The organism is Myxococcus guangdongensis (assembly GCF_024198255.1).
Taxonomy (GTDB): domain Bacteria; phylum Myxococcota; class Myxococcia; order Myxococcales; family Myxococcaceae; genus Myxococcus; species Myxococcus guangdongensis.
The window spans coordinates 745131-802801 of sequence record NZ_JAJVKW010000004.1; the positions used below are offsets into that span (position 1 = coordinate 745131).

Below are 57671 nucleotides of genomic sequence, written 5' to 3' on the forward strand. Positions count from 1 at the left end.
GATCTTGATGAACGGCTTGTCGCGGCGGCTGGACGCGCCGTGCAGCGCGGTGGCGATGAGCTCCTTGCCGGTGCCGCTCTCGCCGGTGATGAGCACCGTCGAGGGCGTGTCCGCCACCTTGTCGATGACCTTGTAGACGTCCTGCATCTGCGGCGCCTCGCCGATGATGGCGGCGCGCGCCTTGAGGTCCGGGCGGACGGAGCGACGAGCGCTCTCGTTCGTCTTGGCGGCCTTCGCGACGACGGAGGACAGCTCCACCTGGTCGAAGGGCTTGGTGATGTAGTCGAACGCGCCCGCCTTGATGGCGTCCACGGCGGAGTCCACCGTGCCGTGCGCGGTGATGATGATGACCGGGACGTCCGGGTTGGCGGCGCGGATGGTGCTGAGCACCTCCATACCGCCCACCTTGGGCATCACCAGGTCGGTGACGATGATGTCCGCGCCGTTCTTGTTGAACTCGGCCAGCCCCTGTTCGCCATTCTCCGCGACGGTGACGTCGAAGCCGTCCCGGCGCAGCATCGCGGCGAGCACCTTGCGCAGGTTCGCCTCGTCGTCGATCACCAGGACCTTGGCCATGGGAACAGGGGGCAGGGTGGCCGGACTACCGACGGGCCACAGCCGCGGGAGCGCCCTCGAGGGTGCAGATGGCGTCCGGGTGCTTGATGCGCAGGAGCAGCGCCTCCAGCACGCGGAACGGGTGGTTCATCCGCGACGCGCCCAGGTACGCGGCCACCATGTCCATGGAGACCGCCAGGTCCATGTTCTCGCGGCCGGTGGACACCACCACGCCCGAGTCGCCGCGCAGGCGGTTGGACTGGTAGACGCCGTCGGCGGCCAGCTGCTTGATGGTCTCGATCTCCAGCACGCCCGTCTTCTCGTAGATGCGGTGCAGCTGCGAGTAGAGCTTGGGCGACAGCACCACGGCGTAGGGGCCGAAGTGGCCGTGCTCGTTGAGCGTGCGCGTGGCCTCGACGATGGCCTGGAACCCGCCACCCGCCGCCGTCCAGTCACCGAGCGGCACGGTGAGCCGGCCATTGGCCGTCATCAGGCCCTCGTAGCCCAGGCGCGCGTCGCCGTAGAAGATGAGCTCGTCCTCCTGCTGCGCGCACAGCGCCGCGGCGCCGGCGGCGGCCGAGACATCCAGCGGCATGTTGTGCGTGCGCGCCGCCTCGATGTCCCGCCAGTGCAGCAGGAAGTCCTTGTAGATGATGGGGATGGTCTTGAACTTGCGAGCGTCCGTGAAGACCATCGCGGTCTCCTGCTCGCCGACGATGTCCACCGCGCCCGGGGACACGCCCTGGAACTCGTCGTAGGGCACCGTCTGCACGCCCGCGCCCAGCGGACCGTAGATGTCGAGGATGCGGCGGCCCACGAGCGAGCGGCGCGCCACCTGGATGACGGTTTCATTCAGGCGCGCCCACTCCTCCTCGCGGAGCGGGTTCTCGGCATGTCCAAGGAAGTCAGGCATCGAACAATCTCCGGATCAACATCAGGGAGAAAAGAGGGGAACGTCGTCAGCGATTGCCGCCACCACCACCGCCACCCCGGCGCAGCGAGCCCACCGTGAGGGGGTGGGACTCGACGGCGGGCGGCGGGGCGGGCAGGCCATACATGAGCCGCTGCGGGGGCAGGGCGGTGAGGGGCTCCACCGGAGAGCGGCCGTTGAGGACCTGCTGGGGCGGCGGTGGAGGAGGCGGGGGCGCGAGCACCGTGGCGGGAGGCGGCGCCTCGCCCACGGCCTGCTGGAAGTGTCCCGGCGCGATGGGCGTGGTGAAGCGCGAGTCCTGGTGGGAGTCGAGCAGGCGCAGCATGTGGACCGCCTCGGACACGTGCTCCTTCTCCTCCGTCGCCAGGTGGAGGAAGAAGGCCCGCACCTCGGGGTGCGAGGAGGCCCGGGCGAAGGCCTCGTACTCGTTGATGGTCTCGAGCTCGCGCGCCAGCACGAGGCGGATACGCGCCACATCGTCCAGGTCGCTGTCCGGTAGGTCGGCCATTGAGGACGGACCCTCGCAATCCGCCGGGGGCACCGTCAAGAGAAACAGGGGCCCTGGGTTTCCCTCTTCATGCCACTTGACGTCACGCATAGAGTCCCCGGCCCGTGACCGCCTCCGTGCCCGAGCCTTCCCCGACTCCTCCCGCCTCGCCAGGTCGGTCCGAACGCTCGGGGGGAAAGGGCGCGATGCTCGTGGCCACGGGCATCCTCGCCTCGCGCCTCATGGGCCTGGTGCGCGAGCGCGTCTTCGCCCACTACCTGGGCAACGCGGAGGCCGCCGCCGTCTTCAAGGCGGCGCTGCGCATCCCCAACTTCCTGCAGAACCTCTTTGGCGAAGGTGTCCTCTCCGGCTCCTTCATCCCCGTGTACGCCCAGCTGCTGGGCCGCAAGGACACGGAGCAGGCGGACCGGGTGGCGGGCGCGGTCTTCGGCCTCTTGTCCCTGGCGACGGCGGTGCTGGTGTGCGCGGGCATGCTGTTCACGCCCGTGTTCGTGGACCTCATCGCCCCGGGCTTCGAGGGCCACGCGCGCGAGCTGGCCATCCGCGTGGTGCGCATCCTCTTCCCGGGCACCGGCTTCCTGGTGCTGAGCGCCTGGTGTCTGGGCATCCTCAACAGCCACCGGCGCTTCCTGCTGTCGTACCTGGCGCCCGTCGTCTGGAACGGGGCCATCATCGCCACGCTGCTGGTCATCGGCGGCCGTTATGGCGAGGACCGGCTGGTGGAGCTTCTGGCCTATGGCGTGGTGGCCGGCGGCTTCCTCCAGTTCGCGGTGCAGGTGCCCCGCACGCTCCAGTTGTTGGGGAAGTTCCGCCCGTCGCTGTCCGCGGCGACGGAACCGGTGCGGCAGGTGCTGCGCAGCTTCGGCCCGGTGGTGCTGGGGCGCGGCGTGGTGCAGTTCAGCGCCTGGGTGGACACCGCCTTCGCCACGCTCATCTCCGAGCGCGCCATGTCCTCGCTGGTCTATGCGCAGACCATCTACCTCATCCCGGTGAGCCTCTTTGGCATGGCGGTGTCCGCGGCGGAGCTGCCGGAGATGGCCCGCGCGGCCGACGGCGCCGGGACGGAGGAGGTCTCCGCGAAGCTGCGTCAGCGCATCGACGGCGGGGCGCGGCGCATCGCCTTCTGGGTGGTGCCCTCCGCGGCGGCCTTCCTGTTCCTGGGCGACATGGTGGCGGCGGCGCTCCTGCAGACGGGCCGCTTCGACGCGGCGGACTCGCGCTACCTCTGGTACCTGCTCATGGGCGCGGCCGTGGGGCTGGTGGCCTCCACCGTGGGCCGGCTGTATGCCTCCGCCTTCTATGCCCTCAAGGACCCCAAGACGCCTCTGCGCTTCGCCATCGTCCGCGTGGCGGTGGGCTCCGTGGGCGCCTGGGTCCTGGGCCTGCGCCTGCCCGGGTGGCTGGGGCTGCCCTCGGAGCTGGGCGCGCTGGGGCTCACGCTCGCCAGCGGGCTCGTCGCCTGGCTCGAGTCGTATCTCCTGCGCCGCAAGCTGACCCGGCAGCTGGGGCCGGTGGGGGTTCCTCCCGGGCTGCTGCCCCGGCTGTGGGGCGCGGCCGTCATCGCGGGCCTCGTGGCCCTGGGCGTGAAGCTGGGGCTCGCCGCCATGCTGGGCCCCATGCCGGGAGTGCAGGCGGAGTGGGGTGGGGCCTACCTCGCACCCCCCAGGCTGCATCCCGTCCTGGGCTTGCTGGCCGTCGCCATCCCCATGGGCGGCATCTATTTCGCGGTCGCCGCGGCGCTGGGTGTCCCGGAGGCTGGCGCGGTGTTCCGCAAGGTCTCCGGGCGGCTGCGCCGGACGCGCTAAGTGCTCGCCAATGCTCGACTCCTCAGGGAGCGGGCAGCAGGTGGTTGGAGTAGCAAGAAGGGGGCGGGAGGGATGGTGCGGAGGGGGGCGTCCGTTAGGGTCCTGGCGGTGGTGTGGGCCGCGTGCTCCTCTTCGGGGCTTCCTCCGAACAGGGCGCGCGTGTAGAGTGCGCCGCCTTTTTCATGGGCCAGGCTTCACGGGAAGTCTGGCTGACTTCGTCTCAGGAAGGTCTCGGCAGTGAGCGACGAGAAGAACGGTTCCAATGCGGGCGGTCCGGGCGGGATGGGCGGCCCCAAGAAGCCGAAGGCCACCTTCGGTGACGTGATGCTCGGCATCCCTTCGGGCGGCAGCGGCCGTGGCGAGGGTCCTCGCGGCGGCGGCGAGCGCGGCGGTCCCGGTCAGGGCCGTGACGCGCGTCCCCGCTCCGAGGGAGGGGCTCCGCGCGACGAGCGCCGTCCTCCTCGTGGCCAGGGCGGTCAGGAGCGGGGAGGAGGCGAGCGCCGCGGTGGCGGCGAGCGCCGGCCGTCCGGTCCCATGGTCGTCGTGAAGCGCGCGTCGGGCGCCATCGAGACGCGAGGCCCGGTGGGGGAGAACCCCGCCGAGGCGACCGCGACCGCCGAGGCGACCACCGCGGAGGCCGAGGCCTCTGGCGCGCCGACCACGGCTCCCGCGCCGCGCCCTGTGGCGCCGACGCCGGTGTCGACCGCGCTCTACGAGGAGGTCCCCGAGGCCGAGTCCTTCGCCGAGATGTTCGAGGCGCAGGCCAAGGAGGGTGGGGCGCCGGGTCGCCGGGGCGTGCGGCTGGGCGAGAAGGTCAAGGGCACCATCTTCCAGCTCGGCGCGGACACCGCGTTCGTGTCGCTGGAGGGCGCGTCCAAGAGCGAGGCGATGATCGAGCTGCGCGAGCTCAAGGACGACGAGGGCATCCTGCGCTACGGCGTGGGTGACAGCCTGGATGCGCACGTCATCGAGGTGGGCGCCAAGGGCATCGTGCTGAGCCGCGCGCTGGCCAAGGGCAGCGCGTCCATGGCGATGCTGGCCGAGGCCCGCGCGTCGGGCATGCCCGTCGAGGGCATGGTGCTGAGCGTGAACAAGGGCGGCGTGGAGGTCGCCATCGGCGACGTGCGCGCGTTCTGCCCCATCAGCCAGCTGGACCTGCGCTACGTGGAGAAGCCGGACCAGTTCATCGGCGAGAAGCTCAAGTTCCGCGTCACCGAGGTGCGGGACCGCAACGTGGTGCTCTCGCGCCGCTCGCTGCTCGAGGACGAGCAGCGCGAGCTGGCCGCGGAGACGCGCAAGACCCTGGGCGATGGCAAGGTCGTCAAGGGCAAGGTCACTGGCGTTCGCGACTTCGGCGTGTTCGTGGACCTGGGCGGCGTGGAGGGGATGATTCCCGTCTCCGAGCTCTCGTACACGCGCGTGGGTCACCCCAGCGACGTGGTGAAGGTCGGTGACGACGTGGAGGTGGAGATCCTGCGCATGGAGGCCGCGCAGCCCAACTCCCCCGACAAGACCAAGCAGAAGGAGCGCATCACGCTGTCCATGCGCTCGCGGCAGGAGGACCCGTTCAAGAAGGCCATCTCTGAGATCAAGGAGGGGGACCGTCTGCAGGGCAAGGTCGTCCGGCTCCAGCAGTTCGGCGCCTTCGTGGAGCTGCGTCCGGGTGTGGATGGCCTGGTGCACATCTCCGCGTTGAGCGACCGCCGCATCGCGCACCCGCGCGACGTGGTGAAGGAAGGCGAGACCATCTGGGTCGCCGTCGAGAAGATCGACGAGAAGGACAAGCGCATCGGCCTGCGCCGCATCTCCGAGGAGGAGGCGCAGCGTCCCCCCGAGGAGCGTCCGGCCGCTTCGGCGGAGAAGGCCGCGCCCGCGGCTCCCGCGGCGCCCCGTCCCAAGGTGGGCCAGGTCGTCGTCGGCAAGGTGGACCGCATCGAGCCGTACGGTGTCTTCCTCGCGTTCCCCGGTGGCAAGGGCCTGCTCCCCGCGAGCGAGACGGGCACCGAGCGCGGCACCGATCTGCGCAAGCACTACGCGCTGGGCCAGGAGGTGAAGGTGGCCATCCTGGACATCGACGCGTCCGGGAAGATCCGCCTGTCCGTCACCGCCGCGATTCGCGCGGAGGAGCGCGCCGAGGTGGAGGCGTGGCAGAAGACGCAGCAGCCGCAGGGCGCGGGCAAGAAGGGCTTCGGCACCATGGCCGATCTCTTCAGCAAGCTCGGCAAGTGATTCACATCGCGCGCTCGAGCACGTGTTGGATGCGTGCTCGGGTTCCCTCGAAATAGATGTTGCAGTCCCCGGCGAGGGGCGGTACTACCTCCCTCGCCGCTGACGCGGGGTGGAGCAGCCTGGTAGCTCGTCGGGCTCATAACCCGAAGGTCGCAGGTTCAAATCCTGCCCCCGCAATGAGGAAGCCAGAGGTTCGGTGAATCAAAGCCGAACCTCTGGTGTTTAAAGGCAGACATCAACATGACGCGGGGTGGAGCAGCCTGGTAGCTCGTCGGGCTCATAACCCGAAGGTCGCAGGTTCAAATCCTGCCCCCGCAATGATGTTTCAAGAGACCCCATCCTCCCGCTCCGGAGGATGGGGTTTTGCTTTTGGAGCGCCTTGCTCCGCGGGTTCCGCGCGTCTCGCCTCTGGCGCGCGTCGAGCCCTCTGGAGGCCTCCCTGCAGCTGTCCCGGCTGGGACACTTTGTCCGGTGTGCGGGTCATCCCTGACTTGACTCTGGAGAAACTGGGTAGGTCCGTCCTCACTGAAATGTGTGCCAGGGACATTGCAACCCTCTGTTCTCACTGAAGATCTTTTTGGGCCGGGTCTCCCGTGCTCATGAAAATCTCCTGCCAGCGTAGAAAAAACCGCTTTGTCGCCTTTCAACCTACATCAGTAAAGGCACTAATCTCTCCAACAGGTGACAATTTGTCACCTGGGGGCCTTCCCGAAGAGATCCGTGTACCCGGCGAGGTGGCTGGGGCGCGCAATACCCGTCTCTTCGGGGTGGCTTCCTACCCCCGCGCTTTCCCAAGGGAGCACCCCCACGTGAGAAGGTTTGTTGCCAAGCTGTCCGGCCTGGCGCTGGTACTTTCGGGTACCGGTTCCTTCGCTCGGACGCTGCCGAACTACGACGCATACCTCGAAGCCAAGCCCGCGGAGCCCAAGTCCGCGAGCCTCAAGTCCGCGGCGGGTGACACGCGTGCGCGTGTCTCTCAGCGCGCGGAGGGTTCGAGTGCTCCTCGTTTCATCTGGGCTCGGACCACGGATGCTCAGAAGTCGCAGCGGGCGAAGTACGCGAAGATGGCGCCCGAGGCCGCGGCGCTGTCCCAGCTGAAGGACTACGCCTCCGACTTCGGCCTTCGGTCCTTCGAGGAGGCCGGCGCGCGCGTCACCTCCGTGAAGCTGCTCGGCAACGCCCGGCTCGTCACGCTGACGCAGGAGCTCGGCGGCGTCGAGGTGTTCCGCAACAACGTGACGGTGCTGCTCGACAAGGGCAACTCGGTGGTGGGCCTGTCCGGCGCGCTGTCCGAGCACGTGTCCTCGAGCCCGGTCCCCGAGCGCCTGGCGTTCAAGGGGAACGCGAGCGCCGCCATCTCCGCCGCGTACCAGGACGTCACCGGCACGCGCCTGGACCCGAGCCTGCTGGCGCAGGTCAAGAGCGCCCGGCCCGGGGACCGGTACACGCACTTCTCGCTCGCGACGTATGCGCGTCCGCTCGAGGAGGGGCTGCGCGTCCCGGCCCGTGCCCGGCCGGTCTACTACCCGTTCGAGGACCGGCTCGTCCCCGCGTACTACGTGGAGGTGCAGAGCGGGCGTGAGGACAGCCTCGAGTGGGATGCGTACTCGTACGTCGTCTCCGCCGTGGATGGGCAGATCCTCATGCGCAAGAACCTGCGCGAGGAGGCCGCCTTCAGCTACCGCGCGTTCGCGGACACCACGCCGCCGTACACGCCGCATGACGGCCCCGCGGGCACCAACGCAAGCCCGCACCCGGATGGCGCGCCCACGGGCTTCCGGCCGGCCTTCGTGGCCCCCTCGCTCATCACGCTGCAGAACGCGCCCTTCAGCCGGAACGACCCGTGGCTGCCCGCGGACGCGACGGTGACCACGGGCAACAACGTGGACGCCTACGCGGACCTCGTGGCGCCCCCGCGCTTCTCCGACGGAGACCTGCGCCCCACCGTCACCGCGCCCGGGGTGTTCGACCGCACCATGCGGTTCGACATGCGGCCCAACATCAACGACGAGCAGATCGCCGCGGCGACCACCAGCCTGTTCTTCGTGAACAACTGGCTGCACGACTGGTACTACGACTCCGGCTTCGACGAGTCGACGGGCAACGCGCAGACCGACAACTTCGGTCGCGGTGGCATCGGCGGTGACCCGGTCCTCGCGGAGGCGCAGGACTACAGCGGCACCAACAACGCGAACATGGCGACGCCGGCGGACGGTGCCTCGCCCGTCATGCAGATGTACGTCTTCAACGCGGAGAACTTCGCGACGTTGACGGTGACGGCCCCCTCCGAGATCGCGGGTGTCATCCCCGTGGGCCTGTCCATGGACATGGGACCCCAGGGCTTCGACATCACCCGGCCGGTCGTCGCCGCGCTGGATGCGACGGGCCCTCAGTCGACGGATCGTGATGGCTGCAGCGCCATCACCAACGCGGCCGAGGTGGCGGGGAACATCGCCCTCATCGATCGCGGCGGTCCTCCCGACTGCTCCTTCCTCATCAAGGCGCAGAATGCCGAGGCGGCGGGTGCCGTGGCCGTCATCTTCGGCAACCACGTGGCGGGTGCGATCGGTCACATCGCCGGAAACTCCCGGACCCTCTCCATTCCCACGGTCTTCATCTCCCTGCCGGACGCGACCCGCATCCGCAACGCGACCGGCGTGACGGTGCACCTCGCCCGCACCGCGACGTACCGGCCGGATGGCACCGTCGACAACTTCATCGTGGCCCACGAGTGGGGTCACTACATCAGCAATCGTCTCGTCCAGAACTCCGCGGGCCTCACCAACAACCAGGGCCGCGCGATGGGCGAGGGCTGGGCGGACTTCCACGGACTGCTGATGATCACGCGTCCGGAGGATCTCCAGGTCGAGTCCAACGCCAACTGGATGGGCGCCTACGGCCCGGGCGAGTTCGCCACGCGCGCCATCTCCCGGGACAGTGCCTTCTACGGCATCCGCCGGGTGGCGTACTCGTCGGACATGGCGAAGAACGCGCTGACGTTCCGTCACATCATGGAGGGGGTGGCGCTGCCCACCACCGCGCCCTTCTCGCCGAACGCCAGCCCCAACTACCAGGTCCACAACTCGGGTGAGATCTGGGCCACCATGCTCTGGGAGGCGTACACGTCCCTGCTGCGGGCCCACCCGTTCGAGGACGCCCAGGCGCGCATGAAGCGCTACCTGGTCACCGGCTACATGCTGACGCCGGCCGCGCCGACCTACAGCGAGGCGCGCAACGCCCTCATCGCCGCCGCCGAGGCGAATGACCCCGAGGACGCGCAGCGCTTCTGGGTGGCCTTCGCCAAGCGCGGCATGGGGCCTGGCGCCGTCTCTCCGACGCGCGGTTCCACCACGCACACGGGGGTCATCGAGAGCTTCAAGGTCGGCGCCTCGCTCGAGTTCGTGGCGCTCACGCTCGCGGACGACTCTCCGGCCGGTTCGTGTGATCGCGACGGCGTGCTCGACAACGGTGAGACGGGCCGACTGGTCCTGACGGTCGCCAACAATGGCTCGGTGCCGGCGAACGCGAGCACCGCCACGGTCATCTCGCCCACGCGAGGCATCACCCTCGGCAACAACGGGGTCGTCACGATTCCGGCGCTGGGCTCCTTCGAGCAGGCGACGGTGTCCATCCCGGTGACGCTGACGGACGCGGCGCCCCGCGCGGTGGCGGAGTTCACTGTCGCCCTCCGGGATCCCGACAGCGCGAACCCCGGCGACGTGGTCGCCTCGCTGGCCGCCACGACGAACTACAACGAGGCGCCGGCGACCAGCACCACGGAGACGGTCCAGTCGAACATCCTCCTGCTCCCCTGGGAGATGGAGTCCGCCGAGGGTGGAGGCATCACCGAGCAGTACTTCACCTTCACCACCCTGGACGCCCGTGGCCTGAACCGCGCGTTCCTCGGCCCGGCCGCGGGTCGGCCCACGGACTTCTGGCTCAAGTCGCCGGAGCTGAACGTGGCCGAGACCGGCAACCTCACCGTCCGGTTCGACCATGCCTACAACTTCGAGACGAGCACCAACCCCACCACCTACTACGACGGCGCCGTCATCGAGTTGACCCAGGACGGGGGCCAGACGTGGGTGGACATCGGTACCCCGCTCTACAACGGCCGCCTGAATACCGCCGCGAACATCATCAACAACCTGCAGGGGCGCCAGGCCATCGTCGGTACGAGCGCGGGCTTCCCGACCCTCGTGGCCGCCACGCTGAACCTGGGCACCACGTACGCGGGCAAGACGGTGCAGATCCGCTTCCGCGTCGGCACCGACAACGCGACCGGTACGACGGGTTGGGCCATCGACAACGTCGCCTTCACCGGCATCACCAACACCCCGTTCACCAGCCTGGTGGACGACACGGGCACCTGCTTCAACCGTCCTCCCGTCACCAACGCGGGGCCGGACCTGACGGTGGACGAGCGCACGAACGTCACGGTGGAGGGCAGCGGTACCGATGCCGACGGCGATTCGCTCACGTTCCAGTGGACGCGGGTGTCCGGCGCGGCGGTGACGCTGTCCGGCGCGAACACGCCGACGGTGACTTTCACGGCGCCGGAAGTGGCCGCGGACGCCAACCTCGTCCTGCGGCTGACTGTCAGCGACGGTACCCTGACGACCTCCGACACCGTCACGGTGCGCGTGCGCAACGTCAACCGCGCGCCCACGGTGAACGCGGGGCTCGACGGCTCGGCCAATGAGCGCGCCACCGTCACCCTGTCCGGCACCGCGACGGACGCGGACAACGACACGCTCACGTACCTCTGGACGCAGGTGTCCGGTACGCCCGTGGCCATCGCCAACTACACGACGCCGACGGCGACCTTCGTCGCGCCCGAGGTGACGGGGGATGAGACGCTGTCCTTCCGCCTCACGGTGTCCGACGGCAAGACCAGCGTGAACGACACGGTGGACGTGGTCATCCACAACGCCAACCGCGCGCCGGTGGTGACGGCGACGTCGGTGACGGTGAACGAGCGCAGCACGGCCACCCTCAAGGCCGTGGCCTCGGACGCGGACGGCGACACGCTGACGTACGCCTGGACGCAGCTGACCGGCACGACGGTGGTGCTGGACAACGCCAACACGGCGACGGCCACGTTCGCCACGGGTGAGGTGGCCGCCAACGCCGTCCTCACCTTCCGCGTGACGGTGTCCGACGGTACGGCCTCCGTCACCCAGGACGTGTCGGTGGACGTGCTCAACGTCAACCGCGCGCCGACGGTGAACGCGGGTCTGGATGGCACGGTGGCCGCGCGCGCCACGGCCACGCTGAGTGGCTCCGCGACGGACGAGGACGGAGACACGCTCTCGTACACGTGGGTGCAGACGGCGGGTACGGCGGTGGCGCTGTCCAATGCCACCTCCGCCGTGGCCACCTTCACGGCGCCGGACCTGTCGGCTGCCGAGACGCTGACGTTCCGCCTGACGGTGAGCGATGGCAGCGTCATCGCCAGCGACACGGTGGATGTGGAGGTCACCCCGTCGCCGATTCCGAACCAGGACCCGGTGGCGAAGGCCCGCGTCATCGTCAATGGGCCCCAGACGTCGCTGACGCTCGACGGATCGGAGTCCAGCGACCCGGATGGTGATGCCCTCACGTACAAGTGGGAGCAGACGGGTGGCCCGAGCGTCACGCTCAACGACTCCACCCGCGCGGTGCTCAGCGTGGACGTGCCGGACCTGGATGGCGGCAGCGCCACCTTCGCCTTCAAGCTGACGGTGAAGGACCCCAGCGGCGCCTCGCACAGCGTCACCGTGCAGGCGACGGCCAAGCCGGACGAGGGCGGGGGTTGCTCCTCCACGGGCGCGGGTGCTCCGGCGGGCATGATGGCCCTGGCGCTCCTGAGCCTGCTGCACCGCCGTCGCCGGGTGAGCTGAGCCGGGCGCCGCCGCTCCTCGGAGCGGTGGCACCTTCCGGGTCCGGGTGCCTAACAGGCCCAGACCCGGAGTCGCTCGAAACAGTCTGAAGCTGTCCGACGGCCGGCATCCTCGCGCGAGGGTGTCGGCCGTTGAGCTTTCGCGCGGTGTCCGGCGCTGACTGGTGCACGAATGCTCCCCGGGGTCATGAGGCCCGGAGGCGGGCCCGGAGCAGGCTGGATGCACGCGCGGGCCCATCGTGGGGCCTGCGCGTCGCGCCCCATGCTCCAGCTCGCCACCGCCACCGCGCCGTTCCTGCAGGAAATCGTGGTGCTGATTCTCGCCGGCGCGCTCATGGCCTATGTCGGCCATCGCTTCCGGCTGGTGCCCATCGTCGGCTTCCTGCTCGCTGGCGCGCTCATTGGTCCCAACGCGCTGAAGCTGGTGAAGGACCTGGAGCTGGTGAACTCGGCCGCGGAGCTGGGCGTCATCCTGCTCCTGTTCAGCATCGGCCTGGAGTTCAGTCTGGAGAAGCTGGTCAAGCTCCAGAAGCTCCTGTTCGGTGGCGGCGGGATCCAGGTGGGCCTGTCGTCCGTGGGGATGATGGGGCTGCTGATGTTGTTCGGCGTGGCGTGGCGGCCCGCGCTCTTCACGGGCTTCCTGGTGGCGCTGTCCTCCACCGCCATCGTCCTCAAGCTGCTCGGAGACAGGGGCGAGACGTCCTCGGACGTGGGGCAGGTGTCCCTGGGGCTGCTCATCTTCCAGGACCTGGCCGTGGTGATGATGGTGCTGCTCGTGCCCGTGCTGGCGGGGAAGGGCGACACGCCGCTCCACTTCCTGGGGGCCTTCGGCAAGGCGCTGGGCATCATCGTCGCCGTGCTGGTGGTGGCCCGCAGGTTGATGCCCAAGCTCCTCGAGGTGGTGGCGCGCACCTGCTCACCAGAGCTGTTCCTGCTCACCGTCATCGCCGTGTGCTTCGGCACCGCGTACCTCACCAGCCTCGCGGGGGTGAGCGTGTCACTCGGCGCCTTCCTCGCGGGGTTGGTGGTCAGCGAGAGCCGCTTCAGCGAGCACGCGTTCGGCGAAATCCTCCCGCTGCAGATCCTCTTCAGCGCCACGTTCTTCGTCTCCGTCGGCATGTTGCTCGACATGGGCTTCCTCGTGGCGCACCTGCCTGAGGTGCTGCTGGCCATCGTCGCCGTGCTCCTGGTGAAGGTCCTCACCACGGGCATCGCCGTGCTGGCGCTCGGCTACCGGGTGCCGGTGGCGGTGGAGAGCGCGCTGCTGTTGGCCCAGGTGGGTGAGTTCTCCTTCGTGCTGGAGCGCAGCGGCCGTCGGCTGGGCCTCTTCCCGGCGGGGCTGGAGGAGGGCTCGCAGGCGTTCATCGCGGCCACCGTGATGTTGATGGTGCTCACGCCGTTGCTGTCACGACTGGGGGGCTGGGCCCAGGGGCGGCTCACGCGGAAGGCCCGTCAGGTGGTGGCTCAGGCAGGCCCCACCACGGACGAGACGGAGGCGCTCGCGGCCGAGTCCTTCGCCCGCTACGAGAACCACGTCATCATCGCGGGCTACGGAGATGGGGCTCGCAGGCTGGCGCGGGTGCTGCGTGGCTCGGGCATTCCGTTCCTCGTCTCCACGCTGAGCCCCCCGGGCGCGAACGAGGCGGAGGCCGAGGGCATGGCGGTGCTTCGCGGCGACTACGCTCGGCAGCGCACGCTCCGCGTCGCGGGGGTCCAGCGCGCCAAGCTCCTCCTCGTCGTGGATGATGACGCGGCCATGGCCCACCGCGTGGTCGCCGTCGCGCGGATGGAGAACCCGACGCTGCGACTCGTCGCCCGGGTGCGCGCCGTGGCGGACGTGGAGCCGCTTCGCGAGGCCGGCGCGGACGTCGTGGTCTGCGAGGAACTGGAGAGCCTGGTGGCCGTGCTGTCCTCGGTGCTCGAGGACTACCGCCAGTCGCCCGAGGACATCGAGGGCCACGAGGACTCCGTCCGACGCTCGGGCTACGCGGCGCTGCGCTTGTCCGGCGCGCTGGAGAAGCCGTTGCTCGTCTGCGCGCTGGAGAAGGACTGCCTCAGCTCGCGCCGCGTGTCGGTCCGTCCGGGCGCGCCCCTCGTGGGGCTCTCGGTGTCGGCGCTCATCGAACGCGCGGGAGGTGCCCTCGGGGTCCTGGAGCTGCGACGCGACGACGTCCCGCTGCCGTCCGTCACGCCCCACACCCTCTTCGAGGCGGGTGACGAGCTCGTGCTCAAGGGGGCCGCGGACGCCTTCGAGCGTTGCGCCGAGCTGTTCCGCACCCGCGCGCCCGAGGGGCTCGAGATGGAGCCCGTGCCCACCGCGCCTCGCACGTCGGCGGAGCTCATCGACACGCAGGCCACCATCGAGTTCCAACCGAAGCCGGGCACGGGCCCCTGCGGCCATCTCGACCGGCTGCGCCCCGTGCGACCGAGGACCCGCGGGTGCGAGGAGTGCCTGAAGCTCCACGACACCTGGGTGCACCTGCGGCTGTGCATGACGTGCGGCCACGTGGGGTGCTGCGACGACTCGAAGAACAAGCACGCGACGCGGCACTTCCACGAGTCGGACCACCCCATCATCCGCTCCCTGGAGCCGGGCGAGCACTGGGGTTGGTGCTACGTGGACAAGGTCCAGCTCGACAGCGAGCCGCCCGCGCGCCCGTAGCACCCGCCGCGGAATCAGAGCGGCTGCACGTGCTCGGCGAGCCTGCCCGTGGTCATCAGCTCCTGGAGCTCGTCACCCATGCGCTCGCTCTCGGAGACCACCTGGTTCCAGGCGCGGATGCGCGCGGTGTCGCTCATGCGCTCGAAGTCGGTGCGGTCCGGAATCCGACCTCCCGGCAGGCGCGCCACCAGCTCCGGGGAGGGGGAGATGAGCAGGGCCCTGCGGAAGTTCAGCGGCTTCGCCCGTCGCCAGCGCAGCGCCTTGTCGAACCAGCCCGGCACCACGTACGGATAGAAGTGCGGATAGAGCACCAGGCCGTCGCCCGCGCCAAAGTCCAGGTCCAGGTGGTAGTCGATGACGCCGCCGTCCCGGTACACGCCCGTATGTGCGCCGGGGATGCGCACGCCGCTGAGCACCAGCGGGATGGAGCCCGACGCGATGAGCGCCGGCTTCAGGTTCTCCGCCGTCAACGGCAGGTGGACGGAGGGCAAATCCTTCTGTCCCACGAAGGGGCTGGTGTCGCCCGCCGTGTCGAAGATGACGCGCTGTAGATGCAGGCTCAGGCTCCGACGACTCACCACGTTGCCCATGGCGCACAGCGCCAGCCCGAGCAGCTGCACGCGCGGATGCTCCACGCCCAGCGGGCCCTTGCACAGCGCGGTGACCACATGCAGCCGGGCCCACGGATGGCGGAGGATCTCCTCCACGCCGTCATCGCCCAGGAGCGCGTCGAGGATGCGCTCGCTCGTCTCGCTCACCAGGGCGGGGGAGGGCTTGGGCGGATATCGCTGGTCGATGTAGGCCGCCTCGAAACGATGCAGCGCGGCGACCGGGTCCTTCTGCGCCAGACACGCCAGCCGCCAGCTGCCGATGGAGCTGCCAATCAGGTGCAGCGGCCGGGTGCGCCCCTGGAAGAGCCCACCGAAGAGCGCCCGGTCCAGCCCCGCGAGCACCAGCCACTTGGGACCTCCGGAGGCCCCAGGAACGACGTCCACGTCGTCACCACGCAGGCCACGCGCACGCAGGAGCCGCAGTGCGTCGGGGCCCGCCAGAAGCGTCAGGTTCGATGCCATGTCGACCCGGTACGCTAACAGGGCGACGCGTCGTGCGCGGGACTTCCTCCAATCGTCCCACCCGGGTTGCGGCCGTTCATGCACCACTGCTGTAGTGCACGCGACGCCATGAAAAAGCTCCCGCCCTCCGAATGGAACCTGAGTCGTCGCGCCTTCCTCGGTGGCACGGCCGCGGCCACCGCGCTGGCCACGCTCGAGTCTTCGGCGAGCCCGGACGCGACGAAGTCCCTGCCCGCGCCGTTCGAGCTGGAAGAGGCCACCGTCGCCGACCTCCAGGCCGGCATGCGCGAGGGGAAGTACACCGCGCACGGCCTCACCGAGCGCTACCTGTCGCGCATCGCCGCCCTGGACCGCACGGGCCCGCTGCCGCTGTCGTCCGTCATCGAGGTGAACCCGGACGCGCTCGCCATCGCCCAGGCCCTGGATGAAGAGCGGAAGAGACAGGGCGCGCGCGGACCGCTCCACGGCATCCCCGTGCTGCTCAAGGACAACATCGCCACGACGGACCGGATGCAGACGACGGCGGGCTCGCTCGCGCTCGTCGGCGCGGTGCCTTCGCGTGAGGCCTTCCTCGTCGGAAAGCTCCGCGCGGCCGGCGCCGTCATCCTCGGCAAGACGAACCTCAGCGAGTGGGCCAACTTCCGCTCCACGCGCTCGGCGAGCGGCTGGAGCGGACGGGGAGGGCAGTGCCGCAACCCCTACGCGCTGGACCGGACGCCTTCGGGCTCCAGCTCCGGCTCGGGCGCGGCCACCTCGGCCAACTTCTGCGCCGTGTCCGTGGGCACGGAGACGGATGGCTCCATCGTGTCCCCGTCCTCGGCGTGCTCGCTGGTGGGGCTCAAGCCCACGGTGGGGCTCATCAGCCGCGCGGGCATCATCCCCATCTCCGAGAGCCAGGACACCGCGGGGCCCATGGCGCGCACGGTGGCGGACGCCGCCGCGCTGCTCACGGTGCTCGCGGGCATCGACCCCGCGGACGCGGCCACCGCGCGCGGCGAGGGACACACCGGGCTCGACTACACGAAGTTCCTCGACGCCGACGGGCTGAAGGGCGCGCGCATTGGCGTCCCTCGCAAGCACTACTTCGGCTACCACGTTGGTACGGACGCGCTGGCGGAACAGGCCCTGGAGGTCATGCGCTCCAAGGGCGCCATCATCATCGACCCGGCGCCCATCCCCAACGTCGAGAAGCTCCAGGAGCACGAGTTCGAGGTGATGCTGTACGAGTTCAAGGCGGGCACGGAGGCCTGGCTCGCGAGCCTGGGCGACAAGACGAAGCTGCGCACGCTCGCGGACCTCATCCGCTACAACGAGGAGCACTCGGACCGGGAGCTGCCGTACTTCGGCCAGGAGCTGTTCCGTCAGGCCCAGGCGCGCGGACCGCTCACCGACTCGAAGTACCGCAAGGCCCTGGCCGCGTGCCGCAAGCTGTCGCGTGAGCAGGGCGTGGACGCGGTGATGCGCAAGCACCGCCTGGACGCGCTCGTCGCGCCCACCGAGGCGCCGCCCAGCCTCATCGACCTGGTGAACGGCGACCACTGGCTGGGCAGCAGCTCCACGCCCGCCGCCGTCTCCGGTTACGCCACCCTCACCGTGCCCGCGGGGTACGTGCGCGGGCTGCCCGTGGGGTTGTCGTTCATCGGTCAGGCCTGGAGCGAGCCCACGCTCATCAAGCTCGCCTACGCCTACGAACAGGCCACCCGCCACCGACGTCCGCCCGGCTTCCTGCCCACCGCCGAACTGCGGCTGCTCGCCGGGCGTTGAGGCGGCGCCGCGGGACTCAGGGCGACGCGGCCCAGGGCAGCGTCGCCAGCATCACCGCCTCGTTCAGCGCGGCGGTGCGCAGGTGGTTGAAGCGCTGGTACTCCGGGTCGCTCACCATCTGCATGAAGGCGGTGCGGCTCGGGTAGCGCACCAGCATCACCGCGTCCCACGTCTGGCCCGGCTCGGCCACCAGCGGGGTGGAGCAGTCGCCCGCGTACAGCGGCTGCGCGCCCGCCTTCAGCATGAAGGGCATCACGGCGTTCGCGTACTCGGCGAACGAGGCGCGGCCTCCCTCCTTGAACTTCACCAGGTTCATCATCACCAGGGGACCGCCGGGGTCTTCCTGGAGAAATCGCTCGATGTCGTTGCCCTGCGGATCGACGGCCACGGTGATGCCTCCTCGCTCCTGTGAATCAATCCGCCCCCCATCGAGACGGCGGGCCATTGTCTCCCAGACGCGCGCGGTGGTGCACCTGGCGCGCCGGCGACTCGGGCCTTTCAAACACTGGGGCCCCCGACACCCACGACGCGCACGTCGCGAGCGGCGGAGGCCCCGTCGGAAGCCCGGAGCACGAGGCCCCGGGCTTCACGTCACGACATCAACGGTAGTACGGCGACAGCGCGGCCTGGATGCGGGCCAGCAGGTCCTCGGCCTGGATGAGCTGCGTGCCGCTCAGCGTCCCCAGCTGGGCCTGGACCGTGTCGCGGCCCTGGCGCAGGGCCACGTAGGCCGGCAGGCTCTGCATGTTCTTCAGGATGTCCACCATGGCGCGGCGGGACTGGAAGCTGCGCACGCCGTCCACGTTGATGAGGATGCCGTGGATGTCCGCGAGCACCTGCGGGGTGATCGCGTTGTCCTCGTCGGGCGTGGCGGTGAAGCTGCCGCGCGCCGCGAGCGGGTCCAGGTACAGGCGGGACAGCACGCGACGGGCGATGTCGTCGGCCACCGCGCCGTAGCCCGGGCCCGCGTCCGGCGGGAGCGCCAGCGGAGGACGCACGGCGGCGATGGCGACGTCGTACGCGTACGTCTGGTCCGCCTCCACACCCGAGCGCGCCCACTGCAGCGTCGCGTTCAGGTAGTAGTCGAACGAGCCCGCGAGCAGGGGGAAGGGCAGGACTTCGTACAGCAGCAGCTCCTGCACCAGCGCGTACGTGGAGCCGTAGAAGGCGCCCAGCGGGTCGGAGTAGCGGTCGTACGGGTTGCAGTACGGCTCGATCTCCGTGTCCTCGTCCGTGCAGAACAGCTCGGTGGGCTCGTCCGCCGACAGGCCGTACAGGTAGCGGACGGCCTGGAGGTCGTAGGACTGCGGCTTGTCCACGAAGATGGCGTCGGGATCGTACACGTACTCCATCACCGAGTTGGAGCGCGGGCTGTTGGGCGCGCCCGTGTACACGAGCGAGCCGGCGAAGTTGTGGCGCAGGCCCAGCGTGTGGCCCACCTCGTGGAGGATGACGTGCGTCAGGTACGACTCCACCTTCTCCTTCTTCGTGCGCTGCGTCTCCGCCGCGGGCCCCGGCAGCTTCTTGTGCCTGGCCAGCGCGTCGTCGCGCATGGGGGGCAGGGGCATCTCGCACAGGTGACCCTTGTCGAAGCCGCCCCACGACATGCGCAGCGACTTGCGCGCGTTCTTCAGCTTCGCCGCGACGGCGGCCTGCGCGTCGTCGCCGAACTCACCGTCGGCCAGCTCCAGCCACAGCGCGTTGACGTACACGGTCGCGCCGCGAATCTCGCTGGTGTTGGGGTTGAGGCGCCAGTCGGCGAAGGCGAAGCCCGCGGACGCGTCCGGGTCGAAGATGATGACGTTCTTGTCGTCGTCGGCGAAGCCCGACGTCGCGCCCACGGAGGCCTCGAACACCTTGAAGCCGAACGCCTGGTTCCAGCCCTCGACGCCCCGCTTCACCGCCGCCACCACGTCGTAGTTGGCGAAGCGCGGGTCGGCCTGCACCTTGTTCACCGTGTCGGTGATGATCCACTTGATGGGCTTCATGCCCGGGCGGATGTTCCACTTGGCCGCCGTCTGGGTGACGTAGCCCGTGTTGGGCAGGATGCGCGGCTCACCGCGGAAGTAGTGCTCCAGCCACGGCAGCTCCGTGGGGGTGTAGCCCTGGCCCTCCTGGTACTGGCGCAGCGCGATGCCCAGCGTGCCGGAGGTGCGGAACAGGTTGTCCTCCAGGAAGTCCGGCGCGGTCGGGTCCGGCACGTCCGCGTAGCCGGTGAACACCTGCTCGAACGTCACGCCGTCGGAGATCTTCCGGAAGCGCTGCGCGAAGCTCAGCTCCGTCTGGAAGCGCACGCCGGTGGCGCCGTAGGCCTCGCCCATGACACCGAAGCGGTTGAGCCCCGCGGTCGGGTCCACCAGGATGTAGCTGTTGGAGCCGCGCAGGACGTTGAAGGCGCCGTAGTCGTTGACGATGGGCCACGCCTCGATGAGCACCTCCGGGTCGAACACGTCGCTCATCGTCTTGCGGTCATCCGCGTCGAAGACGAACAGCTTCCCGTTCTGCTCCTTGAAGCTCACCACGCGCGTGCCCAGCGAGGACGCCGCGCCGTAGTACACCGCGCCCGGGTGCAGCTGCTTGAGGTACGCCGACATGAACCAGCGCTGGCCCAGCTCGCTCTTGCGGATGGCCAGGTAGAAGCTCTCACCGGAGTTGGACACGGAGCCGTCCAGTCGCTGGACGACACGGCCCTGCTCCTCGGCGCTCACCTTGCGCGGTACGGCGACGAACGCGTCATCCAACTCCACCTGCAACGACTCGGCGGGGGCTTCGGGGGTCGGGGGTTGAGGCTCGTTCGCGTCGGATGCGGGACCGCAGCCAACGCCCAGGGCCAAGATGGTGGTGACGGCGCCGAACAGGCCGCGCCGCAGCGGGGAATTCCACCTCATTGTTGCCTCCATGGGGTTTCGCTACTTCGCTTCGCGGCTTCCCTCTTGCTCAGGGAGATGCCGCAAAGAGTCATCCGCGCAGCCCGCCTGGAAGTTGCTTCTCACATTGATTTCTTGGTTTCGCGCAATCCAGTGACACCAGCAGTACGGATGCGGGTCAGCCGTCGGTGCGCTCGCGCTGCGAGTCCAGGTAGGCCGCGAAGCCCGCCTTGGACTGGATGCGGAAGGGAGGCAGACGCGCGAGGGCGTCGGGTGGGAAGACGTACTGCTCGCACACGAGGCTGGCGCGCTGGGTGTCGTCGCGCGCGCCGATGAAGGGCTGCACCTCGTGCTGGAGGTGTCCCTGGAAGTGCACCAACAGTCCCGGGCGCGGCCGCACCTCGCCCAGCGGGCGGTTGTCCTCGAGCAGCCGCAGCGCGCCCCCACGCGCGCCGGGAGGCACCTGGAGGTAGAGCACGCTGACGTGGCGGGGCGTGGCGTCCGGCACGCCGCTGGGCCCCTGGAGCGTGGCGTCGATGTGGCGGCCCACGCCCATGCCCGCGTCGAGCAGGAGGAGGTTCAGATAGAAGGCATTTGGCTCGGCGCGCGGCTGTCGCCCGCTGAACAGTCGCTCGCGCCACGACAGCAGGCCGCGCGCGCTCCCGGGCTCCAGCACGCGCGCCAGGTAGGTCGTGAGGAAGGGGAAGCGCGCCTCCAACGCCGGGAGGCCCTCGCGGGTGAAGATGAGGGCGAAGCCCCGGCTGCCCTGGAACGTCCCCATCAACGGGCTGCGCGCCACGAAGCGCGAGCCGAGCAGGGCGTCCCGGAGGGTCTCCAGCTCCCGGGGAGGGAGGGCGTGACGGTGGGTGATGTAGGCGCTCAAGACGAGAAATAACGGAGTTTCAGGGGGAGCGGATCAATTGGCTTTTACTGCCTACCTTTTAGGTTCCAGAATTGCGGGGCCGTCCCTCCCCCAGCTCAAGGTCCCCCCTGCATGAGCCAGCAACCTCGTTCCGTCAACAGTGTTCCCTCTGCTGCTCCCAGCTCTCCGCCGGCCGCGGCGGTGATGACCCAGATGGTCTACGGCTTCTGGATTTCTCGCAGCCTGCAAATCATGGCGGAGCTCGGCATCGCCGACATCATCGGTGACGTGCCCAAGACGGCGGAGGAGCTCGCGCAGGCGAGCGGAACGTACGCCCCGGCGCTGCGCCGCATGCTCCGGCTGCTCAGCGGGTTGGGCGTGCTCATCAAGGACGAAGAGACCCAGGCCTTCGCGCTGACGGAGCTGGGCGTGATGCTGCGCAAGGACAGCCCCGGCTCGGTGTACGGCTCGCTGCGGGCGCATGGCCACCTGCTGTCGTGGTCGGCCTGGGGAGACCTGGTGTCGTCGCTGAAGACGGGGCAGCCGTCCGTCGAGAAGTTCATGGGGGACAGCTTCTTCGGCTACCTGTCGAGTCATCCCGAGGACGCGGCCATCTTCAACGGCAGCATGGCCGCGTACCAGAGCCTCAACGCGCCGGCGGTGGTGGGCGCGTACGACTTCACGCAGGTCCGCTCGGTGGTGGACGTGGGCGGCGGCACGGGCACGCTCCTGGGGCACATCCTCCAGTCGCACCCGCACCTGAAGGGCGCGCTGTTCGAGCTGCCGCACGTGAAGGCGGAGGCGACGGCGCGGCTGAACGGGATGGGCCTCGGCAACCGCTGCCAGGTGCTGGAGGGCGACTTCTTCGCGAAGATTCCCGCGGGCCACGACGTGTACATCCTGTCGCAGATCCTCCACGACTGGGACGATGAGCGTAGCCTGAAGATCCTCACCAACATGCGCGAGGCGATGGGCCCGCAGTCCAAGCTGCTCATCGTGGAGACGGTGTTGCCGGGCGACAACGTGCAGCACTTCGGCAACCTCTACGACATGGCCATGCTGGTGCTGGTGGGCGGCCGCGAGCGCACGGGCCCCGAGTACTCCGCGCTGGTGGAGAAGGCGGGCCTGCGCGTGCACCGCGTGCTGCCCACGTACATGCCGCCGAGCGTGGTGGAGGTCGTCCCCGCCTAGTCGCGGGACGGGCCCGGTCCGGCTCACGCGGCGGGCCGGCGCCGGGGCGTGTCGAGCAGGTGCAGCAGCGCCTTCTCGGAGCAGTGGAGCCGCTCTCCGCGCGACGACGTCAGCTCGTCCACGGAGTCGAAGTAGCGGTCCACCACCTGGCCCCGCTGGAACAGGGCCAGCACGGACGGGTAGATGTACGAGGAGCGCGCGACGGCGGGTGTGTTGCCCAGATGCTCGGCGACCTCCTTCACCGCGGCGACCATGCTCTTCTTGAGCGCGGAGCCCTTCGCCTGCGCCTGCTTCGCGCGGGCCCGGGCCAGGGCGCACGCGCAGATGAGGGTGCCCGCCCAGGTGCGGAAGTCCTTGGCGCTGTAGTCCTCGCCCATGACCTCCTGGATGTACGCGTTGATGTGGCGCCGACGGACGTCCACCACGAGCCCGTCATCCAGCACGAACTTGAACACGTCCCGCCCGGGCACCCTCAAGAGCTTGCTCACGAGCGTGGCGACGCGCCCGTCCGTGAGCTGGCGGTGCTGCCGCTTGCCGCTCTTGCCCGGGAAGTCGAACGACACCGTGTCCCCGGACACGCGCACGTGGTCGCGCCGCAGGGTGGCGATGCCGAAGCTCCCGTTGTCCTCCGCGTAGCGCTGGCTGCCCGGGCGGATGAAGCACGTGCCCAGGATGCGCAGCGTGGCGGCCAGCACCTTGTCGCGCCCCAGCCCCTCGCGCCGCAGGTCCGCGTTCACGCGCCGGCGCATGCGAGGCAGGGCCTGGGCGAAGCCGACGATGCGCCGGAACTTCGCCTCGTCCGCCTTCCTCCGGTGCGCGGCGTGGTAGCGGTACTGCCACCGCCCCGCGGCGTCGCGGCCCACGGCCTGGAGGCTCGCGGTGGGGGAGGGGGAGATGAACACGTCGCGCCACGCGGGCGGCAGCCGCAGCGCCTCGATGCGCGCCTTCGTCTCCGCGGACACGCGCCTTCCGCTCGCGTCCACGTAGCGGAAGCCTCGGGCCGGTGAGCCCGTGCGGCGAAGGCCCTGTCGCTTTAGCCGCTCCAACCGCGTGACACCCCGGCTCCGGACGGGGGCTCGAGGAGGGTGGGCGGTGGCGGCGGTGGGTTGCATTTCGCGGCTTCCGGGTGAGGGTGGACCCCGAGACGGACGTCCTGGCCCTCTGGAGGTGCCAATCCCGCGAGCGCGCGGCAACGAGGTCGCGCTCGCCTTCTCGCTCGTTGACCGGCCAGGAAAACGACCCCCCCGGTTTTCGAGGGGAATGCCCGTCGATTAGAGTCCGAGTGCGATGACGCCCTTCTTCGACGCCATCCTCGCGTTCCCCACCGCCATCTTCACCACCGCCATGGGCGTGGTGCTGACCTATTGGCTGTTCGTCATCGTGGGCGCGGTGGGCATCGACCTGCTGGACGGCGGGCACGTCGACTTCGAGTCGGGCGGCAAGGCGCTGGGCGCGGCGCTCGAGGGTGGTGGCAAGGCGCTCGCGGGTTCGCTGGAGGGTGGGGCGAAGGCGGCGGGCGAGGCGCTCCAGGGAGGCAAGGCGCTCGCGGGGCACGACCACGACGCGCACGTGGACAGCGGCATCCTCTCCACGCTGGGCTTCGCGGGGATTCCGCTCACGGTGTCCGTGAGCCTGGTGTCGTTCTTCTCGTGGTTCCTGTCGCTGATGGCCACGCCGCCGGCGCACGCGCTGCTCGGCGGGGCGCTGCCCTCGTGGCTCATCAACTCCACGCTGGGCATCCTGTGCTTCATCGCGGGCCTGGTCATCTCCGGCTTCGCGGTGCGGCCGCTCAGGCCCGTGTTCGTGGCGCACAAGGCGCCCGGGCGCGACTCGCTGCTCGGCCGGGTGTGCACCATCTCCAGCGGCACCGTCACGGACAAGAACGGCCACGCCACGTTCGAGGACGGCGGCGCGGGCATCATCTTGAATGTCATCTGCGCCAAGGCGAATGGCCTGAAGCGCGGAGATCCGGCCTTGGTGCTCTCGTACGACGCCCAGCGCGACGCGTACGAGGTCGAGCCGGTGGATTGGTTGTTGCCGGAGGAGATGGACCAGCTTCGCGACCCGGTGCGGGCCGCGGCGTTGGCCCGCTCCCGGGCGCGCACATGACTTGAGTCGAGGCACGGGTCCGCTTCAGAGGGGGGCGGGCCGTGAATGGATTCGACGCCAGGGGGCTTTCGCGGGGGATCCCTGGCGCCTGATACAAGGCCCGCCGTCATTACTTCACAGGAAAAGGCCATGGATCCCATCACGCTGGTAGCCGCCGTCGGCGGAGGTGTCATCCTCCTGACCGGCATCATCCTCACCATCGTCCGTCTCTACCGGCAGGTGGATCAGGGCAAGGTGCTCATCGTCAACACGCTCAAGCACGAGCCGCTGGTGACCTTCTCCGGCGCGGTGGTGTTCCCCATCATCAACCGGGCGGAGGTGATGGACATCTCCCTGAAGACGGTGGAGATCGACCGCCGCGGCAAGGAGGGCCTCATCTGCCAGGACAACATCCGGGCGGACATCAAGGTCACCTTCTTCGTGCGCGTGAACAAGACGCGCGAGGACGTGCTCAAGGTCGCCCAGTCCATCGGCTGCGTGCGCGCGAGCGACCAGGAGACGCTGGAGAAGCTCTTCGAGGCGAAGTTCTCCGAGGCCCTCAAGACGGTGGGCAAGAACTTCAACTTCGTGGACCTCTACACCAAGCGCGCGGAGATCAAGGACAACGTGGTGGAGGTGATTGGCCGCGACCTCAACGGCTACATGCTGGAGGACTGCGCCATCGACTACCTGGAGCAGACCCCGGTGGAGATGTTGGACAAGGACAACATCCTGGACGCCGAGGGCATCCGGAAGATCACCAAGCTCACCACCGAGCAGAACATCGTCACCAACGAGCTCAAGCAGACCGAGCGCCAGGCGGTGACCAAGCGCAACGTCGAGGCCGACCAGAGCATCTTCGAGCTGGAGCGTCAGCGCGAGGAGGCGGCCGCCAAGCAGAAGCGCGCGATTGAATCCGTGCAGGCCGAGGAGTCCGCGGAGGCCGAGCGCGTCAAGCAGGAGCAGTACTCCAAGGCGCAGTTGGCGCGCATCAAGGCCGAGCAGGAGATCCTCGTCCAGGAGCAGAACAAGACGCGCGACATCGAGGTGGCCCAGAAGCACCGCGAGCGCGAGGTGAGCGTGGAGGCGGAGAACGTGGAGCGCGCCCGCTCGCTGGCGGCCATCGGCCGGGAGCGTGAGACGGAGCTGGAGCGCATCGCCAAGGAGCGCGCGCTGGAGGAGCAGAAGAAGGACATCGCGGACGTGGTGCGCGCGCGCATCGCCGTGGAGAAGACGGTGGCGCAGGAGGAGGAGCGCATCAAGGACCTGCGCGTGGAGTCGGACGCGCTGCGCAAGAAGCAGGCGCTCATCATCACCGCCGAGGGCCAGGCGCAGGAGAAGACCGTCAAGGACGTGAACGCCGCCAAGGCCAACAGCGAGATGGCGGTGTACATGGCGAAGGAGAAGCTCACCCTGGCGGAGGCGGACCTGGAGGCCGCGGACAAGACGGCCAAGGCGAAGACGCGCCTGGCCGAGGGCATCCAGGCCGAGGCCGCCGCCACGGGCCTGGCCGGCATCCGCGTGAAGGAGGCGGACGCCGCGGCCACGGAGAAGCTGGGCATGGCGCAGGTGCGCGTGCAGGAGGCCGAGGCGGGCGTCATCGAGAAGCAGGGCCACGCGCAGGCGCAGGCGGTGCGCGAGAAGCTCCTGGCGGAGGCCGCGGGTGAGCAGGAGAAGGGCCTGGCCCGGGCGCGCGTGCAGGAGGCGGAGGCCGTCGCCATCCAGAAGCGCGGCGAGGCGGAGGCCATCGCGACGAAGGAGAAGCAGCTGGCGGAGGCCGCGGCCATTCAGGAGAAGCTGCTCGCCGAGGCCCGGGGCCTGGCGGAGAAGGCGGCGTCCATGAAGCTGATGGACGGCGTGGGGCGCGAGCACGAGGAGTTCCGCCTGCGGCTCGGCAAGGAGCGCGACGTGGAGCTGGAGAACATCCGCGTGCGCAAGGACATCGCGCAGGCGCAGGCGGAGGTGCTGGCCAAGGCGTTCGCCAACTCGAAGTTCAACATCGTCGGTGGCGACGGCGAGTTCTTCGAGCGCTTCGTCAAGGCGGTGTCCTTCGGCACGGCGGTGGACGGCGCGCTGGACCACAGCGAGTCGCTGAAGAAGGCGCTGGGCGGGTACGTCAACGGCGAGAAGGACCTGCCGGCGGACCTCAAGGAGATCCTCTCCAAGCCGGGCCTGAGCAACGACGCGCAGAACCTGGCCGTGGCCGCGCTGCTGCACCGCATGACGCCGAGCGCGACGGACGCGACGGCGGCGAGCCTGAAGGCGCTCTTGGGCGCCGACGGCAAGGCCGCCTCCACCGACAAGCAGGGCTGAGTCCATCAGCAGGGGGCCGCCATCGCCGCGCGAGCCGAGCGGTGGCGGTCATGACGTCACGATGACTCCGCCCCGGGCCATCCGGGGTGGCGTCCCCTTCATCAGGGGACGGGGCGGAGTCCATGCGGAGTTCCGGTGAGCACTCATGGCAACTGAAGGCGGCAAGGGCGCGGCGCCCACGGGCGAGGTGGCGCTAGAGGGGGGCAGCTACGAGGTCATCCGGACGCGACTGCTCGCGCAGGCGGAGGCGCTGGGCACCAAGGCGGCGGACCTCAACGCGCGGCGCAAGGCGTTCTTCGGTGGCACGGAGCTGGCCGTCACCGGCAACGAGCGCGTGCGCACCGAGAACAACTGCGTGGCGCGCGACATCGTCAGCGTCGGCAAGTACCTGCTCTTCGGCTACAACGTCTTCATCGGGCTGAAGAAGGAGACGTCCGTCGCGGACGTGTTCTCGCTGCACCGCTTCGAGAAGACGGCGGACGGGTTCGACTTGTCCGCGGTGCCGCACACGGAAGGCGGCGGCTTCCTGGCGGACCCGCGCTTCATCAAGGACTTCAGCGAGCTGTACCGCTACTACAAGGACGCGAAGCTGCAGCAGCTGCGGCGCAAGGACGCGCGCCTGCTGGCGGTGTTCAAGACGGGCCAGTCCGCGCGCGACCTGAAGGTCTTCCGCTTCAGCCTGGACACGGACGGCAACGCCACCTACGTCGACAACCAGGGTGACAAGGACCACACCTTCCCGCCGTCGCACGACTTCGAGTGGACGGTGGCCACGCGCGAGAACTACGTGCTGGGCACCCACCCGCACGTCAATGTGCTGGACCAGGTCTTCGTGGAGACGGTGAAGGGGGACCTCACCGTCAAGGTGGAGGACAACACGTCCTCGGGCCTGGGCATCTACAGCGAGCCGGTGGAGGACGCGAACCAGTCGCTGGACGACGCGCGCTTCGCCTGGGCGCAGGTGGGCACGCTCATCCTGCTGCGCGTGCTGCCCTTCCGAGAGAAGACGCAGCGCTACCTGGTGTTCAACTCGCGCACGCAGCACGTGGTGCGCATCGACGCCATCGGTCAGGCGTGCATCCGGCTGCCCGAGGACCAGGGCATCATCTTCCCCGGCGGCTACTACCTCCAGACGGGCGACTTCAAGGTCTTCGACGGGGAGGCCACCGGCGAGGGCATGGAGTTCAAGAGCGTCATCCGCTCGCCGAACGGTGAGGACGTGCTCTACGTCTTCCACCAGCGCGAGGCGGGGCGCTACCTGCTCTTCCCGTACAACCTGGTGCGCAAGGAGGTGCAGAACCCGCTGGTGTGCAACGGGTACAGCCTCTTCGCTGACGGCGGGCTGGTGGTGTTCCGCGAGACGTCGGCGGACCCCACGCGCGTGCACCCGATGCAGGTGTGGCAGACGCCCTTCGTATCGGACGAGCACGCGGCGGCGACACCCGCGGCGCCCGGCTACCTGGGCAAGGTGGGCAACGCGGAGCTGGTGCGCGGCATCTCCGACTCGCTGACGCTCCATCGCATCGCGAAGACGGACAAGCCCAGCCGCCGCACCTACGAGGACCTGGTCGCCGCGGCCACGCGCGCGCTGGACGCGTACTACTGGCTGGGCCACGCGGAGACGGGGCTCCAGGAGCCCATCGAGACGCTGCGGCGCACCTCCGAGCTCATCATCGACGAGTTCGAGAAGGTGCTCGCCCTCCAGAAGCGCGCCACGGAGGCGCTGTCGGAGGCGGAGAAGGCGCAGGCGAAGCTGCTGTCGCGCGTGCGGCCGGAGCTGCTCACCACCGCCGAGGAGTTCATGCTGGTGCTGGCGGAGCTGCGCCAGCAGCGCGGGCACCTGATCACGCTCAAGGACATCCGCTACATGGACCTGGGGCGGGTGGACGCCCTGGAGAAGGCGGTGGTGGAGGCGTCCGATTCCACCAGCACCGCGTGCGTGGAGTTCCTCCAGAAGGGGGAGGCGCTCGAGCCGCTGGCGGCGCGCCTGGACGAACTGCTCGCGAAGCTGGAGCCGGTGCAGACGACGGTGGAGCTGCAGCCGCTGGGCGAGGACATCGAGAAGACGGCCCAGGGCCTCACCGTGCTGGGCGAGGTGGTGGGTGGGCTCCAGGTGGGAGACCCGCTCGCGCGCGCCCGCATCCTGGAGGGCATCTCCGAGCTGTTCGGCCGGCTCAACCGCGTGCGCGCGAGCCTGGCCGCCAAGCGCAAGGAGCTGTCCGGCCGCGAGAAGCGCGCGGAGTTCGGCGCCCAGTTCAAGCTGCTCGGGCAGGCGATTGAAAACGCGCTGGCCCAGGCGGACGTGCCGGAGAAGTGCGACGAGGGTCTGTCGCGCCTCACCGTGCAGTTGGAGGAGCTGGAGGGCCGCTTCGGCGAGTTCGACGAGTTCCTCGGCCAGATTACCCAGAAGCGCGAGGAGCTGCTGGAGGCGTTCGGCGCGCGCAAGCAGACGCTGGTGGACGAGCGGCAGCGCCGCGCGCAGAGCATCTTCGGCGCGGCGGAGCGCATCCTCCAGGGCGTGCAGCGCCGCTCCAAGGCGTTCAAGTCGGACGACGAGCTCAACGCGTACTTCGCCACCGACGCGATGATCCTCAAGCTGCGGCAGCTCTCCGAGCAGCTGATGGCGCTGCAGGACAGCGTGCGCTCGGACGAGGTGCAGTCGCGGCTGAAGTCCGCCAAGCAGGACGCCCTGCGCGCGCTGCGCGACAAGCAGGACCTGTTCGCGGACGGCGACAACCTCATCAAGCTGGGGACCTACCGCTTCAACGTCAACACGCAGCCGCTCGACCTGACGTTGGTGCCGCGCGACGGCGCGCTGTACCTGCAGCTCACCGGCTCCGACTACGCGCAGAAGCTGGAGGACCCGGCGCTGCTCGAGCAGAAGGACCTGTGGGACCAGCACCTGGTCTCCGAGACGCGCGAGGTGTACCGCGCCGAGTACCTGGCCGCGTGCATCCTCGCCGACGCGGAGGAGGGCAAGAACGGGCTGTCCCTGACGGGCCTGCACGCGGCGGTGATGGGCGGGACGCTGCTGGAGCCGGTGCGTGCGTACGCCGCGGACCGGTTCGACGAGGGCTACGAGCGCGGCGTGCACGACGTGGATACGGCCGCCGTGCTGGAGAAGCTCCTGGCGCTGCACCAGGGCGCGGGCCTCTTGCGCTTCGCTCCGGCACCTCGCGCCTGGGCGGCGCTGTACTGGGCCTTCGACACCGAGGAGGCGTCGCGGGCGCTCCTGCACCGTCGGGCGCGCAGCCTCGCGCGGCTGCGGCAGACGTTCTCCGCGGCGGGCGGCCTGCACGAGCTGGGCATGGCGCTGGGCGAGGCGGTGGGGGCGTTCCTGAAGGCGCAGGGGCTGGCGCTCTCGCCGGCGGAGGCGCGGCTCGCGGGGGGCTACCTGGTGGAGGAGCTGGCCGTGGAGCGGCCCCGCTTCACCACGAGCGGCGAGGCGCTGGCGCTCAAGGACGCGTTCCTGGCGCAGCTCGAGCGGCAGGGGACGCGCACGGCCTTCGAGGAGGACCTGCGCGGGCTGGAGAAGGACCTGGCGTCGCGGCTGGACATCGCGCGCGCGTGGGTGCAGGCGTGGCTGGCCCAGCGCGACGGCGGCCCTGGGGACTCCGGGTACTTCGTGCTGGAGGCGGCGGTGCTGCTGCTCACCGAGCGCAAGCTGGACCGCGAGCCCGCGGGCGCGCTGACGGCGGCGGAGGTGACGAACCTCCTGGGCAGCCACCCGCGCATCCAGGACCGCAAGCTGGCCCTGCGCCTGGACGAGTTCCTCGCGCGCCTGGGCGAGTTCCGGCAGCTGCGCGTGCCCCGGTATCAGGCCTACCGCGCGCTGCAGCGGGACCTGCTGGAGCGCGAGCGTCGCAAGCTGCGCCTGGAGGAGCTGACGCCGAAGGTGCTGTCGTCCTTCGTGCGCAACCGGCTCATCGACGAGGTGTACCTGCCGCTCATCGGCGCCAACCTGGCCAAGCAGCTCGGCGCGGCGGGCGAGGGCAAGCGCACGGACCGCATGGGCATGCTGCTGCTCATGTCGCCGCCGGGCTACGGCAAGACGACGTTGATGGAGTACGTGGCGAGCCGCCTGGGCCTCACCTTCGTCAAGGTGAACGGTCCCGCGCTGGGCCACTCGGTGAAGTCGTTGGACCCGGCGGAGGCTCCCAACGCCACCGCGCGGCAGGAGGTGGAGCGCATCAACCTGTCCTTCGAGATGGGCAACAACGTGATGCTCTACCTCGACGACATCCAGCACACGGACCCGGAGCTGCTCCAGAAGTTCATCTCCCTGTGCGACGGCCAGCGCCGCGTCGAGGGCGTCTGGAATGGCCGCACGCGCACCTACGATTTGCGCGGCAAGAAGTTCTGCGTCGTCATGGCCGGCAATCCCTACACGGAGACGGGTGAGCGCTTCCGCATCCCGGACATGCTGGCCAACCGCGCGGACACGTACAACCTGGGTGACATCCTGGACGGGAAGGAGCACCTGTTCGCGCTGAGCTACCTGGAGAACGCGCTGACCTCCAACACGGTGACGGCGCCGCTGGCCACGCGGGACGCGGCGGACACGCACCGGCTCATCCGCATGGCCCAGGGCGAGGAGGTGCCCGCGGGCGAGATGAAGCACGGCTACGCGGCGGCGGAGCTGCAAGAGATCGTCGCCATCTTCCAGCGGATGTTCCGGGTGCAGTCGGTGCTGTTGAAGGTGAACATGCAGTACATCGCCTCGGCGGCGCAGGACGAGCGCTTCCGCACCGAGCCGGCCTTCAAGCTCCAGGGCAGCTACCGCAACATGAGCAAGCTGACGGAGAAGCTCGTCTCCGCGATGACGGACGCGGAGCTGGAGCGGCTCATCGACGACCACTACCAGGGCGAGTCCCAGACGCTCACCACCGCCGCGGAGCAGAACCTCCTGAAGCTGGCGGAGATGCGCGGCCGGCTCACCCCGGAGAAGGCGAAGCGCTGGGAGGAGATCAAGCAGGGCTTCGCGCGCGTCAAGCGCATGGGGGGCAAGGAGGACGACCCCGTGGCCCGCGTCACCGGGCAGCTCAGCGGCATCGAGGAGCAGCTCGGCGCGGTGCGCGACGCCGTCTCTCAGGCGGCCACGCAGCTGGCGCAGGGCGCGCAGGCGGAGGAGGTGGACCCCACCGCCGAGGCCCTGCCGTACCTGGAGGCCCTGCGCGACGCGGTGCTGGAGGTGGCGAAGGTGGGGCGCGAGGTGAAGCAGGCTCCGGCCGCCGCGCCCGCCGCCGCGGCCACGGACCTGACGCCGTACCTCAAGCACCTGGCCCAGCTGCTCAAGGCGCTGACGGAGCGCGCGGCCCTGCCCGCGCAGGCCCCGGTCGTCCAGGCGCCCTCGCAGGACTTCGGGCCGTATCTGGACCAGCTGTCGCGCGCGCTCGCGGCGCTGGCGGACCGTCCGGTGAACGTGTCGGCCCAGGTCCCGGCGGAGGCGCTGCAGCGGACCGCCGTGGCCGGGCCCTCGCCCGCGGAGCTCAGCCGGCAGATTGAGCTGGTGGAGGGCGTGCTGCTGCCCCTGGAGCGGGCCTCCCGTCGCGCGGTGCAGGGCGAAGGGGAGGGCGTCAAGTCGCTCCAGGTCTGGCAGAACGTCACCGAGGCGCTGGAGCTCTTGCGCTCGATGCTGCGGCGCTGAGGGTTGGCCGGGGCTCGCTTCGGGCGAGCCTCGGTCCGGGGGGCTTCGGGTCAGCGGAACTGGTGGGTGCCGCGCACGCTGTCGTCGTCGAGGACGCGGGGGAGGGTGTCCTCCACCTGGTCTCCGGTGGAGGACGTCACGCGCACGCTGAACGAGCCCTCGCCCATGCCGCCCTCCTCGACGAAGTAGTTGTAGTCCTGGCGGGGCACGTTCTTCCACGCGCCGTCGCCGCGTCGCCACTCCAGCTTGGTGATGGGCTGCCGGTGGTTGCGGACCTGGATGGCGGTCCACCACGGGTTGCTGCCGTTCTTGAAGTGGTACTCCAGGTTCCCGGCGACGTCGCAGGAGACCACCTTCCAGGTGATGTCCACGCGGCCCAGCCGCATCTCGGCGATCTTGGCGAAGGCCTCGCGGCTCAGGTCCAGGTGGCCCGCGTCGCATTCGGGGCAGCGGTCGACGATGCGCACGCGCACCGAGCCGCTGGGGCCCTGGATGTCCACGCATTGCCCACAGGCGGCGCTGTTGGCGTACTGGGGCGTGTTCATCGCCGCCACCATCATGTCGTCCGGGCTGGCGTCGTAGCTGCAATTGCCCGCGCCGGTGGCGTCGTAGAACGTCGCGATGCCCTTCTGCTCCTCGCCCAGGGGCACGCCTCCGCCGGAGGGGTCATCTTTTCCGCAGCCGCCGCAGGCGAGGAGGGAGGCGGCGAGGGGAACGAGCAGCACTCGGGAGGACAGGTGGGATGGGCGCATACGCGGCGCAGGATACCGCAACGCGTCCTCCCGGCGCTCGGGCCCGTGACGTGGAAATGTCGGTGCAATGACTTGCAGGCTGCTAGCGTGCGGTCGCTTTTTCGCGAACAAGGGGGTCGTCACGTCATGCGAAGCTTCCGACGCGCTGTCTATCTTTGTGCGGCGATGGTCCTTCCGGCCTGTGGTGTGGATGCGCCGACGGGAGGGCTGGAGGAGATGCTCGAGGTCCGAGAGGCGGAGCTGGTCTCGGCCGTGTCCCGAGGGTGTGTCTTCGAGCTCACCTCGGTGGTGCGTGCGGGCACGGTGCCGCCCATCCACGACATCCTCCTGAACCGGCTGGCGTCCGGGACGTGCGCCTGGCCCGCGGCCAGCGTCGGGCTGGGCAGCTCCGTCATCGCCACGCCGGGCCTGAACCTGGTGGCCAATGACCTGGGCGTGGCCGCGGGCTTCACGGTGAAGAACAGCTACAGCGGCAGCTCGCCCATGACGGTGGGCATCCGGCACGTGGACCCGGAGCTGATGACCGTGGTCCGGAGCTCCGGCTTCGCGGTGTACCTGGGCACCGGCAGCGTCTGGCTGGGCTACCTGGCCATCGGCTCGGACGGCACCACGCTCACCGCGGGTGGGACGAAGTCGGGTCGACTGGGCAACGAGACGGGCAGTGGCGGCAACTTCGTTGCGACGTTCCCAGACTTCTTCACCAGCACCACCCCGCCCACGGTCGTCGCGTATTGAGCGACGCGGCTTGGAGGGCCTGAGACCCCGCGCCCCCGACAACGAACGTCTGCGTCAGCGGCTGCGCGTGGGTCGGACCCAGGTGATCCTCGAAGGCAGAGAGGACGGGGTCGGAGTTTTCATGACGTGAGCCTGTCTGGGTTGCGATTCCGGGCGCAATGGATTGCAGCGGTGGTACGGTGCCGCCGCAGCATTCATTGACCGGAGGTTGTCACGTCATGGGGTTCTTCAAAAAGTCTGTCTGTCTTTGTGCGATGTCGGTCCTCGCCGCCTGTGGTGGCGAGGCTCCCGGGAGCGAGCGCGACGAGACCCTGGAGGCCCGTGAGGCGGCGCTGTCGTCCTCGGCGACGTCCAGGGGGTGCACCTTCGAGGTGACGTCGGTGGTCGTGACAGAGGCGCCGGTGCCTCCCGTCACGGAGAACAAGCTGCACCGACGCGCGTCCGCGTCGTGCCCGTGGGCCGCGGCGAGCCTGTCCTTGCCGTCGTCCAGTGGCTACGCGCCCCCCTCGCTGCACGTCGCGGCCAACGAGCTGGGCGTGGCGGTGGGGCTCACCTACAAGAGCAGCTACGGCGGCGGGCCCTACCGCACGCTGAGCTTCTTCCACGTGGACCCGGAGACGATGACCATCGTCCGGCGGGACGGCCACCAGGTGTCCGGCACGGTGGACCTGACGTCGGTGGCCATCGAGCTGGATGGCACGACGCTGACGTCCTACGGGACGAAGGCCGGTGTCATCTACGGTGAGGCGGGCACCGGCTCGGAGTTCGTGGTGTCGTACCCCGACTTCTTCACCAGCACCACGCCGGGCACCGTCCTCGCGTTCTGAGCGGGCGGGCCGACATAAAAAGTGGGGTGGAAGGCTCCCCCAGTGGGCCTTCCACCCCACGACCCCCGACAGCGAACCTCTCTTCAGCGACCGCGCGCCGAGGCACCCGACAGCGCGCGGGCCTGCGTCACCAGCCGGACGAACTCGGCGCGGTCCGCGTCACCGCCCACGGCGCCCTCGGCCAGCTTCTGCGCGGTGGCCAGGCTCCAGCCCTCGGCGGCCGGGTTGCCGCGCAGCACGTCGGCGGTGGCGGCCACGGCCAGCGCGAAGCGGAAGTCGGGCGAGGCCGCCTCCAGCGAGCCGCGCAGCAGCGAGCGCTCCAGCGGGAAGGCCTGCTCGGAGGCCTCCGTGCCATTGGGCGCCTTGGCGCGCACGCGCACCGTGGCCAGCGACTCCGTGGCGCCCTTGACCAGCTCGACCTCGTACAGCGCCGTCACGTTGTGGCCCGCGCCAATCTCACCCGCGTCCACCTTGTCGTTGCGGAAGTCCTTGTCCGCCACGTCGCGGTTCTCGTAGCCGACCAGGCGGTAGCGGCTCACCGAGGCGGGGTTGAACTCCACCTGCAGCTTCACGTCCTTGGCGATGACCTCCAGCGTGCCCGTCAGCTGCGTCTCGAAGACCTTCTTGGCCTCCTTGTAGCTGTCCACGTAGAAGCTGTTGCCGTTCCCCTTGTCCGCCAGCTTCTCCATCATGTCGTCGCGGTAGTTGCCCATGCCGAAGCCCACCGTGGTGAGCGTGACGCCCTCGGCCACGTACTTGTGGATGCTCTCCAGCATGGCGTCCGGCGACACGCTGCCGATGTTGGCGTCACCGTCGGTGAGCACGATGACGCGGGAGATGACCTGCCCGGACGCCTTCTTCACCGCGTGCTTGTAGGCCATCTCCATGCCCGAGCCCATCGCCGTGCCGCCGCCGGACTCCAGCCCGTCGAGCGCCGCGTGGATGCGCTTGACGTCCGTGGCCGGCGTGGGCGACAGCACGTCCCGCGTCGAGCCCGCGTAGGTGACGATGGCCACCGTGTCGTTCTCGTTGAGGTTCTTCACGGCGATCTTGATGGCCTCCTTGGCGAGCGGGAGCTTGTCCTGCGACGCCATGGAGCCGCTGGTGTCGATGAGGAACACCAGGTGTGCGGCCTTGCGCTGCGAGCGCGAGACGACCTTGCCCTGCACGCCCACGCGCACGAAGTGGTGCTTCGCATCGAACGGGGAGGGCGCCGCCTCCAGGTGCACCGTGAAGGCGCCCTTCTCCGGCGGGGCGTAGCGGTACTTGAAGTAGTTGACGAACTCCTCCACGCGCACCGCGGAGGTCGGCGGCAGGTTGCCCTGCTGCAGGTAGCGGCGGGCCACCGTGTACGACGCGGTGTCCACGTCCGCGGCGAAGGTGGACAGCGGGTCCTTGGCCGTCTCGGTGAAGACGTTGGGCTTCCAGTTCTCGAACGTGTTGCCCTGGTGCGACGCGTCCGCCTCCGCCGGGGCCAGGCGGTCCTGCGCGGGCATGCGCATGGGGAGGCCCGGCATGCTCTTGTTGGGGCCGGGGGCCGCGCGCTTGGCGAACTCCATGGACTTGGGCGCGGCGCCCGCGCCGGCCAGCGTGGCGGGGCTCGGCGCGGCCACCACCATGGCGTTCTCCTCATCCATGGGGGCCGCCTCCACCGCGGAGGAGTCCTCGTACTCGCGCTCGGGCTCCGCCATGCGCGGCGGAGGAGGGGGCGTCGCGGCCCCGGCATTGGGTGACTCGGGCTTGACCGTCGTCGTCTGGGCCACCGCGCCCGTGGGCGCCTTCTGCCTGCGCTCGTCCTTCTTGGCGTCGTCCTGCGCCGCGTCATCACGGTGGACGGCCCGGGGCTTCAAGTCGGCCTGGGGGGCCGCGGCGATGCCCTCCGCGGTCGGCTTGGACGACGTGCAGGCCGGCAGGGTGCAGGCGACGAGCAGGGCACTTCCCCACTGGGTCAGGCGGCGCTTCAGGAAGGACTGGGACATGCGTTCTCCGGGGGACGGATACGACGTTCGCCGCTTCGAAACGCATGACCTGGGAAATGGGTCTATTCCCCCGGATTTTCCCGTGAGAGGGTGCCCCTCATGGAGACCTCGAGACCCTTCCGAATCCTGGGCGTCCAGCAGATCGCCATCGGCGCCGCCGACAAGGCCCCCCTGCGCAAGCTGTGGGTGGACCTGCTGGGCCTGACGCCTCACTCCACCTATCGCAGCGAGCGCGAGAACGTGGACGAGGACATCGTCACGGCCGGCGCGGGCCCCTTCAAGGTGGAGGTGGACCTGATGCAGCCCATCAACCCCGAGGGCAAGCCCCGGGTCCACGAGACGCCGCTCAACCACGTGGGCCTGTGGGTGGATGACCTGCCCGTCGCCGTGGCGTGGTTGGAGAAGCAGGGCCTGCGCTTCGCCCCCGGTGGCATCCGCAAGGGCGCCGCGGGCTTCGACATCTGCTTCGTGCACCCCAAGGCCAACGAGCAGTTCCCCTACAGCGGAGAGGGTGTGCTCATCGAACTGGTGCAGGCCCCGCCGGAGGTCGTCTCCGCCTTCGAGAAGCTGGCGTCAGCCTCCCACTGACGTCAGCGCCCCGCGCGGTCGCTTCGTCACGGCCCGGAGCGCGCTCTTCACCAGGCGCTCCAGCCCATCCCACGCCAGACACAACATCCACGTGGCGACGATGAGCACGGCGGTGAGCAGCCAGTATCGAGGCCAGTCGCTCTGGTCCCCCCAGAAGCGCTGGAACGAGAAGACGCCTCCGATTCGATAGAACAGCAGCATCTCGTGGAAGAAGTACGCGGAGAGCGACGAGGTGCCGAACACCTCGATGAACCGCCGCGTCCGCGACGGCGCGCTCGTCTCCGGCACGCGCCCCTCCAGCCACATCAGCCCGAGCAGCACCGCGCACACCCACGCGAAGCGCGCCGCCGAGTTGGACGGGTTGGCCACGAAGAAGCGGTGGTGCGGATAGAGCTGGAAGAGGAAGTCTCCGGACGCCGCGCCCACGGCGCCCACCGTCACCAGCGCCAACAAGGCCAGGGTCAGCACGCGCCGGCCCCACGCCCCCGCGAGCGTGCCCGCGAACGCCCCCAGCCACCCGAAGCCCAGCCACGGCAGCAGGGGGAACGGCGCGAAGGAGGACTTGTTCGTCAGCGTGGCCCACGGCCCCGTCACCTGCTCTCCCAGCGGCGCCACCGCGAAGACGGTGAAGGCCAGCGTCAGGCTCAGGCCCGCGAGCACGCGGGGACGCGAGGAAAGCAGGGCGGCCACCGGCAGCATCAGGAGCAGACACACGCCCACGCACTGGAGGATGTCCATGCGCAAGAGCCACTGGGGTTCGCTCAGCAGGGGGAACCAGGCCCAGTTGACCAGCGAGGCCACCAGCAGCACCTCGAAGGTGCGGCGGAGGTTTCGCGGCACGCGCTCGCGCAGCGTCCCCGCGGCGGCGCTGCGCACCATGACCAGCGCCAGGGCGAAGCCCGCGGAGAAGATGAAGGCGGGGGCCACCAGTCCATCCACCTTGAGCAGGCGGCCCACCCAGACGCTCTTGCGCAGCTCCGGGGTGAGCAGGGCCAGCGAGTGCGTCTGGACCATGAACAGCACGGCGATGCCGCGCAGCCAGTCGATGGCGCGCACGCGCTCTTGGGACACGGCGAGGGTGGGGGATGGGCTCACGGCGGGCGAACCCTACGGCAACGCCGGGCGAAGGTGTATGGGGAGCGGGCTGGCGACCCCCAGACGTGAAAGAATGCGCCCCGGGCTGGCCGGGATTAGAGGCTCCGGACGGCATCACGCGTGGGAGGAGGCCCCTTGAGCGAGGAAGTCAGTCGGAGAGCGGCGCTGCGGTTGCTTGCGGTGGCGGGGGCCACCACCACGGCGAGCTGTACGAAGCGCCCGGAAAAGGCGGAGGAGCAGGGGATGAGCCAGTCGTCGAAGGGGAGTGAAGCGCCACCCGTCATCCTGGGGATGAGCCCGCTGCGGGGCATGCCCTGGCCCACGCCGGACCCGTTCCTGTTCTGCGTCCACCACGTCGACGCCTACCCCCAGGGCAACGAACAGCTGGGGCCCACCGCGTCGCTGGCGGGCCGGCAGCTGGGCCAGGACTTCGAGGGCCGCGACGGCTGGAACATGTACCACGGCACCGTGGTGCCGGGCTTCCCGCAGCACCCGCACCGGGGCTTCGAGACGGTGACCATCGTGCGCAGCGGGCTGTTGGACCACTCGGACTCGCTCGGCGCCGCGGCGCGCTTCGGCGGCGGGGACGTGCAGTGGCTCACGGCGGGCAGCGGCGTGCTGCACTCGGAGATGTTCCCGCTCCTGAAGAAGGACGCGCCCAACCCCGTGGAGCTGTTTCAGATCTGGCTCAACCTGCCGAGCGCCGACAAGCTCGTGGCGCCGCACTTCTCCATGCTCTGGAACCACGCCATCCCGCGTCAGGTGGTGAAGGACGAGGCGGGGCGCACCACCGAAATCACCGTGGTGGCCGGCACGTTGGGGGACGCGAAGCCGCCGTCGCCTCCGCCGAAGTCGTGGGCCGCGCGCGGGGACTCGGACGTGGCCATCTGGACGGTGAAGCTGGCGCCCGGCGCGCGGTGGACGCTGCCCGCCGCCCAGCGCGGCAGCAACCGCTTCGTGTACTTCTTCAAGGGCTCCGCGCTGAAGGTCGGCGGCCGCGAGGTCCCCGCCCGGCATGTGCTGCAGCTGCGTCCGGACGCCGACGCGCTGCTGGAGAACGGCCCGGAAGAGACGGAGCTGCTCATGCTCCAGGGGCGTCCCATCAACGAGCCCGTCGTGCAGCACGGACCGTTCGTCATGAACTCGCGGCAGGAGATCGTCCAGGCGTTCAACGACTACCAGCGCACCCAGTTCGGCGGGTGGCCCTGGAAGAGCGATGACCCGGTGCACGCGCGGGAGGAGGGCCGCTTCGCCCGGCACGCGGATGGTCGGCTGGAGCGGCCGGCCTGACGAGTCCCGCGCGCCCCGCCCGCGAGCCCACCGGGGCGTCGGCCGCGTGCCGGCCGCCCGGTGGCAGGGTGAGCGAGGGGCCGCCCGCGCGCAGTGTCGTCGAGCGTGACAGGCGCGCGGCCACATGTGCATAGAAGAGGGGTGTCCGACTCCCCAGGCTCCTCTCCACCCGGTTCGCCGCCTGTGTCCTCCCAGAGAGGCTCCCGGCTGGCGTCCATCGCGGTGGCGAGCGCGCTGTTCATGGAGTTCGTCGACTCGACCGCGCTGTCCACCGCGCTGCCGACGTTGTCCGCGGCCTTCGGCACGGACCCCATCCACCTCAAGCTGGCGCTGACGTCGTACATCCTGGCCCTGGCCGTGCTCGCGCCGGCGAGCGGCTGGGTGGCGGACCGCTTCGGGCCTCGTCGCGTCTTCCTGGTCGCGATGAGCGTGTTCCTGCTGGGCTCGGTGCTGTGCGGCTTCTCTCGCACGCTGCCGCAGCTGGTCCTCTTCCGCACGCTGCAGGGCCTGGGCGGCGCGCTGATGACGCCCGTGGGGCGGCTCATCGTGGTGGGCTCGGCCCCGCGCGAGAAGCTGGTGTCCGCGCTGAGCTGGTTCACCATGCCCGCGCTCGTGGGACCCCTCATCGGTCCACCCATCGCGGGGCTCATCCTGGGCGTGGCGGACTGGCCGTGGATCTTCTTCGTCAACGTGCCGGTGGGCCTGTTGGGCATGCTCGCGGTGGCGCGCTTCGTGCCAGAGCTGCCCCAGCCGCACCCGGGGCCGTTCGACTGGAAGGGCTATGCCATCGCCGCCGTGGCGATCACCTTGACGATTGTCGCGGTGGAGACGCTGGGCGTGGGGCTGGTGCCCCTGGAGACGCAGCTGGGCATGGCGCTGGTGGCTGTCGGCGCGGGCGTGCTCTACGTGCGCCACGCGCTGCCGCGCCATCGTCCCGTGCTGGACGTGCGGCTGGTCAAGGTGGCCACGTTCCGCGCCAGCATCGCGGGCGGAGGGCTGGTGCGGATGGGGCTGGGCGCGACGCCCTTCTTGCTGCCCTTGCTGCTGCAGGTGGGCCTGGGATGGGGCCCCTTCGAGGCGGGGATGATGACCATCGGCACGGGCCTGGGGGCCATGTCCTGCAAGCCGCTGGCGCCGTGGGTCATCCGCAAGCTCGGCTTCCGAGCCACGCTGACGGGCTCCAACCTGGCCGCCGCGGTGCTGACGGCCGTGCCGGCGTTGTTCCGCGTGGGTACGCCCATCCCGGTCATCGTCGCCACGCTGTTCGTCAGCGGCTTCGTGCGCTCGCTCCAGTTCACCGCCATCAACGCCGTGGCCTATGCGGACATCCCCCCGGAGAAGATGAGCCAGGCGTCGACCATGGCGGTGGTGACGCAGCAGATGGCGTTGAGCGTGGGCATCAGCTTCGGCGCGCTCATGCTGCACCTGGCGCGCGGAGCCGGAGAGCTGCCCCTGACGCCAGACCGCTTCCTGATGCCCTTCATCGCCATCGGCGTGGTGTCCTCGCTGGCGGGGTTCTTGTTCCGCCGGCTGCCCGAGGACGCGGGCTCGCGCATCGGCGGACGCGCGGCGCGCTGAAGGCAAGACACCCGCGGCCCGGGCCCGTGAGGCACCCCGGGCCGCGAGGGACGGTGGTGACTACAGGCCGTCGTGGTAGCAGAAGCCCATGGTGCGGTCGAAGCCGCCGGGCGGACGGGAGTAGTTGAAGTAGCCCAGCTCCTCACCGGGGCCGCAGTTCGTGCGGGCCCGCTCGTAGCGCAGGCAGGTGGCGGTGCCCGTGCGGCCCAGGTCCAGACACGTGCCGCGCGCGCCCTCGCTGCCGCAGAACTCGGCGAACGTCACGCCCGGGGTGCAGGTGGCGCCGATGGGCGCGGTGTCGAACCGGAAGCCGAAGGAGCGCAGCACGGTCTGCGTGGTGCACAGGCCGTAGACACCGCACATCATGCCCTCGGGACAGCCGGGGTCGGCGGCCAGGAAGTCACACGTCTTGGTGCACTGCGCGTTCTCCGAGAGCAGGTCCGAGCAGGTGTAGCCCTGCTCGCAGTCCGTCGACGCCAGCTCGTACTCGCTCGCGGCCGGTGTGGTGGTGCACGCCTCGCCCTGCGTCTTGGTCCCCAGCGCGCGCTCCAGCGTGCCGTCCGAGGCCACGTAGTTGGTCGGCACGCAGGTGGTGTCCGGCAGGTTCGCCGTCAGCGAGCCCTGCCGTGGATCACACCCGCCCGGGCGCACCGTGTTCCACGTCGCGAAGCGGATCCACTTGCACTCCCCGCCCGGCACCAGCGCGCTGCCCCAGAAGGGCGCGTTGAGGGGCGGGGCGTCCACGGCCTCGCGCAGCACCACGTTGGCCAGGGCGCCGATGGTCTGGTCGGGGGACACCTTCAGCGCCAGCAGCAGTGTTCCAGACTCGGCGACCAGGTCCTTCTGCGTGGCCGCGCCCTCGTCCTTGGTCCCGAAGACGCACTGGTCGCACGCGAAGGTGTTGCCGCCCGCCGTGGCCAGGTTGTAGAGGCCCGGCGTCGTGTCCACGTCCAGCCGGATGAACGCCGCGTCTCGCGCGGCCGGGTCTCCGAAGCTGCCGAAGTCGCCGCGCAGCGTGGGCTGGTTGTTGTACCTGACGGGCGTCAGCTCGATGCCGTTGGCCATCTCCCCGAGGGTGATCTCCTCACAGCCCGGAGGCGCCGTCAGCTGCCTGGCCTGCTCCTCGAGGGAGCCCACCTCCTGGTGGTTCGTCGCGGGCTCCTTCGTCGTCGTGGGCTCACAGCCCACCAGGCCCGCCAGCAACACCGCACCCCAACGCAAACCCTTCACGCTCGAAACAGCCCTGACGTAGGACGCCATGCGTCTCCCTTTCGCTCGAATGCTGACTGGAATGACATGGGCGCCGGTGTGACGGCCTCCCATGCATTGGATTGAACGGGAGGCGTCCGGAATTGTCGCGGACGATTTCGCGGGACTGGCTATTTTGTCTGGATTTTACGACTGGACATGACTGTGCGTGTGATTGGTGTCGCTCGCGGCGCATGTCTCCACCGTGAGAGCGGAGGGCACCTGCGGTTCATGGCGCAACCCATCACATACCGCACGGGGCGTGAGTGGCGCGCACCGCCCGGAAGGGCATACCGGGCGGCGCGGGTGCTTTGGACTACGGCAGGAAGTAGCGGGCGCGGAACCCGTAGACGTAGGTGTTCTGGTTGGGGTCGCGCGTGGCGAAGCCAATCGTGTAGCGGTTGCCCGCCGTCACCGTGTGGGCCGGCTGGGACGCGGAGAAGATGGGGAAGTTGGTGGAGCCGCCGCTGAAGGCCACCCCCGAGTTCTGCCAGGTGCCACCGAAGCTGCTGAAGTACAACGGACCGAAGGTCCCGTCGCCCGTGCTCCAGATAGAGGCCTCGAAGTAACCGGCGGCGGAGGAGTCGGTGCCGAAGGCGATGACCTCCTGGATCTGCGCTCCGTTCGGCAGCTCGAGGCCGCACACGTACGTGTTGCGCGTGGCGCTGGAGCGCACGCTGCAGGGGAAGAGGTTGTCGCCGTCGGTACGCAGGGTGCCACCGCCGCCGCACGCGTTGGAATCGCCCGAGGGCGCGGTCCCCTGGGCCGTGCAGGCGATGGCGGGGATGGAGACGTAGTACGTCCCGGCGAGCAGCTCCCGCGGGGCCGTCTGGGCGAGCGAGGCCGGCTTGGACTGGCAGCGGATGGAGCCGTCCGGCTCGATGCTCCCGAGGGTGTCCGCGCCGCACGTGCGCGCGACCGACTCCATCCGCGCGTCGGAGACCGTGGGCGCCGCGTGGGTCGAGGCCTTCTCGGTGATGACCACGGTGGGCGTCGTGGCCTGGGGCGCCACCGGCTTCGCGCGCTCCTCGGCGGAAGCGGTGGACAGCGTGGCGACGGCGGTGAGCGTGGTCAGGGTGCGCAGGGTCGAAAGATGACGGGGCATGGCGATGTCCTTGGGTTCGGAGCGCGCGCGTGGGTGCTCGCGCCCGAATGTCGATTGGACAACCGATGCCAGTATTTCTGCAAATTCAGCTTTTGCGGCTTGTTCTTAATTTCACGTTTCCCGCCGCACCTCGAGGATGATGCCCTCGGACTCGGGCGTGCCGAGTGAGACGAGCTGCTCCAGCTCTCCGCGAACGAGGAAGTGGGCCTGGGCGCGGTGATAGGGGATGTCGCCCTGCAGCTCCAAGGTGCGATGGACCTCCACCAGGGTGGCCTGGGGTTGAAGCAATCGCAGACGCACCCCGGACGTCTCCGCCTCCGTGTCCTCATCCTCCAGGTTCCCCAGGTCCGCGGATGCGGCCAGGGCCGCGGCGAGCGCGCGGGACAGCAGCGGCGCCGAGTTGCCCGGGGCCTTCACCCACGCGCGGATGGACAATCGCAGCTCACACCGCCGCCGCTCCAGGAAGCCCGCGGCGCGGCTCCCTCGCAGATAGGCCACCACGGCCTCGCTGGCGGTCGCGGGCGCGCGGTACAGGCGCAGCGTGGACTCCTCCACCACGTAGTCGTCCCCCCGTCGCAGCGGTCGCCCAGGCGGTGACTCCACCTCCACCACCTGTCCGGTCGCGTTCGCCGGCAGGGTGAAGTCCTTGCGGGTGCCATTGCCGGCCCAGCGGTGCACCTGCGCGAAGTAGGACGGTTGTCGGAGCGCGGTGAGGTCATCTCCCTCGGGCAGCGTGAGCTTCATCCGCGAGGCGATGACCTCGACGAGCGCCTCCATCTCGGCGGAGGGGCCTCGCGAGGGGCCGGTCGCGACCTCCACCGTCTCGGGAATCGCGGCGCGCAGCGCATCGTGGAAGTAGGACTCGATGGCGAGGAGCATGGGGTGGGGCTCGCTATCTCGGGAAGAGCGCGTACGTCTCCTGCCGGGGAATGACGACCTGGAGTCCGGAGAGGGTGACCTCACCGGCCACGCGGGATTGGACGATGAGCTCGAGCGGCGGTGGTTCGCCCGTCCCACCCGGTGGCGTGAGCACCGTCAGGGCCTGCGCGTCCAGGTGGACGACGCCGTCACCGTCCGGTGTCACGTCCAGCACCTTCGTGCCCCAGCGCAGCTGGAGCCGGGGCGGTGGTGGCGGCACGGGGACGGCGGGACGGAGCCGGGGACGGGCACAGGCCCAGAGCGGCACGGCTCCCGGGTCCTCTCCAGGCAGCGCATTGTCGCGCGGCAGCCAGGGCCCGGTCGGCTCGGTGCGATGGAGCGCGGTGTCCGGCGTCATCGTCCCGGGCTCGGGCGCTTCGGACGCGCGCTCGAGGAGGCTCCAGAGGACCTCTCCCTCGTCGGTGGTCACGACCACCCACCAGCGCCCCTTGTTCAGCGCGAGCGGCTTGGGGAGCGTGAAGGACACCCAGCGCGCGTCCCATGGCGGTGGTCCCTCCTCCTCGAGCAGCAGCGGCACGACGCTCCCTGGCAGCGGCGCCTCGTCGGGCCGATCGTACACATCCGCGTGGATGGCGACGGTGCCCGCGACGCGGCGCGTCCCCAGGCGCAGGTGGAGGTCCATGGCCGTCAACGCGCCAGGGGCTCGCGTCGCGCTGAAGGCCTGGCCAGCGGAGCGTCCGGAGCCGCAGCGATGGGAGCACGGTGGCCGCGCGGGTGGACGTGGCGCCAGGGGCAGGTGTTCTTCGCGCAGGGCGTGGCGCACGTGGAAGCGCACCTCCGACAGCGCGCGATCCACGGGCACCCAGACGCTCGCGACGGCGGTGCCGTCCGTGTCCAGCGTGAGTGTCCGCTGCTCGGCGCCATCGCTGAAGCGCTGGATGAAATCGAGCGTGTCCAGGGCCAGCCGGACGCGGTCGAACATGCCCAGCCCGGAGGCGCGCAGGGACACCGTCACCCGGCCCGCCTCGAGGTTCGCGGGCCACGCGCGCTGGAGCGCCTGGGTGAGCACGTCCTCCATCACCAGCTCCTGGCGAGCGTTCAACGGGAGCGCCTGATGGAAGAAGAGCGCGCCCGAGCCCGTGCCCGCGGAGGCGGTGAGGTCCGGCGGACGCGCGGGCGCGCGCAGGGTGATGCCCGCGAGCTTCGTCGCCGACAGCGTCTTCGGCGTCCCCACCGGAGGATGGGAGTTGTTCGCCTCCACGAACTCGACCAGCAGGCGGCTGGCGAAGATGCCCGGCAGGGGCTCCGCGGCGTTGACGCCCACGGTGTCCGACGGCGTGGGCGGATACCAGGCGCCGCCCTCCGCGATGCTCAGGCGGCCCTTCTTGGCGGTCTGCGTCGGCGTCGCCGGAAGGGTCAGCTCCATCGAGGACAGGGGCCGCCGCGAGCCCCAGTCCAGGCTGAGCCAGGTGATGCCCTGGTTGGCATCCACCACGTTCTGCCCGGTGCTCGTGGCCAGCGTGGCGGTGGGAATCAGGTTCACCGTCACGTCGTCGCCCGGGGCACGCAGGGCGAGCGACGCGCGCAGCAACACCACCCCCGCCGGCACGTCCAGCGCGACGACGAGCCCGGCCGGGTCCACCGGCACCTGCGCGGGCGTGGGAGGGGTGGCCGTTCCGGTATAGGTCAGCGTGGCGCCGACGCGCGTGTCGCTCATGGCAGGGGTCTCTGCGCCGCGGGGAGGTTCAGCGCGCGGCGTGCGGGAGGTTCGTCACGGTGGCGTTGTTCGCCTCGTCGGAGGGCAACAGCTCCTGGAGCACCTGCATCGCGCCCTCGATGCGCAGCATCGTCTGCACCAGGCCCGCGCGCTTCGCGTCCAGCTCCGCCAGCATCTTCTGTCCCGCCTCGTGCTCGGCCTTCAGGTCCGCGAGGCGCTTCTCGATTTGGCTCTTCATCCGTGCTTCTCCGGGTCGAGGAGGCGCTGCTCCAGCGCCGCGATGCGTGTGTCGTAGTGCGCCTTGAGCTCCTGGAGCGCGGCGATGGCCAGCACGTTGAGGGCCTCGTACGCGAGCCCCTTGAGCGGCGTGCCGTCCTCGCGCGCCGGCGCGTCCGAGACCAGCTCCGGGAACACGGGCTCCACCTCCTGCGCGATCAACCCCAGTTGATGATGCCCCGAGGACTTCAAATCGAAGCTCACGGGGCGCAGCGCGAGCACGCGCGGCAGGATGCCCTCGAGTGTCTGGATGTTGTCCTTGAGCTGGACGTCCGAGAACTTATGCCACTCGCCATCCTGCGGCATGTAACGGCCATTGCCGTTGCTGTGGTAGATGTGGAAGGTCCCCTGGCCCTCCATCGCCATGTCCACGAACCGCCCCGAGACGTTCTCGGAGAGGCGGATGCCGAGGTTCCCCGCGCGTTGCTGGACGTGCAGCGGGGTCGAGGGGCGCGTCGTCCCGATGCCGAGGTTCCCGCTCTCGTTCATGAACATCGTCGTCGTGTTGTTGACCATGAAGGAGAAGCCATTGTCCACGCGGGCGCCCACGTCCCAGTACACGCCCGTGGCCGTTCCGCCGGTCATCCCGTAGCGGATGGAGGCACGTGACTCGCCCTTGTCCCAGGAGACGTGGGGGTTGTGGATCATCAGGCCGTTGCCCAGCCCGGCGCCGATGGTGACGTGGGGGATATCGGTAGACCAGTTGGTCGTCAGGTTCACCACGAAGCGGTCCAAGCCGGCGGAGCCTCCCGGTACGCGTACGTCCAGCGCGCCCTGCGGGTCGTCGGTGTTGATGCCCACGTTGCCGCCAGCCTTGATGTGCAGGCGCGGCGTGCCCGAGCCCGAGCCCGTCTCCGAGTCGCCTCCGTCCTCGGTGATTTGAAGGCCTGACGCCCCCGCGCCGGACTGGCCGCGCACCTGCCAGCTCTTGGTGCGGGTGCGCAGGAGCATGGACGCGCCCTCCGTGCCGGCCGTCGTCTTGATGACGAGGCCGATGCCCCAGGTCTGGCTGCCCGTGGTGCGCACCTCCAGGGGCGGCGGGGCCTCGGTGCTCACCGGTGCCACCACCAGCAGGCGCTTGGTCCCCGGCGCCGCGCCGATGCCCACGTTGGCGTTCACCGTCAGCGGGCCACTCAGGGCGCCACCCGTGAGGGCCAGCTTCTGGTTCTCCAGCTCCAGGAAGCGCGCGGTGACGTCCGTGTTCTTCACCACCAGGTTCTCGGTGGCCTCCACGCGCGTCACCTTCAGCATCGCGGAGGGGGAGATGCTGTCGCCCGCCAGCTGCTTGCCGTCGGCGCCGCCTCGGTGGGTGTGGCCGCGGATCTCCTCCCGCGTCTTCACCTGCATGTTGTTCCAGGTGTCCGCCAGGATGGCGTCACCGGGTCTGGCCGGGTAGTAGGGGTCGTTCATGGCTGGAACCTCGAGGTATCGAAACGGGTGCCGTCGAAGACGCCACCCCAGGTGAGCGACTCCTGGGGCGCGGGGAACTGTTCGTGCAACTCGATGTGGGAGCCGAACGACGTCAGCGCGTCCGTCGGGACGAGCTGCTCGGAGAAGGACGACTCCAGCTCGACGCTCAGCCGGCCCTCGCGCGCCACGAGCGCCTCCGCGGGCATGGGCAGCGTCAGCTCGATGCGCGTGCGGACGCCGGCGCACCGCCCGTACTCCAGCGCGGCGGTCAGCTCCCGCACCAGCCCTGGCAGTCCGGGCGTCACGCCCTCCGCGTTCGGCTCCAGGAGGTGCGGCGGGATGTGGTCCGCGGGGATGCGCAGCGAGAAGGTGGCGGGGGACACCTCCGTCCAGTCGAAGCGCAGCTCCAACGGCGGGGTGTCTCGTTGGGCCTGGGCCTGGGCCTCGGCCTCGAGCACGTCCTCCTCGCTCCACCCGAGCAGGTAGGCGCGCACCTCGCGCCGCTCCAGCGTGCTGTAGGTCCAGTGGTTCTCACCGGGCGCCAGCTCCGGCAGCCGGTGGTCCTCCTTGAACACGGAGAAGCGGGAGTCCACCGCGTCGAAGCGCGTCGGTGGGCTGGTTCCGCTCTCCTCGGAGAAGCGGGTGGGGTGGGCCAGGATGATGGGCCGCTCCACGGGCACCCCGTCGAGCATGGGCGAGAAGCCGTCGCGCAGCTTCAGCGTGGCGCCCTGGGGGATGCGGCCCAGGTAGATGAGGTCGAGCCCTGACTCCGCGTGCCGGAGGACGGGGACCGCGACCTCGCGGGAGGTCGCCCGGAGGGTGATGGTGGGCGTCGCCGTCTCCAGCCCCGCGTTCGTGGTGAGCAGGCGCTGGCCGCCGCCCACGTCGCGGAAGCCCGCGGTGGCGGGCGTCTGGGGGTTGTCGAGCAACTCGAGGGTGAGGGGGCGGAAGGTGCCGTCCTTCCGGGGCACGACGAGGCGCGCCACCGCCCGGCCCCCCTCCCACGTCACCGCGGGAGGTTGCCGCGCCATGTAGACCAGCGAGACCAGCCGCAGCAGCGCGGACGCGGAGCCCAGACCCGTGCGGTGCAACTCCACGACGGTCGCCAGCCGCGTGCGGAAGTACTCGGCGGACTCTCCCCGACGGGGCAACAACCCGTGCAGCGCCGCGAGCTGGCCCAGCTCCGAGAGCGCCTTGTCCTCGGGTGACGCCTCCACGGTGAAGCCCCGGGCCAGCGTGTACCAGCGCGAGCGCATCAGCCGCGTCAGCCCGGCCTCCATCTGCTCCAGCTCCTGGGCGAGCGTGGAGTAGAAGTGGTTGAGCTTCGGCCCCGACTGGAGGACCGGCGGGAGGTAGCCGACCATGCGGCGTCTGCGCTGGTCCGCGCTCATCCGACCCCCACCAGCTCCGCTCCGCCGAACAGGAGGCGCAGGTCGCCCGTCACCTCCAACTGCGTGAACTCCTGGGGGAGCGCGTGCGCGGCGCCCGCGGAGACCAGGGCCACGGTGACCCCCGACTGCAGCGTGACGTCACAGCCCAGCAGCCCCGCGACGTGGGCCTGCGTCCGCAGCGCGTCCTCCAGCTTGGCGCGCGTGAGGTACGTCGCCGTGGAGGCGCGCTGCTGGGCCTCCTCGGTGAGCCGCGCCGTGAAGACCTCCAGCGCGCCGCGCAGCGCGTCGCGCACCTGCTCCGCCGTGCGCGTGTCGCCCTGGACGAGCGTGACGACCAGGTCCAGCCGCCACGTCGGCGGGCGCAGCCGGGAGATGGACGGCGGCTTGCGCACCAGGTCCACGCGCGCGGCCTCGAGCGACTCCAGCCGCCAGTCCCGGTTGGCGCCATACAGGCGGCTCTTCGACTCGCTCACGAGCGTCTTCTCCAGCGTCGCCTCGGGCGCGGTCCCCCACACGAACGTCTCCACCTCGACGTCGGAGATGCGTCGCACCGCGGGCTCGCCGAAGAGCAGCGCCTCCAGCTTGCGGCGGCTCACCGACGTGCCCACGGGCAGCTCCCGCATGTAGCTGGACAGCTTCTGCTGGAGCCCGCGCCGCAGCCGGTCGAACGTCGCCTCGTCCATGGCGTCGTCGTTCGGCTCCACATCGAAGCGGAGCAGGAAGAAGATGGTGCGCGCGTAGCGCAGGCGGACGTGGATGCCGGCGGCCTTGGACTCGCGGATGGCGGCCTCGACGCGCCGGACGCCCTCGACGTCCGACTCGAAGTCCGTGTCACCCACCAGCACGTCGACGACGCCGGGGGGCGCGTCCGGGGGCTCTCTCACGGTGACCTGCTCGACGCCCTGCTTGCGCACCGCCGCGGCGATGGACTCCAGCGTGCCCTTCTCCCCGTCGCGCATCGCGGTGCGCGCGCGGGCGCGCAGGTCGGTGTCCGTCTCGTCCTCCGAGTCCCGGCGCAGGGGGGCGGGGTTGGCGACGGCCTCGATGCCCAGGATGGGTCGGGGCATCAGCGTCAGTTGGAAGGGGTCGATGACGGGGGGCGCCTGACGCGCGTCCTCGTCGTCCGACTGGACCTCCTGCACGGGGATGAGCACGCGCGTGTCACCCTTGCGCAGCGTGGCGTCCTCGCGCGTCTCGAAGAGGGGCAGGGGCTTGCCGTCCGCCGCCATGCCCGTCACCTGACGGCCCGCGGGGATGCCGATGTCCTCCGGCGCGGGCGCGGCGCGGCTGAGCTCCACCTCGCCGGTGAGGCGTCCGGCGCGCGCGCGCGTCAGGCCCAGCACGGCCACCACGTTGTCCAGCGCCGCGCCCTCGGCGGTGTCCAGGTAGCCCGAGCGGTGCGCCAGCTCCATCATCGCGTAGAAGGTCGCCATCTCCCGCGCGTACGCCTCCGCGAGGGTGCGAGCCATGCCTCCGGCGTTGGGGTCCGTTCCCGCCCCCATGTTCGCCAGCAGCCGCTCGACGATGGCGCTGAACGTGGTCGTCTCCGGAGGGATGAGGCTCAAAAGGAGATCTCCCACGTCATCTTCATGAGCATGTTGGAGCCCCGGTTGACTTCCTCGAAGCGCACGCGGTTGAAGAGGATGGGCGCGGCCGTCCCGAGCGTGACGAGGATGCCGGCCTCCGTCAGCGGCTGCACCGTGGCCTCGGCCGGCGGCGGCGGCAGGGTGGCAGACACCGTGGCGCGCACCAGGCTGGTGCCGTCGCCCAGGGTGATCTCCTCCACCTTGGGCGCGGTGTCCGCGGCCAGGTCCACCTGGTTGTCGAGCTTGATGTTGGAGGGCAGCGGCTGGGTGGTGCCGGTGCCCACGGCGATGGACCAGCTCGTGGTCAACGCGTTGACGCGCCCCATGAGCAGCTCCGCCACCAGCCGCTTGCCGGCGATGGTGATGAGGTTGGGGACCTTGCGGCGCTCCATCAGCGAACCGTCCAGGTTCAAGATCTCGAGCGTCAGCACTCCGTTCATGCCCTGCGTTTCCTTGCCGTTCATCACGCTCTCCCCAAAGTCGTGTCCGTACCCGTGTGTCCCGCGCGCTCAGCCCAGGTCGAGCGACAGCCCCAGCTCCACCGGGTCGCCGGTGATGGCGCGGATGCGCGCCCGTACATCCACGGCGCCCGGGAGGTCCGGCCTCGCGAAGACGGTGAGATGCAGCACCTCGTCCACGCGCGGGTCCTCCTTGATGGCCTGCCGCACGTACCTGCGCAGCAGGTCCAGGTTGGCCCGGTCCAGTGGCTCGCCGATGAGGTCCGCCACCCGGCTGCCGTAGCGCTGGTGGCCCAGCTGCTCCAGGTGTCCCCGGTAGACGAGCAGCCGCATCGTCAGGGCCTGGACCAGGTTGTCCCTGCCGCTCACCGTCGTGGCGCCGCCGTCGTCGGACCAGTCCAGGTCCATGCCGCCCGACTCCTTGAACGAGAGGCGCAGGTCGGTCTTGAGTTCGTCCGCCATCAGAGCAACCTCCCCGGACCCGCGGTCGCGCCGGGTGAGCTGGGGATGCCCGGGGCGACCTTCAGGCGCGTCATCATCTGCGTGAGCGCGTCGGCCAGCGTCTGCGCCATGGCGCCCGCCAGGTCCGGCGCGTTCTCGCCCCGGATGCCGCCGGCCTGGAGGAAGCCGAGCGCGAGCGGCTGCAGCATCGGCTTCGCGGGCGCCGCGCCCATGAGGCTGCCCGGTGACGTGGTGGTGAAGCCCGCGATGGCCATCCCCGGGGCCACCATCACCATGGTGGTGAAGAGAATCAGGGCCTGCTCCACCGTCTGGGCGATGGCCTTCGCCAGCGCGTCGCGCTGCTCGCCGTTGATCTTGTTGGACGCGAGCAGGCCCTTGGCGATGGGCTCTATCTGCGACGCGCCGGGGCCGCCCGCGGGCGGTGGCAGCATCATGCCGGGGCCCGCGGTGCTGCCCGCGCCCGGAGGCGGAGGCGCGGCGGCGGGGATGCCCGGCGACACGATGGCCATGTTCGCGAAGAGGGTGAACGCCTGGCCGCAGGCGTCACCGAGCGCGGTGGCCAGGTCCGGGGCGTTCTCTCCCCGGAGCCCCGCGGACTGCATGGCGCCCTTCGCCAGGCCGCCTATCTCGCTTCCGCTCGGTGCCGGCATGGTTACTTGGCCTTCACGTCCTGCGAGCCCTTGAGCGGCGCGCCGGTGAAGTAGCACTTGTGGCTCTTCTCGGTGATGACGCCGCTGCCGCTCTTGCCCAGGTCGATCTTCCCGGACGCGTCCACCGTGCAGTCGGTGCACTTGAGCTGCACGTTGCCCTCCACCTCCAGCGACAGGTCCGTCTTGCCCTTGATGGTGATGACGTCGTCCTGCTTCACCGTGACGATGGTCTCGCCAGCGGTGATGACCACCGACTGCTCCTGGTCGATGGCGATGGACGTCTTGCCGTTGGGAGGCGAGACGACGCGCCACTCGTCCGCTTCGTGGATGGGCGGGTTGAGCTTGTCCGAGTAGAGCCGGCCGGTGATGACGGGGCGGTTGGCGTCGCCGTTGAGGTACGTGATGACGACGAGGTCCCCGGCGTGCGGCGCGCTCACCATGCCCAGGTGCGGCGTCGCGATGGGCACGCGGCGCAGCTCCAGACCGCTCTCGCGCAGCTTCACGTTGCACTCGTGGTTGTGCGCGTCGCCGTCCGCGTGGGGGAAGGCGCTCGTCACCACGCCCAGGTCTCCCAGGCGCAGCGAGGCCAGCTCGTCGCGGATGATGGCGCGGATGATGGTGACCAGGTCGCTCACGCCGCGCCTCCCGTGAGCAGCGGGGTGCCGGGCGTCAGGGCGGTGAACGACGTGTTGCCGGGGGCGACGAGCGCTTGTCCCAGCTCCTTCAACGTGTCCTTCAGGTCGACGACGGACTCGCGCAGCGACGCGAGGGACTGCTTGGGCAGGTAGCCCTGGAGGACGACGGTGACGCCCGCGCGGATCTTCTCCAGGAGCTGATGGGCCGCGTGCGCCGCGCCCGCGAGCGGGGCCAGGGGCTCCAGGCCCATGTCGCGCATCTCCTGCTCGGACTTCTCGCCCAATGCCTTGAGCCCATCGAGCGCGGGGTCCAGCTTCTCGAGCAGCTCCGGGATGGCCGCCACCTGCTCCAGGCGGACGAGCCAGGTGATGATGAAGTCCATCACCTTGTCCATGCCGTCGAGGACGAGCTTCACGGGGGCGCCGATGCCGCACTTGCGCACCAGGTTGACGATGGCGGTGACGGTCTTCGACTCGAGCAGGTCGTCCAACGCCTTGATGAACCGGGTGATGCCATCCACGATGTCGGCCGTCGTGCTCACGGGAGTTTCTCCAGGTCCTTGAAGGGGCCGAGCGGATCGAACCCGCTGATGACCTCGCCCAGGGCGACGGCCTCCTTGCCCACGCGCTGGACCTTGGCGAGGAAGTCACCGGCGCCTGCGATGTCCTTGATGATGGTGAGCGCGTCGCCCAGGTCCAGGCCCGTCATCTGCTCCAGGATGTTGATGCCCTCGGTGGCCAGCTTCTCGATGAACTCGCCCAGGCTCCCCGCCTGACTGAGCGACTGCACGAAGCCGATGATGGCGCCGGGGTTCACCTTGCCGAGCTTGCCGAGCAGGCTGCTGAAGTTGCCTCCGGTGAGGGAGCCCTTGGTGCCGTTGACCACCGAGCCCAGCTCGTCCGGCGACAGGTGGCCGAGCAGCTCCGGGTTCGCGTCCACCGCGGCCATGAGCGACTCCGGCTTCTGGAGCACGCCCGCGGCATCCGTGGAGCTCTTGGCCCAGGACTGCGCGTCTTTCGAGACGGCGTCGTTCACCGCGCCCACGCCCGCGTCCGCCTTGGCGGGGGGCTCGACGTACTCCTTGACGCGCAGGAAGAAGCTGAAGCGGCTCTGGTGGCCCGCGAGCTGGCGCACCTGGAAGTCCGCGATGAGGACGTCGGTGAGGTCCGCGCCGGCGATGGCGTCCGATGCGAAGGACAGGGGCGTCGCCTTCATCTGCGCCTGGCGCAGCTCCTCCAGCGCGGCCTGCGGGTCCTCGCCGAGCAGCAGGCCCTCCATCACCACGGTGACGGGCTCGCGGCCCAGGTCCTGGAAGACGCTGCCGGCCTGACCGGGCACGCGCTGCTGCACGAGGTTGCGCGCGTCCTCGGTGTAGATCTTCGTGAGCCCGACGAGCTCGATTCTTCCGATGCGGACGGCCATGTCAGAGCTCCATCCGGGTGGTGAAGCCCGTGCGGGCGTCGAGTTGGTGGCGCACGGTGCGCACGCGGAGCACCTGTCCGGAGAGCAGGCCCTCCACGGGATGTCCCTCGGGGATGTCCTTCACGGCGATGAGGTCTCCGGGTTGGACGGCGGGCGCGCCGAGCACGACGAGGAAGCCCTGGAGCTTGCGTGACGCCAGGGCGGTGACGCGGCCCTTGGCCTGCGCGGAGGCGCTGTCGCCGCTGCGCACGGAGCCGTCCTTGATTTCGCGCGACTGCTTGCCCTTGGAGCCGGCGCGGACCTGGCCCTTGTCGCCCAGGGCGGCCTTGCCGTGGATGGGCGCGACATCGTCCACGAGCCAGTGGGCCTTGCTGTCACCCTGGGAGCTGGCCGCGCCCTCGCCCCAGACCTCGAAGCCGTCGATGACGGGGAGGGCCTGATGCAGTTGGGTGCGCAGCACCTGGGTGCGGTAGACGAACGTATGGTCCGCGCCGCCCTTCTTGGGCGCGGAGAAGTGCACCTGGCCCTTGCCGTTCGTGAAGACGTCGAAGCCGCACTGCTCCGCCAGGCGCTGGATGTGGCGCAGGGCGCGGGGGCCGCGGTGGAGGACGTAGCTGGGGAACGTCAGGCCGTCCTCGACGGTGCCCGCCTTCGCGCTCGCGAGCCCGAGCAGGTCGCGCACGATGGAGCCGGCGGACATCTGCTCGTAGGCGCCCGTGGCGTCGATGCGCGCGAGCTGTGTCAGCGCGTCGCCGCCGATGACGACGGCGGAGTCCGCGGCGGCGCGGGTCTCCAGCACCTGTCCGGTGAAGACGGTGACGGAGCCGTCGCCCGGGTCCAGGGCGATGGTGGTGGACGCTCCGGGGGCGGGAAGCGCCGCGTCGGAGGGGACGAGCTCCACGGTGCACCGTCCGCCCACGCCGTCCATCGTCAGCTCGCTGGAGATGGAGCGGACCAGGGCCTGGCCCTGTCGGGAGGTGTTGGAGGCCCGGAGCGAGCCGATGTTCACCGTGTATCCGATGCCGGCCATGGCTCAGACCTCCAGTCCGTGGCGACGTGCCGACTCGCGGAGGATGTCCACCAGCGCGTCCTCGAGCGTGCGCCGGTCCATGCCCGCCGCCGTGTTGTCGGCGCCGACCTGCACGCTCACGTTGAACGTGTTCTGGACGGGGGAACTGGTGGTGGGCTCGGCGCTCGGGGCGGGGAGGGAGAGTTGTCGCGCGTGCTCGAGCAGCGGCGCCATCGCGTGGGAGACATCACGCGTGAGGGGGAGCGTCGGCTGGGGAGCGGGAGACGGCGCTTCGGGGGGCGCGAACGTGAGACGGGACTTGGGGCGGGCTTGGGGCGGCGACGGAGGTGTCGGTGACAGCAACTGCGCGACGCGCGGGCGGGGGCCGACGTCCGCGCTCGTGGAAGCCCCGCTCACGGTGGTGGGCGAGGGGAGGGGGACCGCGGAGGCTCGCTCGTCAGGGGGCGGAACGTTCGTCGCATCGGTGCCGAGGATTGGCGCGGAGACCGTCTCGGGCCCAGAGGCACTGCTGAGAGGCAGGGCGCGCATGAGTCGGACGACCTGTCGCTTCGGCGAGGCAGGTTCGTTGGACCTGACGGAGATGCGGAGTCCTTCCGGCGTGGGAGTGGTTCCGGCGGAAGTGGCACGGGTCCCCGTGGAGACCTCGAGCCCTTGGAGCACGCCGGGAACGCTGGCGCGCGGCGATGAATCGGGTCGCGGTCCGACGGAGACGGGCAGGGGCGCCGTGGCCATGCCGCGTCCGTCATCACTCGCGTGCATCGAGGTGTCGGAGAACCGCTCGCTCGGAGCCGTCTCGGAGGTCCGCGACGGGGCGGACCGCGGGAGGGCTCCGTGCCGCATGAGCGGTGTCGTGGAGCCAGAGGTTCGCACCGCGTCACCCGATGAGGCGTGAGGCGCGGGCGCTTCGGGGGCGAGCCCTCGAGCGGTGGGCGAGGCTCCTCGCGATGATGCAAGCGGCGTGAGGCCTGGATCCTCGCGCATCACCTCGACCGAAGAGTCGGAGCGAAGACCTCGGTCCTCGTGCACCGCATCACGAGACGAGGCCAGCGTCGCGCGGAGAGCCCCTGCTCCGGGGGAGAAGTCGCGCATCCTGTGCACTGCGTGACTCCCGGAAGGGCTCTGCTGCTCCTCGCGTGTCCCATCCGCCGAGAGCGCGAGCGCTCGCGTCCCGTCCGCTGCGTGATTCGCGGATGGGCTCTGCTGCGCCGCGCGCGTTCCATTCACCGAAGCGAGAGCACGCGTGCTGTGCGGTGCGTGACTCGCGGAGGGGCCCGGCCGAGCCTCGTGAGTCGAGAGAGCGGGGGCGGGTGCTGCATGGCTCGTCGCGGGGCCCTGCTGCGCCTCGCGCGCTGCATGTGTCGATGGAACGAGCAGCTCGGATGCTCGGGGATCGGGACCTGGCGTCGCGTTCGACGGTGCGGGAAGAACAGGCGCTCCGTGGGGAGCTGCGACCGCCCTCGACGAGAGCCCCGCGGACGTCTCAGGGCCGCGTGCGTTTTTCTCGCGTGCTCCGTCATCCGGCGCGACGTGAGCTCCGGAGCGCACGGCCACGGACTCCTGGTGGCGGTGGTCCGACGGGCTCGGTGTGAGCGCCATGTGGGCCGCTTCAGTTCGAGCCGTCGCGCTGTCATCGGGTGGCTCGCGGAGCGGCTCCTCACGACTCGGAAGTCGAGCGCCGAGCTGCCGCGCGACCCCTTCGAGTACACGCAGCGCGGGAGCGCGCAGGCGTGAGGTCAGCTCCGCGGTGGTGAACGTCGTTCGCATCAGTCGTCCTCCACCTGGATGACCACGGCATCGGGAAAGTCGGACAGCCTCATGGCCCGTGATGCGGGGGCCTGACGCGCAGGCGCGACAGGAGGCTCCGTGAGCTTCAACATCGCCAGCAGTCGGTCCACCTCGGAGGCGGGCGTCGCCCAGACCTGGGCGGGAGTCCATCCCAAGGCACGGCACAGCTTCAGCGTCACCTCCGCGAGGACCCGAGCCTGCTTGTCGGAAGCCTCCAGCATCCGGTCCTCGGCCTTCGCGGGGGCCGCGTTGATGGAGACCACCGCCTCCAGCAGCGCCGCGGTGGTGGCGCCGTCCAGCGACTCCAGCGCCACCGCGGGGACCCACTCGACGACCGACGCGTCGAGCATCCCCCGCAGATACCGCTCCAGGCTCAGCTCGCGGGCCCCATCGGCC

The 57671-nt window shown here is 70.1% G+C and carries 42 protein-coding genes and 2 tRNA genes (2 of these 44 cut by a window edge); 16 read left to right on the plus strand and 28 right to left on the minus strand.

The window, feature by feature from the left end; all coding sequences use genetic code 11:
• The 3 genes in view from LXT21_RS16125 to LXT21_RS16135 are tightly spaced (at most 46 nt apart) and all read right to left on the minus strand, a layout consistent with a single transcriptional unit that may run on beyond the window.
• On the minus strand, window positions 1-576 hold the beginning of the coding sequence (locus tag LXT21_RS16125) for a sigma-54-dependent transcriptional regulator (RefSeq protein WP_254039020.1). 849 nt of this gene lie to the left of the window's left edge; 576 of the gene's 1425 nt are visible here — the first part of the coding sequence; the start codon lies at window positions 574-576; its stop codon lies beyond the left edge, outside the window.
• 25 nt (window positions 577-601) lie between these two features.
• Entirely contained in the window at window positions 602-1468 is an 867-nt protein-coding gene (gene encA / locus LXT21_RS16130; RefSeq protein ID WP_254039021.1) for an encapsulin nanocompartment shell protein EncA, read from the minus strand.
• A gap of 46 nt (window positions 1469-1514) precedes the next feature.
• A complete protein-coding gene (locus LXT21_RS16135) occupies window positions 1515-1994 on the minus strand; it encodes a ferritin family protein (RefSeq protein WP_254039022.1) in 480 nt (159 codons plus the stop codon).
• Between the two features lie 104 nt (window positions 1995-2098).
• On the opposite strand from LXT21_RS16135, the gene murJ reads away from it, so the two are divergent.
• The 6 genes from murJ to LXT21_RS16165 all read left to right on the plus strand — a co-directional run bounded on the left by murJ (window position 2099) and on the right by LXT21_RS16165 (window position 14571).
• A complete protein-coding gene (gene murJ / locus LXT21_RS16140) occupies window positions 2099-3799 on the plus strand; it encodes a murein biosynthesis integral membrane protein MurJ (RefSeq protein ID WP_254039023.1) in 1701 nt (566 codons plus the stop codon).
• A gap of 237 nt (window positions 3800-4036) precedes the next feature.
• Entirely contained in the window at window positions 4037-6028 is a 1992-nt protein-coding gene (locus LXT21_RS16145; RefSeq protein WP_254039024.1) for a S1 RNA-binding domain-containing protein, read from the plus strand.
• Window positions 6029-6131: 103 nt separating this feature from the next.
• A tRNA-Met gene (locus LXT21_RS16150) sits at window positions 6132-6205 on the plus strand.
• Window positions 6206-6272: 67 nt separating this feature from the next.
• A tRNA-Met gene (locus tag LXT21_RS16155) sits at window positions 6273-6346 on the plus strand.
• 281 nt (window positions 6347-6627) lie between these two features.
• Window positions 6628-11910, plus strand: a complete 5283-nt coding sequence (locus tag LXT21_RS16160; RefSeq protein ID WP_256571633.1) for a myxosortase-dependent M36 family metallopeptidase — start codon at window positions 6628-6630, stop codon at window positions 11908-11910.
• A 219-nt stretch (window positions 11911-12129) separates the two neighbouring features.
• Window positions 12130-14571, plus strand: a complete 2442-nt coding sequence (locus LXT21_RS16165; RefSeq protein WP_407666991.1) for a cation:proton antiporter domain-containing protein — start codon at window positions 12130-12132, stop codon at window positions 14569-14571.
• Between the two features lie 14 nt (window positions 14572-14585).
• On the opposite strand, the gene LXT21_RS16175 is transcribed toward LXT21_RS16165, so the two are convergent.
• Entirely contained in the window at window positions 14586-15644 is a 1059-nt protein-coding gene (locus LXT21_RS16175) for a patatin-like phospholipase family protein (protein ID WP_254039026.1), read from the minus strand.
• Window positions 15645-15752: 108 nt separating this feature from the next.
• On the opposite strand from LXT21_RS16175, the gene LXT21_RS16180 reads away from it, so the two are divergent.
• A complete protein-coding gene (locus tag LXT21_RS16180; RefSeq protein WP_254039027.1) occupies window positions 15753-17408 on the plus strand; it encodes an amidase in 1656 nt (551 codons plus the stop codon).
• A gap of 16 nt (window positions 17409-17424) precedes the next feature.
• On the opposite strand, the gene LXT21_RS16185 is transcribed toward LXT21_RS16180, so the two are convergent.
• From LXT21_RS16185 to LXT21_RS16195, 3 genes are all read right to left on the minus strand, one after another.
• On the minus strand, window positions 17425-17796 hold the full coding sequence (locus LXT21_RS16185; RefSeq protein ID WP_254039028.1) for a DUF1330 domain-containing protein: 372 nt from the start codon (window positions 17794-17796) through the stop codon (window positions 17425-17427).
• Between the two features lie 211 nt (window positions 17797-18007).
• The gene (locus LXT21_RS16190) at window positions 18008-20296 is read right to left on the minus strand and encodes a zinc-dependent metalloprotease (RefSeq protein WP_254039029.1); all 2289 of its coding nucleotides are present in this window, start codon (window positions 20294-20296) and stop codon (window positions 18008-18010) included.
• Window positions 20297-20453: 157 nt separating this feature from the next.
• Complete coding sequence (locus tag LXT21_RS16195; protein WP_254039030.1) at window positions 20454-21158, minus strand: 2OG-Fe(II) oxygenase; 705 nt, start codon at window positions 21156-21158, stop codon at window positions 20454-20456.
• Window positions 21159-21269: 111 nt separating this feature from the next.
• Between LXT21_RS16195 and LXT21_RS16200 the strand changes: the two genes are divergently transcribed.
• Window positions 21270-22328: an acetylserotonin O-methyltransferase gene (locus LXT21_RS16200; protein ID WP_254039031.1), complete on the plus strand. Its 1059-nt coding sequence runs from the start codon at window positions 21270-21272 to the stop codon at window positions 22326-22328.
• Between the two features lie 23 nt (window positions 22329-22351).
• Here LXT21_RS16200 and LXT21_RS16205 read toward each other — a convergent pair whose 3' ends face one another.
• A complete protein-coding gene (locus LXT21_RS16205) occupies window positions 22352-23440 on the minus strand; it encodes a DNA topoisomerase IB (RefSeq protein ID WP_254039032.1) in 1089 nt (362 codons plus the stop codon).
• A 175-nt stretch (window positions 23441-23615) separates the two neighbouring features.
• On the opposite strand from LXT21_RS16205, the gene LXT21_RS16210 reads away from it, so the two are divergent.
• From LXT21_RS16210 to LXT21_RS16220, 3 genes are all read left to right on the plus strand, one after another.
• A complete protein-coding gene (locus tag LXT21_RS16210; RefSeq protein WP_254039033.1) occupies window positions 23616-24437 on the plus strand; it encodes a YqiJ family protein in 822 nt (273 codons plus the stop codon).
• 129 nt (window positions 24438-24566) lie between these two features.
• Window positions 24567-26729, plus strand: coding sequence for a hypothetical protein (locus LXT21_RS16215; protein WP_254039034.1), 2163 nt, complete (start codon window positions 24567-24569; stop codon window positions 26727-26729).
• A gap of 145 nt (window positions 26730-26874) precedes the next feature.
• Entirely contained in the window at window positions 26875-32376 is a 5502-nt protein-coding gene (locus LXT21_RS16220; protein WP_254039035.1) for a DNA repair ATPase, read from the plus strand.
• A 50-nt stretch (window positions 32377-32426) separates the two neighbouring features.
• On the opposite strand, the gene LXT21_RS16225 is transcribed toward LXT21_RS16220, so the two are convergent.
• Complete coding sequence (locus LXT21_RS16225) at window positions 32427-33128, minus strand: expansin EXLX1 family cellulose-binding protein (RefSeq protein ID WP_254039036.1); 702 nt, start codon at window positions 33126-33128, stop codon at window positions 32427-32429.
• Between the two features lie 126 nt (window positions 33129-33254).
• Between LXT21_RS16225 and LXT21_RS16230 the strand changes: the two genes are divergently transcribed.
• Entirely contained in the window at window positions 33255-33863 is a 609-nt protein-coding gene (locus LXT21_RS16230) for a hypothetical protein (RefSeq protein WP_254039037.1), read from the plus strand.
• A 254-nt stretch (window positions 33864-34117) separates the two neighbouring features.
• Window positions 34118-34690, plus strand: a complete 573-nt coding sequence (locus tag LXT21_RS16235; RefSeq protein WP_254039038.1) for a hypothetical protein — start codon at window positions 34118-34120, stop codon at window positions 34688-34690.
• Window positions 34691-34773: 83 nt separating this feature from the next.
• Here the strand turns inward: LXT21_RS16235 and LXT21_RS16240 are convergent, their stop codons facing one another.
• Complete coding sequence (locus LXT21_RS16240) at window positions 34774-36669, minus strand: vWA domain-containing protein (protein WP_254039039.1); 1896 nt, start codon at window positions 36667-36669, stop codon at window positions 34774-34776.
• 99 nt (window positions 36670-36768) lie between these two features.
• Here LXT21_RS16240 and LXT21_RS16245 point away from each other — a divergent pair, with 99 nt between their 5' ends.
• Window positions 36769-37257 carry a VOC family protein gene (locus LXT21_RS16245; protein WP_223751793.1) on the plus strand — a complete coding sequence of 163 codons (489 nt, stop codon included), beginning with the start codon at window positions 36769-36771 and terminating at the stop codon, window positions 37255-37257.
• Here LXT21_RS16245 and LXT21_RS16250 read toward each other — a convergent pair.
• Entirely contained in the window at window positions 37243-38352 is a 1110-nt protein-coding gene (locus LXT21_RS16250; protein WP_254039040.1) for a heparan-alpha-glucosaminide N-acetyltransferase domain-containing protein, read from the minus strand. The two genes, LXT21_RS16245 and LXT21_RS16250, sit on opposite strands and share 15 nt — an antisense overlap.
• Before the next feature lie 309 nt (window positions 38353-38661).
• Between LXT21_RS16250 and LXT21_RS16255 the strand changes: the two genes are divergently transcribed.
• The gene (locus tag LXT21_RS16255; protein WP_254039120.1) at window positions 38662-39642 is read left to right on the plus strand and encodes a pirin family protein; all 981 of its coding nucleotides are present in this window, start codon (window positions 38662-38664) and stop codon (window positions 39640-39642) included.
• Between the two features lie 183 nt (window positions 39643-39825).
• Complete coding sequence (locus LXT21_RS16260; protein WP_323394547.1) at window positions 39826-41220, plus strand: MFS transporter; 1395 nt, start codon at window positions 39826-39828, stop codon at window positions 41218-41220.
• 60 nt (window positions 41221-41280) lie between these two features.
• Here the strand turns inward: LXT21_RS16260 and LXT21_RS16265 are convergent, their stop codons facing one another.
• The 17 genes from LXT21_RS16265 to LXT21_RS16345 all read right to left on the minus strand — a co-directional run.
• Window positions 41281-42480: a hypothetical protein gene (locus LXT21_RS16265; protein WP_254039041.1), complete on the minus strand. Its 1200-nt coding sequence runs from the start codon at window positions 42478-42480 to the stop codon at window positions 41281-41283.
• Window positions 42481-42784: 304 nt separating this feature from the next.
• Entirely contained in the window at window positions 42785-43573 is a 789-nt protein-coding gene (locus tag LXT21_RS16270) for a hypothetical protein (RefSeq protein ID WP_254039042.1), read from the minus strand.
• Window positions 43574-43684: 111 nt separating this feature from the next.
• Window positions 43685-44452, minus strand: coding sequence for a hypothetical protein (locus LXT21_RS16275; RefSeq protein ID WP_254039043.1), 768 nt, complete (start codon window positions 44450-44452; stop codon window positions 43685-43687).
• A 13-nt stretch (window positions 44453-44465) separates the two neighbouring features.
• A complete protein-coding gene (locus tag LXT21_RS16280; protein WP_254039044.1) occupies window positions 44466-46169 on the minus strand; it encodes a hypothetical protein in 1704 nt (567 codons plus the stop codon).
• Window positions 46170-46197: 28 nt separating this feature from the next.
• Complete coding sequence (locus tag LXT21_RS16285) at window positions 46198-46407, minus strand: hypothetical protein (protein ID WP_046714011.1); 210 nt, start codon at window positions 46405-46407, stop codon at window positions 46198-46200.
• Complete coding sequence (locus LXT21_RS16290; protein WP_254039045.1) at window positions 46404-47855, minus strand: tail fiber domain-containing protein; 1452 nt, start codon at window positions 47853-47855, stop codon at window positions 46404-46406. Before LXT21_RS16290 ends, LXT21_RS16285 begins: the two co-directional genes overlap by 4 nt.
• A complete protein-coding gene (locus tag LXT21_RS16295) occupies window positions 47852-49246 on the minus strand; it encodes a hypothetical protein (RefSeq protein WP_254039046.1) in 1395 nt (464 codons plus the stop codon). The genes LXT21_RS16290 and LXT21_RS16295 overlap by 4 nt, the downstream gene beginning before the upstream one ends.
• On the minus strand, window positions 49243-50811 hold the full coding sequence (locus tag LXT21_RS16300) for a baseplate J/gp47 family protein (RefSeq protein ID WP_254039047.1): 1569 nt from the start codon (window positions 50809-50811) through the stop codon (window positions 49243-49245). Before LXT21_RS16300 ends, LXT21_RS16295 begins: the two co-directional genes overlap by 4 nt.
• On the minus strand, window positions 50808-51296 hold the full coding sequence (locus LXT21_RS16305) for a hypothetical protein (RefSeq protein ID WP_254039048.1): 489 nt from the start codon (window positions 51294-51296) through the stop codon (window positions 50808-50810). Before LXT21_RS16305 ends, LXT21_RS16300 begins: the two co-directional genes overlap by 4 nt.
• A gap of 45 nt (window positions 51297-51341) precedes the next feature.
• Window positions 51342-51752 carry a GPW/gp25 family protein gene (locus tag LXT21_RS16310; protein WP_254039049.1) on the minus strand — a complete coding sequence of 137 codons (411 nt, stop codon included), beginning with the start codon at window positions 51750-51752 and terminating at the stop codon, window positions 51342-51344.
• The gene (locus tag LXT21_RS16315; RefSeq protein WP_254039050.1) at window positions 51752-52402 is read right to left on the minus strand and encodes a hypothetical protein; all 651 of its coding nucleotides are present in this window, start codon (window positions 52400-52402) and stop codon (window positions 51752-51754) included. The genes LXT21_RS16310 and LXT21_RS16315 overlap by 1 nt, the downstream gene beginning before the upstream one ends.
• 2 nt (window positions 52403-52404) lie before the next feature.
• Window positions 52405-53037, minus strand: coding sequence for a phage baseplate assembly protein V (locus LXT21_RS16320; protein ID WP_254039051.1), 633 nt, complete (start codon window positions 53035-53037; stop codon window positions 52405-52407).
• On the minus strand, window positions 53034-53579 hold the full coding sequence (locus LXT21_RS16325; protein ID WP_254039052.1) for a hypothetical protein: 546 nt from the start codon (window positions 53577-53579) through the stop codon (window positions 53034-53036). The genes LXT21_RS16320 and LXT21_RS16325 overlap by 4 nt, the downstream gene beginning before the upstream one ends.
• Window positions 53576-54460 (minus strand): hypothetical protein, encoded by an 885-nt coding sequence (locus LXT21_RS16330; protein WP_254039053.1) that lies wholly within the window; start codon window positions 54458-54460, stop codon window positions 53576-53578. The genes LXT21_RS16325 and LXT21_RS16330 overlap by 4 nt, the downstream gene beginning before the upstream one ends.
• 1 nt (window position 54461) lies before the next feature.
• On the minus strand, window positions 54462-55490 hold the full coding sequence (locus LXT21_RS16335; RefSeq protein ID WP_254039054.1) for a hypothetical protein: 1029 nt from the start codon (window positions 55488-55490) through the stop codon (window positions 54462-54464).
• Between the two features lie 3 nt (window positions 55491-55493).
• The gene (locus LXT21_RS16340) at window positions 55494-55703 is read right to left on the minus strand and encodes a hypothetical protein (protein ID WP_254039055.1); all 210 of its coding nucleotides are present in this window, start codon (window positions 55701-55703) and stop codon (window positions 55494-55496) included.
• A 1550-nt stretch (window positions 55704-57253) separates the two neighbouring features.
• A protein-coding gene (locus LXT21_RS16345; protein WP_254039056.1) for a hypothetical protein crosses the window boundary here: on the minus strand, window positions 57254-57671 show its 3' end. It continues 449 nt past the right edge of the window; only the last 418 of its 867 coding nucleotides appear in the window; its start codon lies beyond the right edge, outside the window; it ends in the stop codon at window positions 57254-57256.

What these genes read in the sequence shown, in the direction of transcription:
- LXT21_RS16310 (WP_254039049.1), bottom strand. Translation starts at nt 51,752, where the DNA reads ATGGCGGACGAACTCAAGACCGACCTGCGCCTCTCGTTCAAGGAGTCG.
- LXT21_RS16180 (WP_254039027.1), top strand. Translation starts at nt 15,753, where the DNA reads ATGAAAAAGCTCCCGCCCTCCGAATGGAACCTGAGTCGTCGCGCCTTC.
- LXT21_RS16290 (WP_254039045.1), bottom strand. Translation starts at nt 47,855, where the DNA reads ATGAACGACCCCTACTACCCGGCCAGACCCGGTGACGCCATCCTGGCG.
- LXT21_RS16210 (WP_254039033.1), top strand. Translation starts at nt 23,616, where the DNA reads ATGACGCCCTTCTTCGACGCCATCCTCGCGTTCCCCACCGCCATCTTC.
- LXT21_RS16335 (WP_254039054.1), bottom strand. Translation starts at nt 55,490, where the DNA reads ATGGCCGGCATCGGATACACGGTGAACATCGGCTCGCTCCGGGCCTCC.
- LXT21_RS16270 (WP_254039042.1), bottom strand. Translation starts at nt 43,573, where the DNA reads ATGCCCCGTCATCTTTCGACCCTGCGCACCCTGACCACGCTCACCGCC.
- LXT21_RS16200 (WP_254039031.1), top strand. Translation starts at nt 21,270, where the DNA reads ATGAGCCAGCAACCTCGTTCCGTCAACAGTGTTCCCTCTGCTGCTCCC.
- LXT21_RS16235 (WP_254039038.1), top strand. Translation starts at nt 34,118, where the DNA reads ATGTCGGTCCTCGCCGCCTGTGGTGGCGAGGCTCCCGGGAGCGAGCGC.
- encA (WP_254039021.1), bottom strand. Translation starts at nt 1,468, where the DNA reads ATGCCTGACTTCCTTGGACATGCCGAGAACCCGCTCCGCGAGGAGGAG.
- LXT21_RS16305 (WP_254039048.1), bottom strand. Translation starts at nt 51,296, where the DNA reads ATGAACGGCAAGGAAACGCAGGGCATGAACGGAGTGCTGACGCTCGAG.
- LXT21_RS16285 (WP_046714011.1), bottom strand. Translation starts at nt 46,407, where the DNA reads ATGAAGAGCCAAATCGAGAAGCGCCTCGCGGACCTGAAGGCCGAGCAC.
- LXT21_RS16225 (WP_254039036.1), bottom strand. Translation starts at nt 33,128, where the DNA reads ATGCGCCCATCCCACCTGTCCTCCCGAGTGCTGCTCGTTCCCCTCGCC.
- LXT21_RS16165 (WP_407666991.1), top strand. Translation starts at nt 12,130, where the DNA reads ATGCACGCGCGGGCCCATCGTGGGGCCTGCGCGTCGCGCCCCATGCTC.
- LXT21_RS16135 (WP_254039022.1), bottom strand. Translation starts at nt 1,994, where the DNA reads ATGGCCGACCTACCGGACAGCGACCTGGACGATGTGGCGCGTATCCGC.
- LXT21_RS16280 (WP_254039044.1), bottom strand. Translation starts at nt 46,169, where the DNA reads ATGAGCGACACGCGCGTCGGCGCCACGCTGACCTATACCGGAACGGCC.
- LXT21_RS16240 (WP_254039039.1), bottom strand. Translation starts at nt 36,669, where the DNA reads ATGTCCCAGTCCTTCCTGAAGCGCCGCCTGACCCAGTGGGGAAGTGCC.
- LXT21_RS16275 (WP_254039043.1), bottom strand. Translation starts at nt 44,452, where the DNA reads ATGCTCCTCGCCATCGAGTCCTACTTCCACGATGCGCTGCGCGCCGCG.
- LXT21_RS16245 (WP_223751793.1), top strand. Translation starts at nt 36,769, where the DNA reads ATGGAGACCTCGAGACCCTTCCGAATCCTGGGCGTCCAGCAGATCGCC.
- LXT21_RS16220 (WP_254039035.1), top strand. Translation starts at nt 26,875, where the DNA reads ATGGCAACTGAAGGCGGCAAGGGCGCGGCGCCCACGGGCGAGGTGGCG.
- LXT21_RS16315 (WP_254039050.1), bottom strand. Translation starts at nt 52,402, where the DNA reads ATGCCGGCACCGAGCGGAAGCGAGATAGGCGGCCTGGCGAAGGGCGCC.
- LXT21_RS16340 (WP_254039055.1), bottom strand. Translation starts at nt 55,703, where the DNA reads ATGGCGCCGCTGCTCGAGCACGCGCGACAACTCTCCCTCCCCGCCCCG.
- LXT21_RS16160 (WP_256571633.1), top strand. Translation starts at nt 6,628, where the DNA reads ATGAAAATCTCCTGCCAGCGTAGAAAAAACCGCTTTGTCGCCTTTCAA.
- LXT21_RS16205 (WP_254039032.1), bottom strand. Translation starts at nt 23,440, where the DNA reads ATGCAACCCACCGCCGCCACCGCCCACCCTCCTCGAGCCCCCGTCCGG.
- LXT21_RS16175 (WP_254039026.1), bottom strand. Translation starts at nt 15,644, where the DNA reads ATGGCATCGAACCTGACGCTTCTGGCGGGCCCCGACGCACTGCGGCTC.
- LXT21_RS16215 (WP_254039034.1), top strand. Translation starts at nt 24,567, where the DNA reads ATGGATCCCATCACGCTGGTAGCCGCCGTCGGCGGAGGTGTCATCCTC.
- LXT21_RS16265 (WP_254039041.1), bottom strand. Translation starts at nt 42,480, where the DNA reads ATGGCGTCCTACGTCAGGGCTGTTTCGAGCGTGAAGGGTTTGCGTTGG.
- LXT21_RS16295 (WP_254039046.1), bottom strand. Translation starts at nt 49,246, where the DNA reads ATGAGCGCGGACCAGCGCAGACGCCGCATGGTCGGCTACCTCCCGCCG.
- LXT21_RS16190 (WP_254039029.1), bottom strand. Translation starts at nt 20,296, where the DNA reads ATGAGGTGGAATTCCCCGCTGCGGCGCGGCCTGTTCGGCGCCGTCACC.
- LXT21_RS16330 (WP_254039053.1), bottom strand. Translation starts at nt 54,460, where the DNA reads ATGGCCGTCCGCATCGGAAGAATCGAGCTCGTCGGGCTCACGAAGATC.
- LXT21_RS16255 (WP_254039120.1), top strand. Translation starts at nt 38,662, where the DNA reads ATGCCCTGGCCCACGCCGGACCCGTTCCTGTTCTGCGTCCACCACGTC.
- LXT21_RS16230 (WP_254039037.1), top strand. Translation starts at nt 33,255, where the DNA reads ATGCGAAGCTTCCGACGCGCTGTCTATCTTTGTGCGGCGATGGTCCTT.